The 55,664-nt window shown below is 68.4% G+C and carries 53 protein-coding genes, 3 pseudogenes and 1 riboswitch (1 of these 57 running past the window's edge); of the genes and pseudogenes, 29 read left to right on the top strand and 27 right to left on the bottom strand.

Annotated elements, in window-relative coordinates:
• Position 1: 1 nt before the first annotated feature.
• The 3 genes from ctaD to NBRGI_RS19095 all read left to right on the top strand — a co-directional run bounded on the left by ctaD (position 2) and on the right by NBRGI_RS19095 (position 3,166).
• Positions 2–1,708 (top strand): aa3-type cytochrome oxidase subunit I, encoded by a 1,707-nt coding sequence (ctaD, locus tag NBRGI_RS19085; protein ID WP_029898176.1) that lies wholly within the window; start codon positions 2–4, stop codon positions 1,706–1,708.
• Between the two features lie 112 nt (positions 1,709–1,820).
• Positions 1,821–2,873, top strand: coding sequence for a LacI family DNA-binding transcriptional regulator (locus NBRGI_RS19090; RefSeq protein WP_029898177.1), 1,053 nt, complete (start codon positions 1,821–1,823; stop codon positions 2,871–2,873).
• Positions 2,874–2,893: 20 nt separating this feature from the next.
• Positions 2,894–3,166, top strand: coding sequence for a hypothetical protein (locus NBRGI_RS19095; RefSeq protein ID WP_029898179.1), 273 nt, complete (start codon positions 2,894–2,896; stop codon positions 3,164–3,166).
• Position 3,167: 1 nt separating this feature from the next.
• On the opposite strand, the gene NBRGI_RS19100 is transcribed toward NBRGI_RS19095, so the two are convergent.
• Positions 3,168–3,524: a hypothetical protein gene (locus tag NBRGI_RS19100; protein ID WP_029898182.1), complete on the bottom strand. Its 357-nt coding sequence runs from the start codon at positions 3,522–3,524 to the stop codon at positions 3,168–3,170.
• A gap of 72 nt (positions 3,525–3,596) precedes the next feature.
• Positions 3,597–5,180 carry a lipase family protein gene (locus tag NBRGI_RS45285; protein ID WP_081878143.1) on the bottom strand — a complete coding sequence of 528 codons (1,584 nt, stop codon included), beginning with the start codon at positions 5,178–5,180 and terminating at the stop codon, positions 3,597–3,599.
• A 135-nt stretch (positions 5,181–5,315) separates the two neighbouring features.
• Between NBRGI_RS45285 and NBRGI_RS19110 the strand changes: the two genes are divergently transcribed.
• The 3 genes from NBRGI_RS19110 (at position 5,316) to NBRGI_RS48735 (ending at position 8,177) form a co-directional block, all read left to right on the top strand.
• Positions 5,316–5,978, top strand: coding sequence for a TetR/AcrR family transcriptional regulator (locus NBRGI_RS19110; protein WP_051727885.1), 663 nt, complete (start codon positions 5,316–5,318; stop codon positions 5,976–5,978).
• A 144-nt stretch (positions 5,979–6,122) separates the two neighbouring features.
• Positions 6,123–7,340 carry a cytochrome P450 gene (locus tag NBRGI_RS19115; protein ID WP_029898188.1) on the top strand — a complete coding sequence of 406 codons (1,218 nt, stop codon included), beginning with the start codon at positions 6,123–6,125 and terminating at the stop codon, positions 7,338–7,340.
• Between the two features lie 6 nt (positions 7,341–7,346).
• A complete protein-coding gene (locus tag NBRGI_RS48735; RefSeq protein ID WP_081878144.1) occupies positions 7,347–8,177 on the top strand; it encodes a VC0807 family protein in 831 nt (276 codons plus the stop codon).
• Position 8,178: 1 nt separating this feature from the next.
• Here the strand turns inward: NBRGI_RS48735 and NBRGI_RS19125 are convergent, their stop codons facing one another.
• The 3 genes from NBRGI_RS19125 to NBRGI_RS19135 all read right to left on the bottom strand — a co-directional run bounded on the left by NBRGI_RS19125 (position 8,179) and on the right by NBRGI_RS19135 (position 10,362).
• Positions 8,179–8,841 (bottom strand): MspA family porin, encoded by a 663-nt coding sequence (locus tag NBRGI_RS19125; RefSeq protein ID WP_029898191.1) that lies wholly within the window; start codon positions 8,839–8,841, stop codon positions 8,179–8,181.
• A gap of 47 nt (positions 8,842–8,888) precedes the next feature.
• On the bottom strand, positions 8,889–9,557 hold the full coding sequence (locus NBRGI_RS19130; RefSeq protein ID WP_029898194.1) for an MspA family porin: 669 nt from the start codon (positions 9,555–9,557) through the stop codon (positions 8,889–8,891).
• A 157-nt stretch (positions 9,558–9,714) separates the two neighbouring features.
• A complete protein-coding gene (locus NBRGI_RS19135) occupies positions 9,715–10,362 on the bottom strand; it encodes a maleylpyruvate isomerase family mycothiol-dependent enzyme (protein ID WP_029898196.1) in 648 nt (215 codons plus the stop codon).
• 76 nt (positions 10,363–10,438) lie between these two features.
• Here NBRGI_RS19135 and NBRGI_RS19140 point away from each other — a divergent pair, with 76 nt between their 5' ends.
• Positions 10,439–10,876 (top strand): MarR family winged helix-turn-helix transcriptional regulator, encoded by a 438-nt coding sequence (locus NBRGI_RS19140; protein WP_029898198.1) that lies wholly within the window; start codon positions 10,439–10,441, stop codon positions 10,874–10,876.
• Positions 10,877–11,053: 177 nt separating this feature from the next.
• Positions 11,054–11,740, top strand: coding sequence for an LGFP repeat-containing protein (locus NBRGI_RS19145; protein ID WP_029898200.1), 687 nt, complete (start codon positions 11,054–11,056; stop codon positions 11,738–11,740).
• Positions 11,741–11,761: 21 nt separating this feature from the next.
• Here NBRGI_RS19145 and NBRGI_RS19150 read toward each other — a convergent pair whose 3' ends face one another.
• Positions 11,762–12,880, bottom strand: a complete 1,119-nt coding sequence (locus NBRGI_RS19150) for a serine hydrolase domain-containing protein (RefSeq protein ID WP_029898202.1) — start codon at positions 12,878–12,880, stop codon at positions 11,762–11,764.
• Positions 12,881–12,947: 67 nt separating this feature from the next.
• A complete protein-coding gene (locus NBRGI_RS19155) occupies positions 12,948–13,814 on the bottom strand; it encodes a helix-turn-helix domain-containing protein (protein WP_029898204.1) in 867 nt (288 codons plus the stop codon).
• 118 nt (positions 13,815–13,932) lie between these two features.
• On the opposite strand from NBRGI_RS19155, the gene NBRGI_RS19160 reads away from it, so the two are divergent.
• A complete protein-coding gene (locus NBRGI_RS19160) occupies positions 13,933–14,616 on the top strand; it encodes a hypothetical protein (protein ID WP_235211013.1) in 684 nt (227 codons plus the stop codon).
• A gap of 72 nt (positions 14,617–14,688) precedes the next feature.
• On the opposite strand, the gene NBRGI_RS19165 is transcribed toward NBRGI_RS19160, so the two are convergent.
• Positions 14,689–15,396, bottom strand: coding sequence for a cupin domain-containing protein (locus NBRGI_RS19165; RefSeq protein ID WP_029898208.1), 708 nt, complete (start codon positions 15,394–15,396; stop codon positions 14,689–14,691).
• Between the two features lie 176 nt (positions 15,397–15,572).
• Between NBRGI_RS19165 and NBRGI_RS19170 the strand changes: the two genes are divergently transcribed.
• Positions 15,573–16,643, top strand: coding sequence for an NADAR family protein (locus NBRGI_RS19170; RefSeq protein WP_029898211.1), 1,071 nt, complete (start codon positions 15,573–15,575; stop codon positions 16,641–16,643).
• A gap of 18 nt (positions 16,644–16,661) precedes the next feature.
• Here the strand turns inward: NBRGI_RS19170 and NBRGI_RS19175 are convergent, their stop codons facing one another.
• Positions 16,662–16,961: an ArsR/SmtB family transcription factor gene (locus NBRGI_RS19175; protein WP_370627796.1), complete on the bottom strand. Its 300-nt coding sequence runs from the start codon at positions 16,959–16,961 to the stop codon at positions 16,662–16,664.
• A 190-nt stretch (positions 16,962–17,151) separates the two neighbouring features.
• Here NBRGI_RS19175 and NBRGI_RS48740 point away from each other — a divergent pair.
• The 4 genes and pseudogenes from NBRGI_RS48740 to NBRGI_RS46480 form a co-directional block, all read left to right on the top strand.
• Positions 17,152–17,802, top strand: a pseudogene (locus tag NBRGI_RS48740) (energy-coupling factor ABC transporter permease); the annotation flags it as partial.
• A gap of 27 nt (positions 17,803–17,829) precedes the next feature.
• Positions 17,830–18,222 (top strand): PDGLE domain-containing protein, encoded by a 393-nt coding sequence (locus NBRGI_RS48745; RefSeq protein WP_200882195.1) that lies wholly within the window; start codon positions 17,830–17,832, stop codon positions 18,220–18,222.
• Positions 18,223–18,984 carry a cobalt ECF transporter T component CbiQ gene (cbiQ, locus tag NBRGI_RS19185; RefSeq protein ID WP_029898217.1) on the top strand — a complete coding sequence of 254 codons (762 nt, stop codon included), beginning with the start codon at positions 18,223–18,225 and terminating at the stop codon, positions 18,982–18,984.
• Positions 18,981–19,699: pseudogene (locus NBRGI_RS46480) on the top strand (energy-coupling factor ABC transporter ATP-binding protein). The gene cbiQ and the pseudogene NBRGI_RS46480 overlap by 4 nt, the downstream one beginning before the upstream one ends.
• Positions 19,700–19,730: 31 nt before the next feature.
• Here the strand turns inward: NBRGI_RS46480 and NBRGI_RS19195 are convergent.
• Positions 19,731–20,633 carry a LysR family transcriptional regulator gene (locus tag NBRGI_RS19195; protein ID WP_029898219.1) on the bottom strand — a complete coding sequence of 301 codons (903 nt, stop codon included), beginning with the start codon at positions 20,631–20,633 and terminating at the stop codon, positions 19,731–19,733.
• 137 nt (positions 20,634–20,770) lie between these two features.
• On the opposite strand from NBRGI_RS19195, the gene NBRGI_RS47555 reads away from it, so the two are divergent.
• Positions 20,771–20,998, top strand: a complete 228-nt coding sequence (locus NBRGI_RS47555; RefSeq protein ID WP_148310877.1) for a hypothetical protein — start codon at positions 20,771–20,773, stop codon at positions 20,996–20,998.
• Between the two features lie 37 nt (positions 20,999–21,035).
• Here the strand turns inward: NBRGI_RS47555 and NBRGI_RS19205 are convergent, their stop codons facing one another.
• The gene (locus tag NBRGI_RS19205) at positions 21,036–22,556 is read right to left on the bottom strand and encodes an FAD-dependent monooxygenase (RefSeq protein ID WP_029898221.1); all 1,521 of its coding nucleotides are present in this window, start codon (positions 22,554–22,556) and stop codon (positions 21,036–21,038) included.
• A gap of 376 nt (positions 22,557–22,932) precedes the next feature.
• On the opposite strand from NBRGI_RS19205, the gene NBRGI_RS19210 reads away from it, so the two are divergent.
• The 4 genes from NBRGI_RS19210 (at position 22,933) to NBRGI_RS19225 (ending at position 27,864) form a co-directional block, all read left to right on the top strand.
• Entirely contained in the window at positions 22,933–23,868 is a 936-nt protein-coding gene (locus NBRGI_RS19210) for a helix-turn-helix domain-containing protein (protein ID WP_029898223.1), read from the top strand.
• A gap of 275 nt (positions 23,869–24,143) precedes the next feature.
• Complete coding sequence (locus tag NBRGI_RS19215) at positions 24,144–26,633, top strand: WXG100-like domain-containing protein (RefSeq protein WP_029898225.1); 2,490 nt, start codon at positions 24,144–24,146, stop codon at positions 26,631–26,633.
• 33 nt (positions 26,634–26,666) lie between these two features.
• Positions 26,667–26,975, top strand: coding sequence for a type VII secretion target (locus NBRGI_RS19220; RefSeq protein WP_029898227.1), 309 nt, complete (start codon positions 26,667–26,669; stop codon positions 26,973–26,975).
• Between the two features lie 109 nt (positions 26,976–27,084).
• Positions 27,085–27,864, top strand: coding sequence for a class I SAM-dependent methyltransferase (locus NBRGI_RS19225; protein ID WP_029898230.1), 780 nt, complete (start codon positions 27,085–27,087; stop codon positions 27,862–27,864).
• Between the two features lie 13 nt (positions 27,865–27,877).
• On the opposite strand, the gene NBRGI_RS19230 is transcribed toward NBRGI_RS19225, so the two are convergent.
• The gene (locus tag NBRGI_RS19230; RefSeq protein WP_029898232.1) at positions 27,878–29,230 is read right to left on the bottom strand and encodes an NAD(P)/FAD-dependent oxidoreductase; all 1,353 of its coding nucleotides are present in this window, start codon (positions 29,228–29,230) and stop codon (positions 27,878–27,880) included.
• 404 nt (positions 29,231–29,634) lie between these two features.
• Here NBRGI_RS19230 and NBRGI_RS45290 point away from each other — a divergent pair, with 404 nt between their 5' ends.
• On the top strand, positions 29,635–31,296 hold the full coding sequence (locus NBRGI_RS45290) for a serine/threonine-protein kinase (protein WP_051727887.1): 1,662 nt from the start codon (positions 29,635–29,637) through the stop codon (positions 31,294–31,296).
• A gap of 24 nt (positions 31,297–31,320) precedes the next feature.
• On the opposite strand, the gene NBRGI_RS43970 is transcribed toward NBRGI_RS45290, so the two are convergent.
• The 3 genes from NBRGI_RS43970 to NBRGI_RS19250 form a co-directional block, all read right to left on the bottom strand.
• On the bottom strand, positions 31,321–31,755 hold the full coding sequence (locus NBRGI_RS43970; RefSeq protein ID WP_036559852.1) for a DUF4189 domain-containing protein: 435 nt from the start codon (positions 31,753–31,755) through the stop codon (positions 31,321–31,323).
• 10 nt (positions 31,756–31,765) lie between these two features.
• Entirely contained in the window at positions 31,766–32,215 is a 450-nt protein-coding gene (locus NBRGI_RS43975; RefSeq protein ID WP_081878146.1) for a DUF4189 domain-containing protein, read from the bottom strand.
• 125 nt (positions 32,216–32,340) lie between these two features.
• Complete coding sequence (locus NBRGI_RS19250) at positions 32,341–33,894, bottom strand: acyl-CoA carboxylase subunit beta (protein ID WP_162836672.1); 1,554 nt, start codon at positions 33,892–33,894, stop codon at positions 32,341–32,343.
• A 185-nt stretch (positions 33,895–34,079) separates the two neighbouring features.
• Between NBRGI_RS19250 and ligA the strand changes: the two genes are divergently transcribed.
• Complete coding sequence (gene ligA, locus NBRGI_RS19255; protein WP_029898243.1) at positions 34,080–36,071, top strand: NAD-dependent DNA ligase LigA; 1,992 nt, start codon at positions 34,080–34,082, stop codon at positions 36,069–36,071.
• Between the two features lie 144 nt (positions 36,072–36,215).
• On the opposite strand, the gene NBRGI_RS19260 is transcribed toward ligA, so the two are convergent.
• Positions 36,216–38,387: a catalase gene (locus NBRGI_RS19260; protein WP_029898244.1), complete on the bottom strand. Its 2,172-nt coding sequence runs from the start codon at positions 38,385–38,387 to the stop codon at positions 36,216–36,218.
• Positions 38,388–38,614: 227 nt separating this feature from the next.
• On the opposite strand from NBRGI_RS19260, the gene NBRGI_RS19265 reads away from it, so the two are divergent.
• Positions 38,615–38,824, top strand: a complete 210-nt coding sequence (locus NBRGI_RS19265) for a hypothetical protein (protein ID WP_029898246.1) — start codon at positions 38,615–38,617, stop codon at positions 38,822–38,824.
• A 16-nt stretch (positions 38,825–38,840) separates the two neighbouring features.
• Here the strand turns inward: NBRGI_RS19265 and NBRGI_RS49635 are convergent.
• The 5 genes and pseudogenes from NBRGI_RS49635 to NBRGI_RS19290 all read right to left on the bottom strand — a co-directional run bounded on the left by NBRGI_RS49635 (position 38,841) and on the right by NBRGI_RS19290 (position 43,734).
• Positions 38,841–40,312: pseudogene (locus NBRGI_RS49635) on the bottom strand (FAD-dependent oxidoreductase).
• Positions 40,313–40,366: 54 nt separating this feature from the next.
• Positions 40,367–40,501, bottom strand: a complete 135-nt coding sequence (locus NBRGI_RS49930) for a CDGSH iron-sulfur domain-containing protein (RefSeq protein WP_370627794.1) — start codon at positions 40,499–40,501, stop codon at positions 40,367–40,369.
• A gap of 52 nt (positions 40,502–40,553) precedes the next feature.
• Positions 40,554–41,207: a HemK2/MTQ2 family protein methyltransferase gene (locus tag NBRGI_RS19280; protein WP_029898250.1), complete on the bottom strand. Its 654-nt coding sequence runs from the start codon at positions 41,205–41,207 to the stop codon at positions 40,554–40,556.
• A 41-nt stretch (positions 41,208–41,248) separates the two neighbouring features.
• A complete protein-coding gene (locus tag NBRGI_RS19285) occupies positions 41,249–42,247 on the bottom strand; it encodes an iron-containing redox enzyme family protein (protein ID WP_029898252.1) in 999 nt (332 codons plus the stop codon).
• 689 nt (positions 42,248–42,936) lie between these two features.
• Positions 42,937–43,734 carry an alpha/beta hydrolase gene (locus tag NBRGI_RS19290; protein ID WP_029898254.1) on the bottom strand — a complete coding sequence of 266 codons (798 nt, stop codon included), beginning with the start codon at positions 43,732–43,734 and terminating at the stop codon, positions 42,937–42,939.
• Between the two features lie 291 nt (positions 43,735–44,025).
• Here NBRGI_RS19290 and NBRGI_RS49935 point away from each other — a divergent pair, with 291 nt between their 5' ends.
• The 4 genes from NBRGI_RS49935 to NBRGI_RS19310 are packed head-to-tail and all read left to right on the top strand — an operon-like array spanning position 44,026 to position 48,724.
• Complete coding sequence (locus NBRGI_RS49935; RefSeq protein ID WP_370627795.1) at positions 44,026–45,732, top strand: PDR/VanB family oxidoreductase; 1,707 nt, start codon at positions 44,026–44,028, stop codon at positions 45,730–45,732.
• A gap of 12 nt (positions 45,733–45,744) precedes the next feature.
• The gene (locus NBRGI_RS19300; RefSeq protein ID WP_029898258.1) at positions 45,745–46,338 is read left to right on the top strand and encodes a PadR family transcriptional regulator; all 594 of its coding nucleotides are present in this window, start codon (positions 45,745–45,747) and stop codon (positions 46,336–46,338) included.
• Positions 46,339–46,377: 39 nt separating this feature from the next.
• Complete coding sequence (locus NBRGI_RS19305) at positions 46,378–48,309, top strand: M3 family metallopeptidase (RefSeq protein WP_029898260.1); 1,932 nt, start codon at positions 46,378–46,380, stop codon at positions 48,307–48,309.
• A gap of 19 nt (positions 48,310–48,328) precedes the next feature.
• Positions 48,329–48,724 carry a VOC family protein gene (locus NBRGI_RS19310; RefSeq protein ID WP_029898262.1) on the top strand — a complete coding sequence of 132 codons (396 nt, stop codon included), beginning with the start codon at positions 48,329–48,331 and terminating at the stop codon, positions 48,722–48,724.
• Between the two features lie 9 nt (positions 48,725–48,733).
• Here the strand turns inward: NBRGI_RS19310 and NBRGI_RS19315 are convergent, their stop codons facing one another.
• Positions 48,734–49,117, bottom strand: coding sequence for a hypothetical protein (locus tag NBRGI_RS19315; RefSeq protein ID WP_029898265.1), 384 nt, complete (start codon positions 49,115–49,117; stop codon positions 48,734–48,736).
• Between the two features lie 90 nt (positions 49,118–49,207).
• Positions 49,208–50,191, bottom strand: coding sequence for a methylenetetrahydrofolate reductase (locus NBRGI_RS19320; protein ID WP_228831888.1), 984 nt, complete (start codon positions 50,189–50,191; stop codon positions 49,208–49,210).
• 137 nt (positions 50,192–50,328) lie between these two features.
• Positions 50,329–50,471: riboswitch (cobalamin riboswitch) on the bottom strand.
• A gap of 177 nt (positions 50,472–50,648) precedes the next feature.
• Between NBRGI_RS19320 and NBRGI_RS19330 the strand changes: the two genes are divergently transcribed.
• Positions 50,649–50,840: a DUF1059 domain-containing protein gene (locus tag NBRGI_RS19330; protein WP_029898269.1), complete on the top strand. Its 192-nt coding sequence runs from the start codon at positions 50,649–50,651 to the stop codon at positions 50,838–50,840.
• 48 nt (positions 50,841–50,888) lie between these two features.
• Positions 50,889–51,014, top strand: a complete 126-nt coding sequence (locus tag NBRGI_RS49645; RefSeq protein WP_268808412.1) for a hypothetical protein — start codon at positions 50,889–50,891, stop codon at positions 51,012–51,014.
• A gap of 79 nt (positions 51,015–51,093) precedes the next feature.
• On the opposite strand, the gene NBRGI_RS19340 is transcribed toward NBRGI_RS49645, so the two are convergent.
• Together NBRGI_RS19340 and NBRGI_RS19345 are read right to left on the bottom strand one after the other, a co-directional pair.
• Positions 51,094–51,384, bottom strand: coding sequence for a hypothetical protein (locus NBRGI_RS19340; RefSeq protein ID WP_148310878.1), 291 nt, complete (start codon positions 51,382–51,384; stop codon positions 51,094–51,096).
• Between the two features lie 84 nt (positions 51,385–51,468).
• On the bottom strand, positions 51,469–52,287 hold the full coding sequence (locus NBRGI_RS19345) for a SigB/SigF/SigG family RNA polymerase sigma factor (RefSeq protein WP_036559863.1): 819 nt from the start codon (positions 52,285–52,287) through the stop codon (positions 51,469–51,471).
• Between the two features lie 559 nt (positions 52,288–52,846).
• On the opposite strand from NBRGI_RS19345, the gene NBRGI_RS19355 reads away from it, so the two are divergent.
• Positions 52,847–53,953: an ABC transporter substrate-binding protein gene (locus NBRGI_RS19355; RefSeq protein ID WP_235211014.1), complete on the top strand. Its 1,107-nt coding sequence runs from the start codon at positions 52,847–52,849 to the stop codon at positions 53,951–53,953.
• A 96-nt stretch (positions 53,954–54,049) separates the two neighbouring features.
• Here NBRGI_RS19355 and NBRGI_RS19360 read toward each other — a convergent pair whose 3' ends face one another.
• Complete coding sequence (locus tag NBRGI_RS19360) at positions 54,050–55,333, bottom strand: MFS transporter (RefSeq protein WP_029898277.1); 1,284 nt, start codon at positions 55,331–55,333, stop codon at positions 54,050–54,052.
• A protein-coding gene (locus NBRGI_RS19365) for a PLP-dependent cysteine synthase family protein (RefSeq protein ID WP_029898279.1) crosses the window boundary here: on the bottom strand, positions 55,330–55,664 show its end. The gene runs 778 nt beyond the window's last position; the window shows 335 of its 1,113 coding nt (coding positions 779–1,113); its start codon lies beyond the right edge, outside the window; it ends in the stop codon at positions 55,330–55,332. The genes NBRGI_RS19360 and NBRGI_RS19365 overlap by 4 nt, the downstream gene beginning before the upstream one ends.

The following is a 55,664-nucleotide window of genomic DNA, read 5'->3' on the forward strand; positions in this document are numbered from 1 at the left end:
GGTGACAGCGGTAACTCCCAAGCCGGAACCGGAATTGGTGGCGCAGCGGCCGTACCCGGCGCGGCGGTTGCCGAAGGGTTCGGCGCTGTACCGGATGGTCACCACGACCGATCCGAAGGTGCTGGGTCAGATGTATCTGGTGACCTCGATGACGTTCTTCCTCATCGCGGGCGTCATGGGCTTGCTGATCCGTGGCGAGCTGGCGCGGCCGGGTCTGCAGTTCCTCTCGCCGGAGCAGTACAACCAGCTGTTCACCATGCACGGCACGATCATGTTGCTGTTCTACGCGACCTCGATCATCTTCGGCTTCGCGAACATCCTGGTGCCGTTGCAGATCGGGGCTCCGGATGTGGCGTTCCCGAGGTTGAACGCGTTGAGCTACTGGCTCTATCTGTTCGGCGCCTCGATGGCGACCGCCGGGTTCGTGACGCCCGGTGGCGCCGCCGATTTCGGCTGGACGGCGTATGTGCCGCTGACCGACATCATCCACTCGCCGGGCGTGGGCGCGGATCTGTGGATTCTCGGGGTGGGAGTCTCGGGGCTCGGCACGATTCTCGGCGGGGTGAACATGATCACCACGGTGGTGTGCCTGCGTGCCCCGGGGATGACGATGTTCCGGTTGCCGATCTTCACCTGGAACGTGGTCGTGGCGAGTGTGCTGATGCTGATGGTCTTTCCACTGCTGACCGCGGCGGCGTTGGCGCTGTTCTACGACCGGCATCTCGGCGGGCACATCTACGATCCGGCGACCGGTGGAGTCATCCTGTTCCAGCATCTGTTCTGGTTCTTCGGCCACCCCGAGGTGTACGTCATCGCGTTGCCGTTCTTCGGCATCGTGTCCGAGATCTTCCCGGTGTTCGCGCGTAAGCCGATCTTCGGTTACACGGCGCTGGTCTATGCGACCCTGGGCATCGCGGCGCTGTCGGTGGCGGTGTGGGCGCATCACATGTACGCCACGGGAGCCGTTCTGCTGCCGTGGTTTTCGCTGATGACGTTCCTGATCGCGGTGCCGACCGGGGTCAAGTTCTTCAACTGGATCGGCACCATGTGGCGCGGTCAGTTGACCTTCGAATCGCCGATGCTGTTCTCGCTCGGGTTCCTCGTGACCTTCCTCTTCGGTGGACTCTCTGGTGTGATCCTGGCCAGCCCGCCGCTGGACTTCCACATCAGCGACACCTATTTCGTTGTCGCGCACTTCCATTACACGTTGTTCGGCACCGTCGTGTTCGCCACCTTCGCCGGCATCTACTTCTGGTTCCCGAAGATCACCGGGCGAATGGCCGACGAGCGCCTGGCGAGATGGCACTTCTGGACCACCTTCTTCGGCTTCCATCTCACGTTCCTGGCCCAGCACTGGCTCGGGAACGCGGGCATGCCGCGGCGCTACGCCGACTACCTGCCCGGCGACGGATTCACCACGCTCAACACGATTTCCACGATCGGGGCCTTCGTGCTGGGCGGGTCGATGATTCCGTTCCTGTGGAACGTCTTCAAGAGCTACCGCTACGGCCAGGTCGTCACCGTGGACGATCCGTGGGGTTTCGGCAACTCACTGGAGTGGGCCACCACTTGCCCGCCACCTCGGCACAACTTCTACGAACTGCCTCGAATCCGGTCCGAGCGACCGGCCTTCGAGCTGCACTATCCGCACATCGTCGACCGGATGCGGTCCGAAGCGCACGTCGGCTGGGGCCACCGTCGACCATGATCGGGCTCTGGGTCGGTTGCCGACCCCGGCCGGAATAGGTGCTCGCCTTCGGGCGTAGGCTTCTGTATCGTTCTAGTAGAACGTTTCAGTAGACCTTGGGGAGTTGTTCGGCATGCCACCCAGAGCGACCATGAAGTCCGTTGCGGCGGCGGTGGGTGTCTCGCTGTCGACGGTCTCGAACGCCTACAACCGGCCCGAGCAGCTCTCGGTGGCGGTGCGGGAACGGATTTTCGCGGCGGCGCGGGAGCTCGGCTACACCGGTCCCGACGCGGCGGCGCGGACGCTGCGCGGCCGGCGGGCGGGTGCGATCGGCCTGATCCTCACCGAAGAGTTGTCCTATGCGTTCTCCGACCCGTTCGCGGTCGGGCTGCTGGCCGGATTGAGCGAGGTGGCCGAGCGCACCAGCACCGGCCTGCTGCTGATCCCGTTGCCGCGCTATGAGTTCGGCGCCGATGAGCAGGCCATTCGGGAGTCCGTCGAGGCGGTGCGCAACGCGGTGGTCGACGGCGTCGTGGCCTATTGTGTCGACCCGGACCACCCCGCGCTGGACGTGGTCGCGGCTCGCGGCCTGCCGTTCGCGCATTCCGACGACGAATTTCCGGGCCGCCGCGTTGTGATCGACGAGGTGGCCGCCACCAGGGCGGTCGGCGCGCACCTGGCGAAGCTCGGCCACACCCGGGTGGCCGCGGTCGTCGACTGCGGCCGCGACGCTGCGGGCGTACGCGAGATCAGCGACCTGTCGGTGCTCTACAACAACGCCCGGCTGCGGATCGGTGGCCTGCGCGACGGTCTCGGTCCGAATGCCGAGATCACCGTCGTCTCCGGCGGTCACAACTCGGTCGACTCCGGAATCGCCGCTGCCGAACTGGTATTGGATCGTCGCGACCGCCCGACGGCGATTGCCGCGATGGGCGACGTGCTCGCGCTGGGCGTCCTCGATGCCATGCGGCGGCGCGGACTGGCTCCGGGGCGCGATATCTCGGTCACCGGTTTCGACGACATCTCGGCCGCGGAAACCGCCGGCCTCACCACGATCAGGCAACCGATCCGGATGAAGGGACAGTTGCTCGGCCGCATGCTGCTCGACCCCGACTACACCGAGGAACGAGTCGTGCTGCCCACCGAATTGATCGTCCGCTCCAGTACCGGACCGGTGCGCGGCTGACGATCCGGAAAGGAATGACAATGAATCCTGTCGCGGCCACCATGGCCGTCAAAGCTGTTCGTGCGCAGGCCGACTCGGCTCGACCGGACGCGCCGGTGATGCGCGCGGAACCGGCACGGAACTCTCCGGCACGGCGCTGGATCACCGCCTATCTGCGCGCGTCGGCGCACCGGCGGACTTCGCTGGCCGATCGCCTCGACCACAGCCGGGCGACTCGCACAGCCTCCGCCACCCGATCGCTCGGTGGCGTCGGTGGCTGCCCGGGCGCCCGCGCGTCCACCTGTACGCCCTGAGCTACAGCACGGCAAGAACGAGGGCGGCCAGCAGCGCCAAGCCGAAAGCCGCCAGGACGGCGAGCGTGAGCGCGCGCAGCAACCCCGGCCCGACGGCTCGGGCGATGCCGTAGCCCGCACCGCCGCCGAGCGCGGCGAGCACGAATCCTTCGCCTTTGACCAGATAGAACACCGAGGCCATGGCCGCGTTGCCCGCCTCGCCGACACCCTGCGCATGGTCGCCGAACGGGATCGGAAACCGGTAGACCACACCGACCAGGGCGGCCGCTACCGGGGCCGACAGCACGGCCGCGATCAGCCCCCAAGCCGCCACCGCCCACAGCGCGGGCAGGCCCAGCCGCTCTCCTTCGATCCCCATACACGCCCTCTCTGCTCGCCAGGTGTTCGTGTTCAGCGCAAGGCTCAACTGTAGGGGTGCGGTAGCGGCGAGTCAGCACCTCCCGAACAGCCAATAGCCCGGCTGGTCGCGGGTGGGCCGCGCACAGAAGGCGCGCACCGCGTCGACGAGTTCGGTGACGCTCACCGCGCCGTCACCGTCGCGATCCAGGCGCGCGAAGATCTCGCGCGACTCGGCTCGGGAAAAGTTGCCGCCGAGCAGGATTCGATCCAGCTCGGCCGATTGGAGCAGGCCGTCCCCGGTATCGGCGAGAGCGATGACGGCGCGCGCCAGCGGCTCGATGTCGCCGGCGAACTCGGCGCCGGAACCGAGCCAGTCGGCGAATTCGGCTGCGCTGACCCGGCCGTCGCCGTCGGCGTCCGCGGCCGTGCGGACCGCATGCCACAGCGCGCGGTATCCGTGCCGGACGGCCTGGGCTTTGGCCGAGCCGGGTGGCTCACCGGCCGCTTGCACCAGGCGCAGGGCCAAGGCGTCGTAGTCGTCGCGAGTGAGGAAACCGTCGCCGGTGCGGTCGAGCAGATCGAACCCGCAGCGTGCGGGACCGCTCGAGCAGGTCTGCGGCCGTTCGAGCACATCGTTTGCCCACGTGTGGATTTCGTCGAGTCCGGCGGTGAGCATCGCCGCATGCGTGGCGTCCGGGTACACGGCGTAGGTGAGTTCGGAGCCGGTGTCGCGCAGGTCGGCGGCGAACTGCTCGACCACCACGAGCGGAATCACCTCGTCCACGCCGCCCGCGGCGAGGAACAGCGGCCGATCGAGCCTGGTGAGCGGGACCCTGCACGAGTCGAGGACTGCCGCGATCAGCGGGCGGTCCACCAGCAGGTCGGTCGTACCGATGTGGTCGTTGGTCGCGGTGGAGATCGCCTTGAACATCTGGCCGAGAGAGGCGTGCGTAGCGAACTCGACCATCGCTCGCCCGGCCGGGGTGAGGAACGCGCGTGCGTCGAAGTCGGGCCGCCCGGTGCGCAGACCCGCGAGCAGGAACGGCACGAAGATGGTGAGCGGGCCGGCGCCGTCGCTGGTCTGCAACCGAATGATGGTGGTGGCGTGCACCGGTGGCGCCAGTGCCACCGTGCCGCGGAAGTCCAACTCGGGCGCGTAGCTGGTAGCCGCGATCGCGGTGAACAGGGCCGCGTGCCCGCCCTGGGAGAAGCCGACGACGATCCACGCGGTGCTCAGCGGGTGCGCCAGCCCGTGCGCGGCGCGCACTGCGTCGATGACGTCGTCGAACACCGCCTCTCCGTTCAGGTATGGATGGGGACCCGGCGTCGCCAGACCTTCGTAGTCGGTCGCCGCCACTGCCCATCCGGCGGACAACCACGCCCCGACGTGCAGCCGTTCCAGCTTCGACAGGCCCGCCCGGGACGGTGCCGTGGTGTCGGCGAGACCGCAGGTGCCGTGGGCGTAGCCGACCACCGGCCACCCGCCGGGCGGCGCGGCGCCCGTGGGCACGAAGACCGAACCGCCGATGGTGCGGCGCGCGCCGTCGTATCCGATGCTGCGGTAATGGATCCGATAGCAAACGGCGCTGCCGACGGGCCACAGTTGCTCCGGTAAGCGCTCGTGGTGGAGCAATGTGCCAGGTGCCCGGTCGTATCTCGCCGATCTCCCGCCCATCACCGACCTCCGTACAGAGACGACGCACCAGCGAACATCGTGGCCGCGGCAAGCTACTGGCAACGGCTGCGCCAATTATGTCGCGAGGTCGCGCACCGGGTCGGCGGAATCGGGAACCGGACCTAAGGTGAGGCAATGGTCTCGACTCCTCAGCGGCGGCCGCGCGCCGACGCGGTCCGCAATATCGAGCGCATTCTGGATGCCGCGCGGGTGGTGTTCGCCGAGCACGGCCCCGACGCGCAGTTGAGTGCGGTCGCTCGGCGTGCCGGAGTGGGGGAGGCGACGCTGTATCGGCATTTCGCGGGCCGGGACGAATTGATACACGCCGTGCTCGCCCGGCGCTTCGACGAGGCGATCGCGCCGGTGGCCGCCGCGGCGTCGGACACCGCGGATCCGTGGCAGGCGATGGTCGACATGCTGACCGTGGTGCTCGAGGTGGCCGCGGACGAGCAGCGCACGATCGCGGCCGCGCAATCGCCGAATATCTTCACCGGGTTGGCCGCACAGTATTTCGAGACGTTCGGTGTCGTGCTGCGGCGGGCGCAGGACGCCGGGGTGGTGCGTGATGATCTTGTCGCCGCCGATCTGCCCCGGCTGACCACGATGCTGATCGGCGCGCAGCGGCTCGGCGGCGCCGCCGACGCCATGTTCCTCGGGATGGGCACTGCGGGGCAGGGGCCGGGCGAGGGATGGCGGCGCTATCTCGCACTGATGCTGGACGCGATGCGGCCCGCCGCCGCTACCCCGTTGCCACCGTTCGATGCGGCCGCAACCACGGAATCTCCCCGCGGCCGTTGAGTTCTCGCTGATCAGCACGTCCGGTCAAGGCTCGTAACGAGAGTCGACTCTCATTTGTGCTACCTTCGGGTCAGCGACGCAAGTGAGAGTCGACTCTTGCTTCTCTGTCGCGGTCCTGCGTGCTGAGTGAATGGGATTCGATCGATGACGCACACCGCCTCCGTACCGTTCTATCGACGACGAGAACGATTCGACCCGACCGCCGAACTCGTGCGGCGTCGACAAGCCCGGCCGGTGAGCCGGGTCGAGCTGCCGATGGGGCCGGTGGCCGTCCCGGTGTGGCTGGTCACCCGCTACCATGATGCCAGGCAGGTACTGAACGATGCTGCGCTGTACAGCAATTCGTTCGATCGCATGGCCGAGCACCTGGCCGAGCTGCTCGGCGCGCAAGCCGCCGCCCGGATGGCCGACGTCGCACCCGGACCGCTCGTCGTCGCCGATCCGCCGGAGCACACGCGCCTGCGCCGAGTGCTGACCCCGGAGTTCACGGTCGCCCGGATGCGCAGACTGCAACCGCGCATCGCGCAGATCGTCGCCGAACATCTGGATGCGATGGCCGCGCACGGCGGTCCGGTCGACCTGGTCCAGAGCTTCGCGCTGCCGGTGCCGTCGCTGGTGATCTGCGAGCTGCTGGGCGTGCCCTACGCTGATCGCGCGGAGTTCCAGCAATGGGGCGCGGCCCAGCTCGATCGGTCGTTGAGCCATGTCGAACGCGCTGCCGCAGGCGCCGAATCGCGCTGGTACATGGCTGAATTGGTGCGTAGGCAACGAGCGGACCCGGGCGAGGATCTGCTCGGCATGCTCGTTCGCCGGCACGGCGCCGCCCTCTCCGACGCGGACCTGATCGGTATCGGCGCGTTGCTGTTGCTCGCCGGACACGAGACCACCGCGAGCATGCTGGCGTTGAGCACTCTGCTGTTGCTCGAGCATCCGGATCAGTGGGCGCTGCTGCGCGACGATCCGGCGAGCACGGATCACGCGGTCGAGGAACTGCTGCGCTATCTCTCGATCGTGCATCACCCCGGTATGCGAACGGCGCTGCGGGACACGGTGATCGGGGACCAGCCGATCGCCGCGGGCGATATGGTGCTCTGTTCGATTCCCGGCGCGAACCGCGATCCGGCCCTGGGGCCGGGCGGTGACACCTTCGATATTTCCAGGAAGCCCAGCGGTCATCTGGCCTTCGGCCATGGCATCCACCACTGCGTCGGCGCACCCCTGGCACGCTTGGAACTGCGGATCGCGCTACCGGAACTGGCTCGCCGATTTCCCGCGCTGTGCTTGGCCGTGGCGCCGGACGAACTCGTGTTCCGCGCGGATTCCATCGTCTACGGCGTGCAGTCGCTGCCGGTGCGGTGGTAGTGGCGCATGCGGGTTCAGGTGGATAGAAATATGTGCATCGGGTCCGGGAATTGCGTGCTCGCCGCGGCGGCGGTGTTCGACCAGGACGACGACACCGGCCTGGTCCGGCTCGTGGCGCAGCGACCGGCGGCCGGGCATCGACTCGCGGTCGAGCACGCGGTGGCGCGCTGCCCGGCCGGTGCGATCACCGTGCTCGACGATGAGAGAGCAAGTCCGGCAAAGACTTCCGGGGTGCTGGTTGCCAAGACGGTCGTGGTCGACGTCGGGGTGCCGTACGCCGCCTATCTCGCGTTGACGCTCGCGGGAGTCTCCGATGTCGTCGCGCTCGTCGCCGCGGGCGGTGTCTCGGCGCTGCGGGTCGGGGTGGGCTACCTGAGGCATCGACGGGTGAGTGCGCTGTCGGTGCTCGTGCTGAGCCGATTCGTGCTCGGCGTCCTGGCCGGTCTGCTGACCGGCAATGCCACGGTCGTGCTGCTCAAAGATCCGATAATCACCGCGGTGATGGGCGCGGTGATCCTGGTGTCGCTGGCGCTGTGGCGACCGTTGACCTATTACATCCGTAGAGATTTCGTCCCCGACGGACTCAGCTGGGACGAAGCCTGGCGGCAGTCGCGGGCCTTCCGGCGACAGCACCGCACCGTCGCCGCGGTGTGGGGTGTCGGCCTCATCGCGGAATCGCTGGTGCGGGTCGCGCTCGTGCTCACCAGCCCGGTGCAGGTGGCGGCCGTCGCGTCGCCACTGGTCGGCACCGGGTGCATCCTGCTGCTGTTCGCATGGATGAACTGGCATGTGCGAGTCGGCGAACCGAGGAAAAGCCAAGCGGCGGCAGATCGATGAGTCAGCCGATGCTGAACGGCTGTCCCCACAGGGTGACCACCGAATTCACCGTGGCGGTGGCGACTTTCACGCGGACGAAGGCGCGGGCTTGGGCGTAGCCCGCACAGCCTTGTACACCGATCGTGGAATCGGCCCAGGTGACGCTGCCGCTCGTGCCCTTGAATTTGTTTCGGGTGCTGTGTGATTCGTTGCCGAAGTCGTCGGCTTCTTCCTGGTCGAGCAGATACAGGGACTTGGCCTGGCCCGGACCTAGGGTGAGGTTGCCGCCCGCCTTGCCGCCGATCTCCGGTTTCTTGCCCTCCCAGTCGGTCTTGGCGTCGACGCCGCCGTTCACGCCGCCGCCTTTGAGCGTGACCTGACAGCCCACCACGTAGCCGGGATAGATCTTGCCGCCGACCGCGTCGGAGCCGGACAGTTCGACCTGTGCCGAGCCCGACACCCACGCGTTGCGGTGGACCGGGGTGGCGCCCATGGACGGACTGATGGTGGCGGATTCGCCGACCAGCCGGACCGTCAGCACCGTGCCGTCCGACAGCGTCTTGGTGAGCTCGCCGCCGGGCAGCGCAACGACGGTGTCGGCGTGGGCGGCGGTGGGGCACAGGCCGAGGGCCGCGGTCGCGGCGACGCCGGTGGCCAGGCGTGCCACGGCAGCGCGATTGATCATCGAGGTATCCTTGGGTCGAATGCTGTTGTGCGAGGGGGGCTTCGGTGTCATCCGATGCTGAACGGCTGGCCGTAGAGGGAGACCTTGGCGTAGTTGTCGCCGATGATCTCGGCCACCGTGTACGAACGCGCCTGGGCGTATCCCGCACAGCCCTGGATCTGTATCTCGACGTCGCGGTACTCGATCGAGTAGACGCCGGGGCGCAGGATGTCCTTGCCTTCGATGCCGACGAAGCTCACCTGGCCGGGGCCGAGCTTCAGGCCGATCGAGCCGCCCACTTTTCCGCTGGTGAGATTGGCGCCGGCGGACAGCCCGGCGGAAATGGCGTTGTCGCTGATGCTGACCTGGCAGCCGACGATATACCCCGTGCTGAGCCGCGACGCTCCGTGCGTCGAGGAGTTGTTCGTGCCCGGCGCGTTCTTGGCTCCGTTGTTGGGGCCGGGTTTGCCGGGCGGGGTCGCCGTCACGTCCGCGATCACCGTCCCGGTCAGCCACGCTACGCGTCCGGCTCCGTTGGCCGCCAGTGACTGCGAGATCAGCGCACTTTCCTGCGTGCGACTGATCTTCAAGCCGGGGCCGAGTCGTTCTCCGTCCGGTAGCGGCACAAAGGTATCGGCATGCGCCGCACCGGTAGCCGACAATCCGAGCGCCACAGTCGCCACGACACCGAGCCCGGCAGCTCGCACGCCGCGGTTGCCCGCGCGAAATCTATTCATGCCTACCCTCATCACCTTGTAGGGGTGCGAAATACGCACCGCAAGAACAGATCACCGCTCCGTCCGTGCGCCGGAGCGGTGATCGCGCTGAGCGTAGGCCCGCCTCGTAGCCCCCGACCACCCCCCAACCGGCCGAACCCCCCATCCATCCGGCTGGTCACTCTTGGTGGAGGGGGAGGCCTTCGGTGGTGAGGTGGTGGTGCAGGGCGGTGCGGCCGGTGGCGAAGAGGAGCAGGGCCTTGATGGGGCCGTGGATCTCGCGGCCCGTGCCGAGGGACCAGTCGATGTCGGTGGCGCACAGGCGGATACCGTCGAGGCGGTGCCGGGCGAACACCGGCCAGCCGATGGCGGCGGCGCGCTGGGTGGCGACGGCGGCGGCGAGTGGCGGCACGTCCAGGTTGCGCCCGAGCGGAAGCGCGATGTCCTGGCCGTGCACCATCGTGTCGAACAGGATGTTGCGATAGTTGGTGAGTTTGGGCAGGGAACGGTCGGCCGCGTGTGCGCGGATGTCCGAAACGAGCTGTGCGACAGGATGTTCGGCGTATGCGGTGGTGAGCTGGTCGATCATGCGGTTGTAGTCGCCGCGCGCCCGGACCGCGGCGGTGAGCATCGTCCAGCTCGAGGGAACCTGCGGGGTGAGGGCGAGATGCGCGGCGACGTCGCGGATGCGCCATCCGGCGCACAGCGAGGGGCTTTCCCATTCGGCGGGGGTCAGTTCGGTGAGCAGGTCGGCGATCGCGTGGCGCTGGGCTTCGATGACCCGCCAGCTGCCTTCGCGGTCCAGCGTGACTTGTTCGGTCGGCATGGCGCACCTCCCGCTAGCATTGGTCAGTGACTCTGACTAGTATCGTCAGTCTCTCGTACTAATGTCAAGGAGTGTGATGGCAGACGAGCAGCTCAACGTGGGTCTGCTGATGATGATCGCCTACCGATCGATGGAGAACCGGGTCTTCGCCGCGCTGGCGGAGTCCGGCTACGGCGACCTCACCGTCGCGCAGGGCCGGATCGTCGCGCAGATCGGTGCGGAAGGCACCCGTCTCACCGAACTGGCCGAACGGGCTCAGGTGACCAAGCAGACCGCGGGCTTTCTGGTCGACCAACTGGAACGCGCCGGCTACGTGGAACGCGTCGCGGACCCCAGCGACGGCCGCGCCCGCCTCGTCCGGCTGACCGCACGCGGGCGGGCGGGGGCGACGTACGCGAACTCGGTCGCCGAGCAGGTGCAGACCGAATGGGCCGAGGAACTCGGCACCGCGAGTATGCGCCAATTGCGGCGGACGATGACCCGGCTGCGCGCGATCACCGACCCCTACGCGTGAGTGGGCAACGCGGAGAGCGGATTCGGCTCCTCCTCGGTCGCCCCTGTCGAAAGTCTCCGGGCGCAAGTAAAATCGAGGCATACTCTGGGGGCATAAGGAGGGACCATGTCATCTGGTCCGCGAAATTCGAAACATCGCAGCCTCGTTCGAGCAGCTCGGGCTGCCACCATTCTGGCGATGTGCACCGGCTTCGCCCTGGTTCCCGCCGAATCCGCCGCGCAACCCTATCCGATCTACGGCGCGATCCGAATCGAATACGACGCGGCCGGTGGTGTCGCCTTCTTCGGTGTCGCGGTGAACCCGGAGTCCGATGCTTCCCGCGGCGGGCGCTGGCAGGCATTCGAGAAGGACAGTTCGATCTATTGGCATCCACTGGTCTCCGACGGGCATGCCAATCAGATCGGCGGTGCGATCCGTGCCAAATGGGGCGAACTCGGGTGGGAGGACGGCGCTTTGCGATATCCGACCAGCCGGGAAATGCCCACCCGTAAACCGGGGCGTTTCAACCACTTCGAGGGCGGCACCATCCATTGGTCCCGGGCCACCGGAGCACACAACACCTGGGGCGCGATCCGCGACAAGTGGGCGACGCTGTCCTGGGAGGACGGCCGGCTCGGGTTCCCCGCCACCGACGAATTCCGTGCCAAGAACAACGGCGCGGGCCAGCATTTCGAGGGCGGTTCGATCTACTGGTCGGCCGATACCGGCGCCCGCGTGGTGGTCGGCGCGATCCGCGAGATCTGGGCGAGCCAGAACTGGGAGAACGGCCGCTACGGGTACCCGATCAGCGACGAGTACGACTACAACAACGGCCGCGCCCAGGATTTCCAGGGCGGCCGCATCGAATGGCAGCCGCCCCGCTGACGATGAGCCCGTAGGGTCGGGTCAACCGCAGAGCGCGAGTTGGGTGAAAGCGTGTAGTGCGAAGTCGATGGGGTGTGGCTGCGGCTTCTGCGCGGAATCGAGTTCGTTCCACCGCTGCATGTTCACGGCCAGCGCCAGTTGCCGCTGTCCGTCGGCGCTGATCATGGCAAATGCCCCGCTGCCCCAGGCGGAGCCGTCGTGGCCCCAGAAGACGCCGTGACCGGGCACGGTCAACTTGTGCAGGCCCAGACCGTAGGTGATGGTCTTGCCCTCGAACGAGATGACCGGACAGGTCTGCTGCATCTGCGCCAGTGACGACGGGCTGACTATGTCACCCGCCAGCAAGAGGCGATAGAAGCGGTTCATATCCGTGACGGTCGAGATGAGCGAGGCGGACGGGCCGACCCACGACATGTCGAAGACGCTGAAATCACGGGGCGGATCGAACATGCCGAACCACGCCTCGTAGTGCAGGGAGTGCGGACCGGTGAGGTAGGGCTCGGTGGGGAGTTCGGTGTCCGTCAGTCCGGCGCGTTCGATGACGTCACGGGTGATGCACTGCTCCGCGGACAGACCGCTCACCAACTCCAGAAGTTGGCACAGCAGAAGGTAATTCGTGTTCGAGTACACACCGGGTGTACCGCCGGGCGCGCCGGCCGCAGGCGCACCGACACCCAGTTCGATCAGCTCGACCGGATGGAAGCGGGTGAAACGGTTGTCCTCCAGGCTTTTCGGCGTAGTTCTGCCGACGGCAGGGAAGGCGGCGAGCGAAGGATAGGCCAGCGGCAGGTATTCGGCGAGACCGCTGGTGTGGTTGATCAGCATCCGTACGGTGATCGCCGCGCCGCGCGTACCGGGAACCAAGTGCGGCAGGTAGTGGCCGATCGGTGTGTCCAGGGCTATTTCGCCGTGCTCGACCTGCTGCAACACCGCGGCGGCGGTGAAGGTCTTGGTGATGCTGCCGACCCGGTGCCGCATCTCGGTGGTGACCGGCTTGCCGGTGGCCAGGTCGGCGACTCCGGCTGCGCCGCGCCAGGTTTGGTCGCCGGCCCGCACCTCGGCGAAGGCGCCGGGCAGTCCTGCGGCATGGACGGCGTCCAGGGCTGCTTGCAGTGCCGCGGGGTCAAAAGTGCTGTGCACGACAGCTGTCCTCTCGTTGTCGATGGGTGACGCCCCGGCGGCAATGGGCCGACCGGGGCGAACACCACTATCGATCGAGCGGGGCTGCGGGGTATTGGAAGAATTTTCCCCACGCCCGGTACCGGTGCCGCGCGATGGCAGGCAAATACTGGGCCTGCAATGCCCCGGGCGTATCCGCGGCGAAGATCGACACGTCGCGGCAGAGGTGGGCCTGGTCGGTGTAGCCGGAATCCGCCGCGACCGCGGCAGCGGGCCGTCCGGCCAGCAGGCCGTCGACCGCGTAGCGGAATCGGGCCAGCATCGCCGCGCGCTTGGGCGTCAGCCCGATCTGGGATTCGAACCGCGCCCACAGTCGCTTGTGACTCCAGCCGAGAGCTTCGGCGAGAGCGCCGATCCGTACCTGCCCCCGCGCGGCAAGAATGCGGTGCCAGCCCGCCGATACCTCCGGGTCGAGCGTGTGCGATCGCCGATCCTGCTGTGCCAGAAACGATTTCGTCAGAGTAAAACGCTCGTCCCAGCTCTGCGCGGAGGCGAGTTGGTCGCGCAACTGCCGGGCGCGCTGCCTCCACAGATCTTCCAGGGCGACGGGCCCGCGGCCCAGCTCGGCGGGCGATACGCCGAGCAACGAATACGCTCGCAGCGGCGAGAGACGAAGCTCGACGCATTCGGCGCGTGCGCTGTGCACTCGCATCGGGTCGAGTGCGAGCCCGGTCACGAAGCTGTCGAGGGTGCGCCGTCCGCTCGCGTCGTCGACGACCACTTCCCGCGTCCCGAACCCGATCACCACGGTGATCGCCGTAGTCCCGGCGACGCGCAGATCCAGCCCGCTGCCGTCCAGATCGCGGTAACCGATGATCGCGGCCCCCGGCGGCGCGGCCGAGGCCGCGAAATCCCAGCTCGTTTCGGGCTCGCGGTCGATGTGCACAACTCCCACGCGTTCAGGCTACGCATCGCCCGACGGGCGCGTTTCGGCTCATTTATGCAGGTTGTGCATATGTCGGTGCGGCGGGGGTAGGCGGTAGGAGCAGTTACTTCGACGAATGGAGGCTCTGATGAACGTCGATGACAACGTTGCTGCCGACCGCGGCCCGGCACTCCGGATACCCCGCAGTCGCGGCGCCCTCGGCGGGCTCGCGGTGCTGCTGCTGGGGATCTGGGGCGCGCTGATTCCGTTCCTCGGACCGTACTTCGATTTCGCGTTCACCCCGGACGGCTCGTGGGTGTGGACGTCGGCGCGTGGCTGGCTCGAGGTGCTGCCCGGCGTGGTCGCGATCGTCGGCGGATTCCTGATGTTGACCAGCCGGAATCGGCTCGTCGCCAGTTTCGGCGGATGGCTGGCCGCAGCGGCCGGTCTGTGGTTCATCGTCGGTCCGTTCCTGGCGGATCTGCTGAACCTGGGTGCGCTCGGTGAGCCGGTCGCGTCCTCCGATCTCAAACGGGCACTCTTGCAACTGACCTTCTTCTACGGTCTCGGCGCACTGATCCTGTTCTTCGCCGCTACCTCGCTCGGCCGGTTGTCGGTGCGCAGCGCCCGCGATATCGCCTTCGCGCGCCGTGAGGTCGACGCGCGGACCATCCGCACGGACAACCGTGGCGCCGTGGTCGCGCCGGAACCGGTACGCACGACCGACCGTGGGGCCGTGGCCGCACCGGAATCGGTGCGCACGACCGACCGCCCCACCTTCGAAACCCAGCCTCGACTGCACAAGCCGGGCCTCGGCGGCGGGCACGCCTAGCCGCTGCCGCCGAACAGTTGCCGGCCGATGGCCCGGGCGGTCGGTGGTGCGACGGCCGCCCGGGACGCTCGGTTATTTGTGGCGGGTGATCACCACGGGCTTTATCTCGGTCGGGACGTTGGCGAAGGCCGAGACGGGGATGCCGAACGACGCGGCGAGGACCTCACGGGGAAGCGAGTTCAGGGTCGCGACGATTCCGATATCGTCATTGGGTTCCTTGGCGCTGGTGTTGAAGGTGACAAGAACGTCCAAAGGCGTGTCGGCACTGGCATTTTCGAAGTAATGGAAATAGCCCTGCGGCGCGAAGACCAGATCGCCCTGGTCGGCCTCGAAGACGTCGTTGTGATAGGTCCCGTCCGGGTGCGTGCCCAGGATCGTCCACTTGGCTTTGCCGGAAATGATGTAGTTCAGTTCCCACGCCGAGGGATGCCAGTGCGGTTCCCGAATGCCGCCACCCTCCAGGTGCACGAAGTAGACCGACCCCTTCTGTCCTTGCAGCACAGGGAAATTGTCCTCGTTCGCCCCTTGCAGGTACCCGCCGTCGAAGTTCGCCCGTTCGGCGGCGCGCAACTTGAACAGGTGGGAGGCGTTGTTGAGATTGCTGTCGAGTGCGCCGTCACTCGCGAGCGCGGGCGGGTCGGCGGGACTCGCCGCGGCCGCCCCGACCAGTCCGCCGCCGAGCGCGGCCGCGCCGACGGCGGCGACGCCGGTGCCGAGCAGCGCTCGACGATCCATCCCGCCGTTGTTGTTGTCCTGCTTGGCATTCGAGTCTTCTGACATTTCGCCGTCTCCTGATGCGCAAGAACCGAGTGAATGGGTAAGCACCTCTGCGATCTAAGTTAACCTTGCAACACTTCTGTCGCCAGGTGACACGCGTCATAATCCGGTAAGTCCGATTCGGTGCCGTCGCGGCGCGGAACTGTTGCGGGTCAACGGCTCCCGTTAAGGTCGTCGGCATGACGGTCTTCAACCGCACCTACCGGGAAGTCGACGGCGAGCGCATCGAGGGAACGTGGCGGCACGCGTTCATCCGCAACGGCGACTACTTCCTGACCGATCTGAAGATCTACGCCGACGGCATGGTGGACTGCTGGGGTCTGGTGAATCTGACCGAGTTCGCGGCGAAGGTGCGATCGGGCTGGGTTGCCACGACTTTGCCCGCGGGTGCGAAGGCCAGCGTGCACGAGCTGGCCCAGTGGACGTTCGACGACCCGCACTCGTGGATCGACGCCGACGAGCTGATCGGCGAGGTCGCCGACGAGGTGGAGCGGCTGGCCGGGCGACCCGACGCGCGCGCCCGCTGTCGACTGGCCGTCGACGCCTGCCTCGCCGAGCCGACCGGGCAGAACCGCGACGCGTTGCGCGCCGCGTACCTGGCGATCCCGGCGCACCTGCGGGTCTACACGCTCGGCGACATGGATTACAAGGATCGGCCGATCGTCGCGCTGTTCGACGACGACGAGCAGGAACGCGCGTGGGCCGTGGAGTACTTCGCCCGGCGTGAGCGGGAACGGGAGGCCTCCGCACAACGAAGGGCAGCCGATGGACCGGAGGAGCCGCAGGCACTGGCGGTCACCTTCGGTGGCATCGGATATCCCGGTGGCTGGCCGGCGGAACCCGGCCTGGAGGCGCTGCAAAACCGTTACCCCGCACCGATCGTCGTCGCCGGGATCACCTATCCCACTGTCGAGCACGCATATTGGGCGCTGAGCACGTCCGACGAGACGGCGCGCGCCGATATCGCCGCCGCCGAGACCGCGTACCGGGCCGCGGAAGCGGCTCGTGACCTACCCCGGCGGCCGGGCTGGTCCGATGCCCGGCTCGCCGTGATGACGGGCCTGCTGCGGGCGAAGTTCCGTCAGCATCCGCACCTGGCCGACCTGCTGCTGACGACGCAGGACGCCAAACTGCTGTCCAACGAACACTTCTCGCGGTTCTGGGGTCCCGGCCGCGGCTGGGTCGGGCGGCTGCTGGAGGTGGTCCGCGCCGAACTCGCCGCGGAACGCGCGGGGATTACGGATTTCTGAGAGCGGCCTGCCACCTGCTCAGGGGAAGCCGTGCTCTAGCGCCTCGCTCGCGTGGGTGGCGCCGATCCAGTGCAGGAGCCGGTGGATCGTGTCGTCGGCGAGCCGGTACCGCACGATCCGGCCTTCCTTGCTGCTGGCGACCCAGCCCTGCTGCCGCAGAATGCGCAGCGCCTGGGACGCGGCGGTGGCGGACATGCCGACGGCGGCGGCAAGATCACTGACGCTGATATCGGGCGCGTAATGCAGGCAGACCAGCAGGCGCAGGCGGTTCGCGTCGGAGAGCAGGTCGAACCGGCCGGCCCAGTGCTCGATCGCCATGATGTCCAAACCGGACGCGGCGCGGCGCGCGTGCTCGGGATTCAACGGAGGACTTACTGCCACTCTTCTACTCTGCCACCTCGCCGATCGCCGTTCGCCGTGGACCGATCCGGCGAGCCGAACACGTATACATCTGTTCACGTGAAAACATGACCGCGTATTGTCTCGCGAGGTGAGCACTACGTTGGCAATGCATATGAGCGACGGCATCGTCGATGTCCCGACCAGTGCCCTCTTCGCCGTCATCGCCGTCGCCGGACTGGCTTTCGCGGCCTGGCGGGCGCGGGCCGAACTCGACGAGCGCGCCGCGCCGATGGCGGGATTGGTCGCCGCGTTCATCTTCGCGGTGCAGATGGTCAATTTCCCGATCCTGCCGGGCGTGAGCGGTCACCTCCTGGGCGGGGCACTGGCGGCGATCCTGGTGGGGCCCTACGTCGGTGCGCTGTGTGTGGCGATCGTGCTCGTCGTTCAGGCGCTGCTGTTCGCCGACGGCGGGTTGAGCGCGCTGGGCACGAACATCACCAATATGGCCCTCATCGGCGTCGCGGTCGGGTATTCGGTCGCGCGCCGGCTGCTGCCGGTGCTTGTCGACCGCGTCCGTTCCGGCATCGGCGTCGTCGCATTCCTCGCCGCGTTCGTCGCAACGGTGTGCGCTGCGATGGGATTCGTGCTGGAGTACACGATCGGCGGTGCGGCGGGCTCGACGGTCGGCGCGGTGGCGGGGTACATGCTGATCACCCACGCGCTGATCGGCGTGGGCGAAGGGGTCATCACCGCGATCACCGTGGTCGCCGTCGTCAACGCGCGCCCCGATCTGGTCTATTTGCTGCGCCGGGCGCGGGGCGGCGCATCGCCGGTGCGCGCGCGAGTGTCGACGACCGGTTTCCTCTGGGCCTTCGCCGCGGTCGCGGTGCTGATCGCGGGATTGCTGTCCTACGTGGCCAGTTCGCAACCCGACGGCCTCGACGCCACCACGCAACGCGGCTGCACGGTGGTGCAGACCGAGGGTGTCGAAGAACTGCGCGGCGAATGCATCGCGCAGAACGCCGAGGAGCACCGGTTCGCGAATTCGCCGCTGGCCGACTACACGATCGCCGGCGACGACGGACTCACCGGGTTGGCAGGCGTACTGGGCGTCGCCGCCGCGTTCGCCGCTCTGTTCGCCGTGCTCCGGATGATCCGGGCGGGGCGGGCCCGGGAGGGAGAAGTTCACGCGCACAACGAGACAACAGACGACCGCGCGACCCCGGGATCGCCGTAGGTGCCCGGTACGAGCAATCGTCTCTATCTGCCCGGCGCCTCGGCCGCGCACCGAGCACCGGTCGAGGTGAAGATCGTCTGCGCGGTGCTGACCGTGTGCGCCGTCGTCGCGACCCCGCGAGAGTTGCTCTGGCCCTTCGCTTGCTACGCGCTCGGGTTGCTCGCACTCTGGCGGTGGATCGGCATTCCGGCGCGCTGGATCGCGCCGCGCCTGCTGATCGAAGTGCCTTTCGTGGTGTTGGCGGTGCTGCTGCCCTTCGCGACGGGCGAACCGCGCACCTCGGTGCTCGGACTGTCCCTGTCCACGACGGGCCTCTACGCGGCCTGGGGCATCGTGGCGAAAGGGACTATCGGCGTAGGTGTTTCGCTGACCTTGGCGGCGACCACCGCGGTCCGGGAACTGCCCGGCGGCCTGACCCGGCTGCGGGTCCCGGGCCTGATCGTCACCATCGTGGTGCTGATGCTGCGCTACGTCGATGTGCTGGCCGACGAGGCCGCGCGCATGCGGCTGGCCCGGATCTCGCGCGGTGACGACCCTCGCACGCTGCGCCAGGCCGGCGCGACCGCGCGCGGGGTGGGCAGTCTGTTCCTGCGGTCATATGAAAGAGGTGAACGGGTGCATCTGGCGATGCTGTCGCGTGGTTTCACCGGCGTCGTGCCGGATCTCGGTGAGCGGGCTGCCGGGCTGCGGCACTGGCTGCTCGGCTGCCTGCCCGCGGTCGTGGCCATCGGAATCTGCCTGAGCGCCTGGGTGGTTCGGTGACCTCGGCGCCGGCGCCCGCGGTGCGCCTGCTCGACCTGCGGTTCGCGTACCCGGACGGCACCGCGGCGCTGCACGGGGTAGATCTCGAGATTGCCCATGGTGAGCGTGTCGCCGTGCTCGGGCCCAACGGTGCGGGGAAGTCGACGCTGATGCTGCACCTCAACGGTGTGCTCCGGGCAACATCCGGCGAAGTCCACATCGGCGGAACACAATTGGGCCGCGAGACCGCGCGGGCTATCCGGGAGCGGGTGGGCGTGGTCTTCCAGGATCCCGACGACCAGCTGTTCATGCCGACCGTCGCGCAGGATATCGCGTTCGGACCGGCCAATTTCGGCGTGCGCGGCGCGATGCTCGCCGAGCGGGTCCGCGACGCACTCGCGGCGGTGGGGATGACGGACCAGGCGCAGCGCTCGCCGGCCCGGCTCTCCCTGGGCGAACGTCGCCGCGCCGCCTTGGCCACCGTATTGGCTTGCCGGCCCGACGTTCTCGTCCTCGACGAGCCCGCCGCCAACCTCGACCCGGTCGCGCGTCGCGAACTCGCCGAGATCCTGCTGACCCTGCCGACCACGCTGCTGATGGTCACCCACGACCTGCCCTACGCCCACCGCGTCTGCGACCGCGCCGTGATCCTCGACGGGGCCGGATCGTCGCCGACGGCCCTATCGACACCATCCTCGCCGACGCCGAACTCCTTGCCGCGCACCGCCTCAGCTGACGCGCAGGCGTCCGGTCACTCGCCGAGGCGGTCAAGCGGTCTGCGTGGTGGCGGCCAAGCGGATGTGGTCGGCGAGCGCGGTCAGGGCAGGGGAGTCGAGGTCGGCCTTACTGCCCCAGGCGATCAGGTGGTGGCGGTGGGACCAGGCGTCGGACAGCTCGCACAGGTCGAGGGTGGAGTCGGCGTGGATCGCGTTGCGGGGGACGATCGCCAGGCCGACGCCCGCGGCGACGAGCGTGATGACGGTGGTGAGGTCGGCGACGCGGGTGCGGTAGCGGGGCAGCGGACCGCCCTGCACCCCGACGTGCTGTTCGATCCACTGCTGCAGCGACGAGCCGGTATCCAGACCGACCAGGGGATGCTCGGCGACTTCCCGGAAGGTCAGCATCGTTCTTCCCGTGAGGATTCCACCCGCCTGTCCGATGGCCACGAGTGAGCCGTCGCAGAGCGGTTCTACCCGCAGCCCGCAATCGCCGGCCTCGTTGCCGATCACGATGCCGAGGTCGGCCGCGCCATCGGTGAGCATCCGGACCATTTGCGGGGTACGGCGTTCCGCGACAACGACATCGATGCCCGGTTGCGCACGCAGGAACGAGATCAAGGCCCGCGGCACGATCTGATGCATCGCGCCGCCGCCGCTGAGCAGAGTGAGTGCGACCTCGGGTGAACTCGTGTAGCCGGCCAGCGCGCTGTCCAGCCGCGCGGTCTGCCGCAGCACCTCCCGTGCATGCCGTGCCAGCGTGGTACCCGCGGGAGTCGGGCGGACGCCGCGACGGCCACGGATCAGCAGCGGCAAACCGGCCTGATGTTCCAGCGCGCGGATCCGCGCGCTGGCCGAAGGCAGGCTCAGGTGCATCCGTTGCGCGCCCGCCGTGATGGACCCCTCCGAGACGACGTCGAGGAACAGCCGCAGGTCGACCAGGTCGTAGTGCACCCAGTCAGCCTAAGGCGCTGCCTGAGGCTGCATGCGTGGATTGCGCATTGTGGCTGGGCGACCGTTAGGTGACGCTAGGTACCTGGCGTGCTGGTTTCACGCCGCAGACCGAAGCGAGGCGGAATCGAGATGCCGTGGTGACTAAACCTGTCGCGAACCCTAGCGAACTGGGGCCTGCGCCGGACGATCCCGATACCGATGTCGTGCGGCTGTTCCGGGTCTTCGGCAGGCGCGCCTTGTTCTCGGCCGCGGTGGCACTGCTGGCGGGGCAGCATCTGCTGGCGGTGTTGCTTCTGCTCGCCGGTCTCGGTCTCCTGGCGGTACCCGGATCGGGCTGCTCGGATGGTGAGCCGCCGGACCGGTAGACCTACGGGTCCGACGACTCACCTGCGGTCGAACCGATCAGGCAGCGGCGCCGAACCAGTGCGCCAACGCCTCGTGCAGGCTCGCCGCGGCGGTGTCGGCGGGCTCGCCCGCCCTCGCGGCCCAGGCGATGTGGCCGTCCGGGCGGATCAGCAGTGCGTCGGCCAGCTGCTCGTCGGTCTTGGCGGCCTGAATCTCGATGCGGTGCAGCCACTTCCGGCCGATCTCGGCGAACTCGGGCCGATCTGCCAAGACGAGCAGTACCGCCCGCCCGCCGCGCATGAGTTCGGCGACGCTCGTCGCGCTGCGGTCGGTGTGCAGGGGGAGATCGGGGACGAAGGTGCCCGTCAGGGCGTGGTCGCCGGGCATCGGGTAGCGAATGTCGGTGCCGCCGACCATGGCGCCGATGCGGCGCAGGGCCGGTTCGTCGCCGAGTATTTCCTGGAACACCGTGCGCAGCGCCTCTGCGGCCTCGTCCTGCCCGCGGCGCAGCGCGACCTGAGCCCGGGTCTGCAACCGAGCCCGCGCCCCGGCGAAATGACGTTCCTCGTGGTAAGTGTCCAGCAGTCCGGCCGGCGCCCAGCCCTGCACGTCGGCGGCCAGTTTCCAGGCCAGGTTGACCGCGTCGATCATGCCGACGTTGAGCGCGGTGCCGGTGGCGGGCAGCAGATGCGCCGCGTCACCGGCCAGCAGCACACGCCCGGCACGGTAGGTTTCGGCCTGCCGATCCTTGAAGGTGAAGCGGGACAGGCGTTTCGGATCCAACATCGGCAGGTCGACGCCGAGCACCCGCCGCACGCTGTCGGCGAGTTCGGCCAGGGTCAGCGGCTCGTCGTCGTCGTAGTCGGTCGTGTCGTCCTCCACCGTCTGCAGGAACAGCCCACCCGGATTGGGCGCGAACGCGAACATGCCGCGGTCGGTCCGGTTGAACCCGAAGGGCAGCCGGCCGAGGCCGGGGACCTCGATATCGCCGTTGTCGTGCACCGTGACCGAATCCCCAACGGACACTTGGGCAACGCGATTCACCTCCGGATAGGTGGTGCCCGGGAACGCGATACCGGCGAGCTCGCGGATGCCGCTGCGGCCGCCGTCGCAACCCACCAGGTATCGCGCGGTCAGCTCGTACGGCCCGTCCGGGCCCCGCACTTCCACGGTGACCGCGGTCTCGTCCTGGCGCAGTCCGACCACCTGGTGGCCGCGACGGATCTCGGCGCCGAGCTCACCGGCGCGCTCGGCGAGCAGGCGCTCGATCTCCATCTGCGGCAGCGGCACCGCGCGCAACGGTGGATCGGCCAACTCGGTGAAGTCCAAATGGGTGCCACCGAAGGGGAACCGCGCGGCGATGTGCGGGTTGCTGCTGGCGGCCTCGAAACGGTCGAGGATGCCGCGGTAGCGCAGGACGTCCAGGATCTGGCCGGCGATGCCGCTGGCCTTGGGGACGTCTCGGGGTGTCAGGTGCTTCTCCAGCACCAGCGGCCGGACACCGGCCAGGCTCGATTCGGCGGCCAGCGTCAGGCCGGTCGGTCCGGCGCCCACGATGATCACGTCGATGTCGGTCACGCATTACTCCCAAAAGTCCGCAGTTGATGCTTCAGCTCGGCAATTCTGCGGCACACCCCGGGTCTTGCCGCAAGGGCCCCGGTGAGCTATATGTTGAGAAGGGAAGGGGTCGACTACTCTCCGTTTTCCCGCAAAATCCTCCACACGGTACGCGAGGCCGCACTGCGTCCGGTCTCAGGCCCTGTTGTCCGGTGGTTAGCTGTCGGCCTCCGAGCCCGCGCCCGGTGTCAGATCTCGGCAGTGGGTTCCGGCGGGGAACCGTCGGGAAGTACCAGTGTGCGTCGTAAAAAGCTATGATCGGCGTGGATACGGTGTTGTTTGCGACGGTGACGGGCGCGCGCGCCGTCGGTGGTTTCCAACATCGGAGTAGAAGCTCATGGCCGCACAACCGAGCCGCATCGGCGTCGATTCCAGTGTCGCCGAACGCGGTCCGACGGCGCTGCGCATCGCGGTGGGCGGTCAACTGCGCAAATTGCGCGAAGCCCGAGGCATCACGCCGCAGGTCGCGGCGGATCACATCCGCGGCTCGTACGCCAAGATCAGCCGGCTCGAGCTCGGTCGAACCGGCTTCAAAGAACGCGACATCGTCGACCTGCTGAGTCTGTACGGGGTCACCGACACCGAACAGCGCGACAAGTTCGTCGATCTGGCGCGCAAAGCGAACCAACCGGGCTGGTGGCACCGGTACAGCGATCTGCTGCCGCAATGGTTCGAGACCTACATCGGCCTCGAGGGTGCGGCTCGCACGATCAGAACCTTTGAGGGACAACTGGTTCCGGGCCTGCTGCAAACCGAGGACTACGCCGCGGCCGTCGTCGCGGTAGGCCACCAGAACAGCGAAGCCGTGCGGCGCGCCGAACAGCGCGGCACGGGTCAGCACATCGATGTACAGGCGGCGCGCCGGGTGGAGCTGCGCACGAAACGCCAGGAGATCCTCGACGTGCCCGGCGGGCCGATGCTGTGGGCGGTGCTGGACGAGGCCGTGCTGCACCGCCCGGTCGGCGGTAGGCAGGTGCAGCGCGCGCAGCTCGAGCACCTCATCGAGATGTCGGCCAAGCCGAGCGTGACGATCCAGGTGCTGTCCTACCGGACCGGCGCGAACGCGGCGGCGGGCAGCTCGTTCACGATGCTGCGTTTCGCCGAGCGCGAGCTGCCCGACATCGTGTATCTGGAACAGCTCACCACCGCCCTCTATCTGGATCGCCCGGAAGAGGTCCGGCTCTATCGCGAAGTGATGGACCGGCTCGCCGTGCAAGCCGAAACCCCGCAGCGATCTCGGGATCTCATGATCGCCGCGGCGGCCGAACTCTGAATCCGGCCGGCCGTCACCGCGTGCGCCGCCGCGTCGGCCTCGGCGATGAAGGCGGGGCTGACCATCCGCCCCGGGAACGTCCACAACGCGCGCCGGTGACCGGTGGGTGAAATTGTGGAGACGAGGTGGGGCGGGGGGTAGTGGCGGGGGCGCGGTGTGCGTCATCGTGGACTGCGGCGGCCCGGCTGACTGCTTGCTTGTGTAGGCATGCGGTCAGATGTGCTGGGGCGCTGTGGGTTTGATGGTCGCAGCGCGGACGGGGCGGAGCGGGTCTGATGAGTTTGTATCTCCCGGAGGAGCTCCGCTGGCTCGGCTGGATCGCCGGATCGACCTGGCCCGACGGCGACGAGGACGCCATGTGGGCGATCGCCGCGGCCTGGAAGACCGCGAGCGAGGAACTGCAGGCGCAACTTTCGCAGATCGATGCGGCCAAGCAGCAGACGATGCTCGCCTATCCGCAGGGCGCGGCGAGCGAGGCGATGGGACGGCTCTTCGACGGGCTCCGCAACGGTGACCAGTCTTTGGAGTCGCTGGCGCAACTGCTACAGCAGATTTCGGACTCGACCTTCGATCTGGGCACCCAGCTGCAGGCGACCAAACTGACCATCATCATCTCGCTGTGCTGGCTGGCCATGGAAATCCTGTGGGCATGGCTGTTTCCACCGACCGCACCCGTGGTCGAAGCCGCGGCGGTCAGCTACACCCGCTCGTTCCTGCGGGTGTTCGAGGACATGGTGCAGAACGCGATCACCAGGTTGGCGCGCAAACTGGGCGCCTCGGCGGAGAAGCGATACTTCTGGAAGTCGTTGGCGGGCGGGCGTTTCGTGCTGCCGACCGCGAAAGGCTGGGGCGTCTACACGGTGAAATTCGGCGAAAGTGCCCTCACCTCGGGGGGACTGAACGCGGCCGTGCAACTCGGCCAGATGGCGGACGGGAAGCGGCGGCACTTCGACGGCAAGGAATTCGGCGTATCGGTCTTCGCCTCGGTGGCGAGTACCCTGCCCTCGCGCGAGTTCGCGCGCTACCTCGGCCGGGGGATCGACAAGTTCGGTGCGCGCTCGCTGGACAATGTCTGGGGGCGCACCGGACGGGGTGCGTTCATCGGCGCGGCGTCCGGCGTGGTGGGCTCGGCGACGGGCAATCTCGCGGTGGGGGTGGCGACCGGGGACTGGTCGTCGTTCGCGTCTCCGACCGGGTGGGTCGGCGGTATCGCGCGGGGCGGGCTCGTCGGCGGCGCGCGTGGCGCCTTCGCCAAGTCGAGCCCGATCTCCTCGTCCGATGTGCGGTACCCGCTGTGGATGCACAAGCCCGGCGCTCCGCGCAGCCCGGCGTCCGATGCGGCGAGCCGCGGTGGTTCGTCGGTGCACGACGGCTCGAGCCGCGGGTCTGGCGGTTCGTCGATTCCGTTGCGGTCCTTGAACGGAAGCGGTGGCACTCGTGCCGGTTCGGCCACAGGTGCGTCGGCGGTGTCGGGCGGTCAGGGAGCACACGGGGATTCGCAGCGCAGCGGCAGCGGCGGGAGCCGCCCGATCTCGGTCGGCGAAGGGTCGGTGGGCTCGGGCGCGCAAGGGACACAGGGCGGTTCACACAGCGCAGGCTCGCGCGCGGCCGGTTCGTCCGGTGACGGCAGTTCGCACGGCACGGGTCCGGCGCGCTCGGTGACCGAAAGCGCCGTCGGATCACAACAGTCGCAGCCGTCGGTGCGTGGCTCGCAGGGTGCCGCGGTCCATCCGGCTGACGGCACGTCGGTGCGCGGCGAGACGAACAGTCGCGCGAGCGTGGACGGTGACGGCCGGTCCGTGCACAGCGACGGTCGCGGCACGCTGGACAGCGAGGGGCGGTCCTTTCACACCGGTCACACCGGCCGGGGGACGGTCGACAGCGACGGGCAGTCGTTCCACACCGCGCGGGATTCGTTCCATTCGGCGCAGGAGTCCCTCGGCAGTGGTCAGTCGGTGCACGGGTCCACAGGCGGCGGTTCCGCGGTCTCCGGTGGCAGCGGCCAGCCGTCCGTGCACGGTTCGGCGGGTGGCGGTGCCGTGGTTTCCGGTGGCGGTAGTCAGTCGTCCGTGCCCGGGTCAACAGGCGGTGGCTCTGCGGTCTCAGGTGGTAACGGTCAGCCGTCCGTGCACGGGTCGGCCGGTGGTGCTGCGGGCACGGGTGGCAGTGGTCAGGCGTCGGTGCATGGATCCAACAGCACCGCAGGGTCTTCGGGACGTAACGGTTTCGTCCCACCCACTTCGTGGCAGGCATCGGTCGACGGCGGATGGCGGCCGCCGAGCAGTCACGGTTCGGTAGTGGACGGGAGTGCGCCGGCCGCACCCGGGCGCGCCGCCACGGCGGGCACCGGATCGCCTGCGGGCAGCCATGTTCCGGGTGGATCGGTACCGGGTGGTTCGGTGCAGGGTGGTCCGGCCGGCCAGCACTCGAACGGTTCCGGCGGTTCCTCCAGTGCGGGCTCCTCGATCACCGATCCGCCGTCCGGCCGGGGTGGTTCCACACAGGGCGGCGGTGGCACGAACAACCCTGGTACGCAGGTCAACCCGGGCACCGGGGCGCAGGACCCGTTCCTCGGACCCGGCAAGGACATGAAGAGCAAGACCCGGCCGAAACAGCTGCCGCATTGGGCGCCGCTGCCCAGGCCGTTCCACGGGCCCGAAGCTCCGGACGACTCGGTGTGGGTGCTCGAGCCCACCGGGCCGGACAACGCAGAGCCGGGCGGGGGCGACGAAAAACCACCGGTGGACGTGCCTTTCAAGCTCTGAACGAACCCGAATGCACAGGGAGAGGAATAAACGGTGGCCGACAAGGTCGAGGTCGACACGAACCAATTGCGCCGGGCCGCAGGTGACTGCGATCGGATCCACGACAGCATCTCGCGCACGCTGGGCACCCTTCGCACCACGGTGGCCGGTTCCGGCACCCCCTGGGGGAAGGACAGTTTCGGCAACAAGTTCGCCCAGGGCGAGAAAGGCTATCTCGCCGCCAGGGAGAACTTGCTCGCGGCGATCGATCAGATGTCCACCACGTTCGCCGATTACGCCACCGGCCAGCGCAACGCCGCCGACCAGATGGACGCGATGGACGCGGCGAACTCCGGCCGCTGAGCGGAAGGCACACAGAGGGCGGCGGCAGGCTGATCCGCCGTGTGACGCCGCCTCGCGGGCCGATGTCATTGCGGCGGCGTGGTATCCGCCCTGCAACTAGGGTGACGCTATGGAGCAGGACGTGCGGAGGGTGCATGCCTCGTCGTTCGGCGCCGCGGCGCAGGCGTACGCCGCGCACCGCCCGGACTACGCGCCCGCCGCGGTGCGCTGGGCGCTGGAACGCGCGCCCGGGCCGCGAGTGCTGGATCTCGGGGCCGGAACCGGCAAGCTGACCGGCACTTTGGTGACCTTGGACGCCGATGTCGTCGCCGTGGAACCCGATCCGGCGATGCTGGCCGAGTTGCGCCGTGCCCTGCCGTCCGTCCGTGCGTTGCCGGGCAGCGCCGAGTCGATTCCGCTGCCGGACGGGTCCGTCGACGCGGTGCTGGCGGGTAATGCCATGCATTGGTTCGATATGGGTGTCGCGGGTCCCGAAATAGCCAGGGTCCTCGCGCCCGGCGGCATGCTGGCCGGACTGTGGAACGTCATGGACGACCGGGTCGATTGGGTGGCCGGACTCGAAAAGGTCAGCGGCAGTGCCGCAATCGGCCCGCGGGACACCCGCACCAACTGGCGGGCCGCCACCGCGAACTTGCATCTGCCGGACACCGCCCTGCCCGCACGATTCGGTGCGCCGGAACAGTCCGAGTTTCCGCACGGGCAGCGGCGCACGGCCGACGCCCTCGTCGCGACACTGGCGACGCGCGCGGGCATGCTGGTCATGCCGGAACCGGAACGCGCGGCCGCCCTCGGCCGCATCCGCGCGTTCCTCGCGAGCACACCGGAGACGAGCACTGGCGAATTCGTCCTTCCGCTGCTGACGGGCGTGCTGCGCGTCCGGCAGTTGTGAACGTCACCGAGATTCAACCCGCCATGGCGGACTCGCCCACATGTGACAACACCCGTCCCAGCACCGCGGGAGCGAGGAGCGTGTCCGGGGTCGCGGTCAGTTGGAGCACGCTGACCACGGCCGCCGCCACTAGGTCGTCGGTCGCGGCCGCCCGAGCCATGCGTGCGATATAGCGGTCGAGCAATCTGCTCTCGAGGGTAGGTGCGACACCCGACGCCGGGAACCGCGAATCCATCCTGGTCGCGAACGTCCACGTGGCCTCGATCGGGCCGGCGACCGCTCGAAAGAACCGCTGTGCCAGATCGTTCGGACCCGCTGCGAGTAGATCACGCAGGATCACGGCCGACAGGGCGGCAATCGACATGCCGTGCCCGTGCACCGGATTGAAGCTGCACACCGCGTCGCCGAGGACGAGATATCCGGCCGGGAACTCATCGAGTTCTTCGTAGTGGCGGCGGACACTGGTCGGGTAGCGCATCTTGACCGGATCACTGATACGCGTCGCGGTGCGCAGGAAGTCCGCGAAATCGTCGACGGGCAGCGACTGTGCGAACGTCAGGAGGGCGTCGTCGTCCATCGGTGGTTGTGCGCCGAAGAGGCCGCCGAGGGTGAAGATGAACTCGTCGTTCTCCTGGGCGAGCAGGAACCCGCCGCACGGCGACCCGGGGAACGGGCTGACGATGGTACCGGGCCGGCCGTCCAAGTGCTGTGGCTCGCGTCGGTACGAGCGTGTCACATAGGTCGTCTCGACGGTCATCTTGGATTCCCGCGGCGGCTGGAAACCGAGCTCTGTCAACCAAATGGCCGACCGACCGCCGCGGCCGCTCGCGTCCACCACGAGATCTGCCGGCAGCAGGGTGGGCGTGCCGCCGCGCGCTTGCGATGCCAGCAGCACACCGGTCACGCGGCGGCGGTCCGTCGTCGCGACCGGATTCAGCACGGCACAGTTGTCGACGAACGTGACGTTCGGCAGGGCGGCAACCCGGTCCCGCAGTATCGATTCGAGCAGGGAACGGCTCGACACTACACCGCGTCCACGTTGCGGCGGCGCCTGAATGCGGTGTCCGTCGAGGTACCAGTCGACACCGGACCAGAACGGAACGGCGCCGGCGAGCACCATATCGTCGCCGAAGCCGGGAAACAGGTTCTCGAGGGCGATCGCGCCTGCGGCGAGCAGGGAATGGACGTGCTTGTCCTGTGGCACGGCCCGCCGGTGCCCGGCACCGGCCGGGAGCACGTCCCGCTCCACGACGGTGACGTGCGCGAAGGTGTCCGAAAGTGCCTGTGCGGCTGCCAGTCCGGCGATACTGGCGCCGATCACCACGGCGCGGTCGGTATTTTCGATCGTTGCTGTCGTACTGCTCATTCGAGCTGGTTTCCGTCCCGTTCGTCTCGGCGGCCAGCAGCCTGTCGATATGGGCGTCTGCGTGACGCGGGGTTCTCGTGTGGCAAGGGGTGGCCGCGCGAACCAACTGGTCGTACGCAACGCTACTGCGGGACAACAGGTTCGGTGCCGGGCCGAGCGGCTGAATGTGACATCCGATCGGCCGGAAGCAAACCGGCGAGTGGCGCGTGTGCCAGCGATGCGGCCGGGTGCCGGAGAAGTTCGGGCCGGTTGGGGGATGGACCGGGCCGAGCATCGGGTCTATCCCGTGCGACGGGCACCGGCACTCGGTGGGCTCCGCGGCGGCCTGGCGTCGGCTAGATTCTCTCCGGGGTCGCGGCACGGATTCGGGTGTCCGGTCCGTCAGGTTGCCGGGGAGGAACGTCGTGGTTTTGCAGCCGGGGGCTCGGTTCGCCGGGTTCACCATCGAGCGGGTGCTCGGTGCGGGCGGAATGGGGACCGTGTATCTGGCGCGGCATCCGCGGATGCCGCGGCGGGTGGCGCTGAAGGTGCTGACCGAGAGCTTCAATGCCGACCGGAAAACGCGCTCGGCCTTCGATCGGGAGGCGCGCCTGGCCGCCGGGCTGGAGCACCCGAACATCGTCTCCGTCTACGACCGCAGTGCCGCCGACGACCCGGCGCTGTGGCTGGCGATGCGCTACATCGACGGCGGCGACGCGGCGGGCTTGCTCGGCGATCATCCGGACGGGCTCGCGCCGGAGCGGGTGGTGCGGTTGCTCACCGACGCCGCGCACGCGCTGGACTACGCGCACGCACAAGGGGTCCTGCACCGCGACGTGAAGCCGGCCAACCTGCTCATCGAGAACGATGTCCGGCACGGGGAACGCGCGGTGCTCACCGATTTCGGGATCGCGCGCACGCTCGATGACACGGTGACGTTGTCCGGTATCGCCGCCACTTTCGCGTACGCGGCACCGGAACGTTTCAGTGACGCGGTCGCCGACCATCGCGCCGACGTGTATTCGCTGGGCTGCACCCTCTTTCAGCTCTTGACCGGACAGCATCCGTTCTCGCGCAAAGATCAGGCGGCGGTGATCGGCGCACACCTGGCCGCCCCGCCGCCCACCCCGCGTGCGCGTCGCCCCGACCTCCCCGCCGCCCTCGACACCGTCATCGCCACGGCCATGGCGAAGTCGCCCCGGGACCGCTACGACAGCTGTACCGCCCTCGCCGAGGCAACCGCCCGAGCCCTCGCCCCTGCCCCCCGGCCCGTGGAAACCTCACGGCCGGAGCCTTTTTCGGTCAGCGCTCGCCACGAACCGGCACCGACGACCTTCGCGTCCGGCTCGGCCGCTATCCCTCTCGCAGCGGGCGACGGAGCGCAGGTCCCACCGGCCGCGAACGTGGGGCCGCGAACCGGCGTCGACGAGTCGGCTCGATCGGCCCCGACGGTCGGCAACGACTTCGGCGGGGCGGTGCCTGCCGCGGGCCGTGCGGCGGCGAATGTGTCGCCGCCCGTAAGTGGTGATCCCGCTGAGACCGCCGGCGCAGGTGGCGAGCCACGTGTGCGGCCGCAGAACGCCCGAGTGGTGCGGATCGGCGATGCTGGTGCAGATCGCTTGGCACCCACTGTTGTGCGTGGTGCGGTGGGAGCGCATTCCTCGACGCCCGCAGGTACGAAATCCCTTTCGGGGCAGAAGAGTTGGGGGAGTCGGCGGCGGATCGCGGTGGCGGCTGGGGTGCTGGTGACCGGGGTGGGAGTGGTCATCGCGACGGTGTTCGCGGTGCGCGGAAACGATGCGTCGCCTGCCGAGGGGCCGACGACCTCTGTTGTGCGGGAACAGACTTCAGCGAAGACACCGGCTCCGACGACAACGGTCGCACCGACTGCCGCCGCCGTGACATCGGCACCGTTGCCCGCGGATGTCCCACCGCCGGACGATATCGCGCCGTCCGGCGACACTCTCTCGCCCGCGCAGCCGGCGCCGCCGGTGCTCGCGCCGCCGGTCCAGCAGCGGCCGCAGCCACAGCAACAGCAGGCGCCGCCGGTGGTGCCGCAGACCCGAGTTCACCAGTGGCCCGGGTGAACTCGGGGCGCCGCTAGGCCCTGTCTAGCCCGCGTTCGAGGTGCAGATGGTGTCGAGGATGAAGGCGGGTCTCACGATTTCCAGCAGCGGCGTGCCGACGTTCGGGCCGGCGAGCCGTAGCGCGTTGCCCTCCGCCTCGGCCGCCGTGCGGCCGGTGCCCGCGAAGTACATGGGCGAGGTGCCGAGTGGGGTGCGCCCGTCGACTTCGGCGACCGCGCCGCATTCGTTGTGGATCCGGGCCACGATGTGGCACACTCCGTCACCGCAGGCCGCCAGGGCCGCCTGATCCGCCTCGAATTGGGTCGGATAGTCGGTGGCCTCACCGACTTTCATCGGTGCGACGGCGATGGCGCCGTACAGATCTCCGGCCGCGGTGGCGGTGCCCGCACCACTGCCGAGGATGGCCCAGGCGACGGCGGACACGGCCATGACCGCGGCGAATTTGCTCGAGACCGTCATGCGCTCGCCCTCATCCCGCGTTCGACGTGCAGACGGTGGCCCGGATGAACGGGTCCAGGTGCATCGAACTGCCCAGGGCGAGGCCCATCATGGTGCCGAACGGGGTATGGGGCACCTGCTCGAGGGCCATGCGCTCGGCGTCGGCGGCCGTCGCACCCGTGCCGTAGTAGAAGGTGGTCACCGGCCCCCACAGCCCGCGTGAATCGAATTGGGCCGCAGCGCCGCAACTGTTCTTGATCTGCAATTTGACCGAGCAGTACGCGACGCCGCAGGCGTCCTTGGCGGCCTGGTCCGCGGCCGCCTGGGTCGGATAGTCGGTGACATAGCCGATCTGGTGCGTGCCCACGGCGATCGCACCGTAGAGATTCCCCGCCGCGTGCGCGGGTCCGGCGGCGGCGCCGGCGATCGCGCCCGCCACCGGAATCACCATGGCGAGCGCGGACTTTCGTATCGAAGACATGCAAACAACCCCCGAAGTCGGACAGCAAGTACCGGGCGATCATTGCGGTAATCGCGCCGACTGTCCAGCCCGAGTGCGCGAATCGAATCGCAGGACCCGGACCGGAGCCTGCGATTCGACCGGTATCACATCGGATACACGGCATGCTTGCGTGGGTTGAATTCCGGCTTGACCGTGGGCTTTTCGCGGAGCAGGCGCAGTGCGTGCCGGATCTCCAGGCGGGTGCGGGAAGGTTCGATGACGGCATCGATGTACCCGCGTTCGGCGGCGATCCACGGGGTCGCGATCGTCTCGTTGTAGTGGTTGACCATGAATTCGCGCGCGGCGGCTCGCTGTTCCTCCGGCACCGCCGCCAGTTGCCGCTTGCCGATGAGATCGACCGCGCTCTCCGCGCCGATCACCGCGATCCGGGCCGTCGGCCAGGCGAAACTGATATCGGCGCCCACCTGCCGGGCCGCCATCATGCCGTAGGCCCCGCCGTAGGACTTGCGCACCACGAGATTGATGATCGGCACCGTGGCCTCGATGATCGCGCGCGGGACCCGCCCGCCGCGGATGATCACGCCGTTGGCCTCCTGTTCGAGACCGGGCAGCACGCCGGGGGTGTCGACGACGAACACCAGCGGAATGTTGAACGCGTCGCAGAGCCGGATGAAGTAGGTCGACTTGTCCGAGCAAGCGGCATCGATCGAACCACCCAGTACCAGAGGCTGATTGGCGATCACGCCGACCGGAACGCCGTCGACCCGGGCGAAGCCGGTGATCAGGTTCGGTGCGAATGCCGCACGGATCTCGTGGAATTCGCCGTCGTCGAAGATCCGCAGCAGGATCTCGTGCATGTCGTACCCGGTCCGGTCGGAGTCGGGGATGATCGTGTCGAGTTCCCGGTCGGTGGCGGTGATCTCGGGCTCCAGGCCGGGATTCACGATCAGCGGCTGTTCGAGGCAACTCGTGGGCATGTAGCTCAGGTACTGCCGGGCCCACTCGTAGGCCTGCTCTTCGGTCTCGGCCACATGATGCAGGGTGCCGCGTTCGGCCTGCACCTTCGCACCGCCGAGCGCCTCGGCGGTGATGTCCTCGCCGTTGACGGCTTTGATCACCTCGGGGCCGGTGACGAACATGTAGGAATCCCGGGTGCCGATCAGCACATCGGTGTTGATCGGCCCGTACACCGAGCCCGCCGCGCACTTGCCGAGGATGATCGAGACCTGTGGGACATAGCCGGACAGTTTCTCCAGCACCCGGGAGATGTCGCCGAACGAGGCGATCGAGCCGACCGCGTCCTGGATCCGGGCGCCGCCGGAGTCGTTGATGGTCACCACCGGGCAGGCGTTGTCGAACGCGAACTGCAACGCCCGCATGAACTTTCGTGCGGACGTGATACCGACAGAGCCGCCGTAGACGGTCTGATCGTGCGCGATCACCACCACCGGACGCCCGCCGATCAGCCCCCGTCCGGTGACCAGTCCGTCGCCGTAGAGCGCGTCCTTCTGATCGGGTTGCCGGGCCAGGGCGCTGGTCTCGATGAACGTTCCGGGGTCGAGCAGCATGTGCACCCGCTGCCGGACGCTGGGAATACTCTTCTTCTCGCGCTTGGCGATACCGGCCTCCCCCGCCGGCTCCGCAGCGATCGCCAGGATCTTGACCAATTCATCCAGCTTCGCCTGGGTATCCACCACGCTCGCCGCCACCTTCCTCACCAACTGTCGTGCTGTCGTGCAGACGCGACGTTAAGCGGTGTGGACACCCGCACGGACCATCGGCCCCCATATGCGGGACAGGTCACAGTCGCGGCCCGATTCCTATGGCCTCGCGAACAGTCGGAACGCGGTGTTGTCGGTGGTTATGGGTAGCGTCTGGTGCTGTGGAAACTGGGGAACGTATCCAAGAGCTCGCGGACCGCATCGTGGCGCTGCGCGACGCGTATTACCAAGGCGCGCCGCTGGTCGCGGATGCCGACTACGACGCGATCGAGGACGAGTTGCGGGCGCTCATCGAGGCGCACCCCGACCTGGCCCCCGATCCGAACCCGCTGGAGCAGGTCGGCGCACCCGCGGTGCTGCACGCCCCGATCCGGCATGCGCGGCCGATGCTCTCGCTGGAGAAGGCGACCAAGCCCGAACAGGTCGCGGCCTTCTTCAACCGGTTCCCCGGCCAAGCGGTGGTGGTGATGCCGAAGCTCGACGGGCTGTCGCTGTCGCTGGTCTATACGGACGGGCGGCTGCAGCGTGCCGTGACCCGTGGCGACGGCACCACCGGTGACGACGTGACGATGCTGGTGCGCGCGTTGGTCGACGGCGTGCCCGAGCGGATCGAGGTGCCCGGACGGGTCGAGGTGCGTGGCGAGGCGGTGATGCTGCGCTCGACCTTCCTCGCCTACAACACGGCTCATCCGGACAAGCCGCTGATCAATCCGCGCAACGCGGCGGCCGGTACGCTGCGGGCCAAGGATCCGGCCACCGTCGCCGAACGACGCTTGCAATTCTTCGGATTCGATCTGGACACCTCCGACGGCGGCGCCGCGGACGACCTGGGGGAGGGGCTGCGCGCGCTGGGCGTCGCCGGTGCCCAGATGCGCCTGTGTGCCGACGCCGAGCAGGCGCAGGCCGCGATCACCGCGATCGAGCAGGGCCGCAACGAACTGGACTACGACCTCGACGGTGCGGTGCTGCGCCTGGCCGATCGCGAGGCCTACGCGGCGGCTGGCACCCGGTCCAACTCGCCGCGTGGCGCACTGGCGTTCAAGTTCGCCGCGGAGGAGAAGACCACGTTGCTGCGTGAGGTGATCTGGGACGTCGGCAAGACGGGCAAGATCGTCCCGGTCGCATGGCTGGAGCCGGTCTTCGTCGGCGGCACCACGGTCACCAAGGCCACGCTGGCCAATCAGGAGGTGATCCGCGCCCGCGACATCAAGGTCGGCGACACCGTGCTGGTGCGGCGCGCGGGCGATGTGATCCCGTTCGTCGCGGGTGTGCTCGACGCCGCGGCACGCACGGGCGAGGAGCTCGAGATCGTGCCGCCCACCAGCTGCCCGTCCTGCGGGCAACCGGTGACCGAGCAGGGCAACAGCCGAGAGTTGTTCTGCACCAACGTTTCCTGTCCGGCGCAGACGGTGCGCAGGCTGATCCACTGGGCCTCGCGAGCCGCCGCCGACATCGACGCGATCGGGCAGGTGTGGATCGAACGTCTCGCCGAGGCGGGCATTCTGGAGAATCCGTCGGATTTCTACATTCTCACCAAGGAGCGGCTGCTCGAGTTCGATCGCGTCGGCGAGGTCTCGGCCCAGCGGATGATCGACTCGATCGAGACCAGCAAGCAGGTCGGCCTGCGCCGCGCGCTCATCGGGCTGGCGATCCCGATGGCCTCCGACGGCACCGCCGCGCGGTTGGCGCGCGCGGGATTCGGTTCGCTGGAAGAGGTGGCCGACGCGGGCGAGGAACGCCTCGTAGCGGTGGAGGACATCGGGCCGAAGGTCGCCGCGTCCCTGGTCGCGCACCTCACCCGGCTGCGACCCGAACTGGAGCGGTTGCGCGCGGCGGGCGTCTCCCTGGACGTGCGCGCCGAGGACCTGCCACCGGTGATCGCGGCGGGCGCGCCGCTGGCGGGCAAGACCGTGGTGATCACCGGCGCGATCAGCGACCCGCGCTCCGGTGAGAAGGTCGCCCGGCCGACGTTCCAACGCCTGTGTGAACAGGCGGGCGCGACGGCGGCCTCCTCGGTCTCGGCGAACACGGACCTGCTGATCACGGGTGCCGGCGTCGGCGACAGCAAACTGACCAAGGCGGAGAAACTCGGCGTCGAGGTGGTCGATCAGGGCAAGATCTGGACCCTGCTGATCGACGCCAAGATCGTCTGAGGCCGCGCCCGGCGGTGGGTGCCGGGCGGCAGCTTCGTCTCCAACGGGCACGAACGGTTACCGATCGCCCTCGGCTCCGGGGCGAGTTCCTTCGTCAGCTCGGATAGTGTTGTGACGCAGTCGAGTTGAGCGCGTCACGGCGCATCACTGCGGGAACTCACCAGCTCGCGCCCAAACCCGGTGCTCCGGCAAGAGCGCGGCGAGCGCGTCCAAGGCCGAGCCGATGGTGTCCGCCGCCGCCACACCGGCTGACTCCTCGGCGATGCCGGCCGAGCGGATCGCGTCGGCGCCCGCCGAGGTGTAGGCGATGGCCTTCAGATGGCGGTGTGCTTCTTGCAGCAGCAGCGCCAACCGCGGATCCGCGGCGTTGCCCGCGATGAGCAGGGCGTCGAATTCGATGGACCGTGCGGTGTCCAAGGTACGGGAGACGGGGACCTGCCGTGCGCCCTTGCCGAGCTCGCCGCCGTGCGGGGCGATGACCAAGGGCGTCATCGACTGATCCGCGATCGCGGCGACCGCGCGGGCGAGCTCCGCCGGGTCGGTCGTGTCGTCGGCGAAGACGCCGATGATCCGTCCGTCGGTCGGCCACTTGCCGCCGAGTTGTGAGAGTGCGGGCGACACCGTCACTTTGACCTTCTTGCTCGGTTTGCCGTCCAGCGGCAGGCCGAGCCCCTGCGCGACCGTTGCGGCCAGCTGCTCGTCGATCTGGCGCAGCACCGTCACGGCCCGCTGTTTGATCGCCTTCTCGTAGCATTTGCCGAGCTCGAAGGTGTAGGCCTTGGCGACGTGCGCCTGCTCGATCGGGGTGAGGCTGGCGTAGAAGAGCCGCGCCGAACTGAAGTGATCGTCGAAGCTGCGGGGCGCCTCCCGAACCTTCTTTCCCGCAACGGCTTCGGGGTATTCGATCAAGGCGGCGTCGGCGTTCCCGGCGAGGAACGGGCAGCCGCCGTCGAGACTGTTGGGCCGGTACGGTGCGACTCCGGAATGTATTGCGGTCTGGTGCATTCCGTCACGGAACATATCGTTCGTGCCGACGTGCGGCCGATTGATCGGCAGCTGCGCGAAGTTGGGGCCGCCGAGGCGGGAGATCTGGGTGTCCAGATAGGAGAACAGGCGACCTTGGAGCAGCGGGTCGTCGGTGTGGTCGATGCCCCGTACGAGGTGGCCGGGGTGGAACGCGACCTGCTCGGTCTGCGCGAAGTAGTTGGTCGGGTTGGCGGTGAGGGTCATGGTGCCGATGATCTGCACCGGCGCCAGCTCTTCGGGCACCAGCTTGGTGGGGTCGAGCAGGTCGATGCCCTCGAAGGTCTGTTCCTCGGTGTCCGGAAAGACCTGCACGCCGAGATCCCAGCGCGGGTAGGCGCCGGACTCGATGGCGTCGGCGAGATCGCGCCGATGCATGTCCGGATCCACGCCGGCGGCGATCTGCGCTTCCTCCCACAGCAGCGAGTGCACGCCGAGTGCCGGCTTCCAGTGAAACTTCACCAGCACCGTCTTGCCGCGCGCGTTGACGAGCCGGAACGTGTGGACGCCGAAGCCCTCCATCATCCGGTACGAGCGCGGAATGCCACGGTCGGACATGTTCCAGAGGGTGTGCGCGGTGGCTTCGGTGTGCAGGGTGACGAAGTCCCAGAAGGTGTCGTGGGCGCTCTGCGCCTGCGGGATCTCCCGGTCCGGATGCGGTTTGCCCGCGTGGATGATGTCGGGAAACTTGATCCCGTCCTGGATGAAGAACACCGGGATGTTGTTGCCGACCAGGTCGAACACGCCCTCGTCGGTGTAGAACTTGGTGGCGAAACCGCGGGTGTCGCGCACCGTGTCGGCTGATCCGCGCGAGCCGAGCACCGTCGAGAAGCGCACGAAAACCGGTGTCTGCTTGTCCTTTTCGAAAACCGACGCACAGCAGATCTTGGTCGCGGCGCCGTTGGCGGTGAAGACGCCGTGCGCGGCCGCGCCCCGGGCGTGCACGACCCGCTCCGGGATCCGCTCGTGGTCGAAATGGGTGATCTTCTCGCGCAGGTGGTGGTCTTGCAGGAGCACGGGTCCGCGCGGGCCCGCCTTCAGGGAGTGGTCCGTGTCGGTGAGCCGGGCGCCCTGCGCGGTGGTCAGGAAGGCGCCCTGCTGGCCTGCGGCACGGACGGGCTCGTCGACCGCCGCTCCGGTCGGCGTGCTGGGCCGCGGCACCGCCTGGTCGGGTTTCGGCGGGAGCGGTTCGCGGGGCTGCGTGGGTTCGGCCACCGTGGGTGCGGCACTGGCCGGCGCGCCCGGCGCGACAGGCTGCGGTTTCGGCTTCGAACGTCGGGTGGATCCGGGCATTCGTGGACACCTCCTACGGTCGGGCGGACAACATCTCTCGCGACCGCTATGCCCGGCTGATGCGGAAGCAAACAGTCTCGTTGCGGTGGGGAAGATCGCGCGGCTTTGCCGGTCGCCGGCGCTAACCTGGTGTCATGACCGGAATCGGCTCGATTCCGCGTCCCCGCACGTGATCTCGCGGCCGAGACGGCACGGCGGACATTCCATACCACCCAGGACCCGACGACATGAGCCAGTGCCATTCCACCGCGGTGATCGCCTTGCAGGCGGCGATCATCGGGTACGACACCGACCGAACTCCGACGAGCCTGCACGAGCTCAGGCGCGCCGTCGCGGCCGCCCGCGCGGCGGGTGTCAACGTGTCGGCGGTGCTGGCGGCCACGGTCACGGTGCTGTGCACCGAGGAGGAGCTGCGCCGGATCGCCGACGCGGCGTGAGCGTGGCCGCGCGGCGTCACTCGCTCGGCGCCAGCGGCTGGGTCGCGGGTCCTTCGAGCACGCTTCCGTCCGGGGCGAATCGGGAGCCGTGCAGCGGGCAGTCCCAAGACTTTTCGGCGTCGTTCCATTGCACGACGCCGTACAGGTGCGGGCAGATCGCCGAGACCGCGGTGGTCTTGCCGTCCACCGTGCAGGTGCCCACCGGCCGCAGACCTGCGCGGCGCACCTGGCCGTGACCTTCGGCGGGGGTGTCGCCGTCGCCGTGCAACTCCGCGCGGGCCCAGCCGCTCGCCATGGCCAGGCCGACGCCGCCGTTGGTCTTGATCGCCGTGGCCAGCCCGGTGAGTTCCCGCGGCCGCCACGCTTCGAGGGTGCGCGCCCACTCCGGCGGCCTGCCGGACACCCGGCCGGCGATCGCGAGCGCCGCGGCGACGCCGTTGGTCATGCCCCACTTCGAGTAACCGGTAGCCACGAGAATGTGCTCGTTGCCCGGCACCAGGGGGCCGACGTAGGGCAGCCCGTCCATCGGCGAGTAGTCCTGCGCCGACCAGCTGTGCGTCAATTCCGCTGCGGGCCAATAGGTTCGCGTCCATTCGACGAGATCGTCGACTTGGGCCCGGGTCTGCTTGTCTCGGCCGACGACGTGTCCGTTGCCGCCGACCAGCAGCAGTTCGCCCTCGGGCCGCGGCGCATAGCGCAGCGAACGGGTCGGTGCGTCCGCGGACAGATACATGCCGTGCGGGATCGGCTCCGGTACCCGAAAGGCCAACGCGTAGGACCGATTCGGTTCCAACCGGGCGAAGAACCCGCCGCGGTCCAGGATCGGCGTACCGGTTGCGAGAACGATCGTCCCGGCGTGGATCTGGCCGTGTTCGGTCCGGACGGTATCGCCGCTGACGGTCAGCACCCGGGTGTTCTCCACGATCACCGCGCCCTGCCGCTCGGCCTCGGCGGCCAGTCCGTGCAGGACCGCCATGGGATCGAACTGGGCTTGGCGTCCACGCGGACCGCGCCGTAGGTGGGGAACGGCAGATCCAGTTCCTCGGCCCGGTGCGCGTCGAGTCCCGCGGTGCGGCACGCCGCGAGCTCCGCTTCGATCCGCGCGGTGCTCGCGCGGCTGCTCGCATACGTGAAGGCGGGCGCATGCTGGGTGGCTATGCCGTGGTCGGCACAGAAATCCAGCAGCCAGCGCTGGCCCTGCCGATTGGCCTCGACGTAAGCGCGCAGCGTGTCGGCGGAATGCTTCTTCGCGATGCTGGAGAGGTGGGTGCCCTGCAGCAGACTCAGTTTGGCTGTGGTGTTGCCGGTCGCGGCCGCACCGAGCGTGCGGGCCTCCAGCAAGGCGACCGAGTCACCGCCGCGAGCGAGCAACAGTGCGGTGCTCACGCCGGTGAGACCGCCACCGACCACCACATGATCGAACCACCGTCCCGGTTCGAACGGCGAGTACGTCCTGGCGGGCACGTTGTCTAGCCATAAGGAGGTCACGTCGGCCGATTGCCCGGACCGCGCCCGTCGAAACGCCCGCCCGCGGGCCGGTGTTCATGAGGTGCCGCGCAACCGTTTACGGTGGCTGGTATCGCAGAGCGGGTAATTCTTCGAGCGCTTGCACAGACACAGGGCGACCTGGAAGCGGTCGCACTCGATGCGGGTGCCGTCGGTCGTGACGATCTCCACCGGGCCCTCGATCAACGCCGGGCCGTCGTCGGTGAAAGTTATTCGCCGCCGGTCACTTTCGGGTCTTGTCGGCACGGATCACCACCAATTCCTCCTCCTGCTGTCCCGGCTGGACAATGCCCTGCTCGACGAGATGTCCGGCGCATCGGTGCATCACCGGTCCGAACGGGATGGTCGTGCGGGCGACCACGGCCGCCTTCAGGCCGCCGTGGCGCAGCTGGGTGATGGTCAGATCCGGGTCGGCGACCACCGAGTGCACGATCAAGGCGGTGCCGTCCAAGGCGAGCAGGTCCGGCGCGCGGGCGCAGAGCCGGTCGAGGAACGAACGTCCGTCCGTTCCCGCGTTCCAAGCCCGCGCCCGGCCGCGCACCGGCCGCTCGCACGGGGCCGGGACATACGGGGGATTGGCCAGCAGCAGATCGAATTCCCGGTTCGCCAAGGCGGTTTCGAAATCGCCGCGCAGTATCTCGACGTCGATGCCGTGCAGCCGGCAATTGAGCCAGGTGGACATGCTCGCCGCGCGGGAGATATCGATCGCGGTGACCGCGGCCGCGCCGGCCAGGCCCGCGCGGACGGCCAGCGCGCCGGTGCCGCTGCAGACGTCCACCACCCGGCCGCCCGGTGGCAGCGCGGCATCGGCCAGCGCGGTGGCGAGGAGCCAGGTATCGGTCTGTGGCCGGTAGACACCGGGGGTGCGTATCAACATCACCTGTACGCGATGCCCGCTCGTCGGCGAGTCAATCATGATCACAGCGAGGAAAGCGGCTCACGTAACGAAGTGCGGTCCTGACGCCACGCGCCGAGCACGTGCTCGCCGAAGCGATCCTCGAGCAAATTGGTCACCTGGATGCCGAGGACCACCGATTCCCGGAGCTCCGGTTCCTGCGCGAGCAGGTCGGTGATGGCCTCGCGCATCACCTGCTCGTGCACCGCGTCGGCTTCGACGTGCTCGTTGTAGAACAGCGCGCAAGCGGGATCGGAGTCCCAGCGGCCCAGCGCCTGCGCCATGCGGCGTGCGCCGGGCGGGGAGGTGATCTCGACAGTGGCGAAGTGTCCCATCAGCGCACCGCGCCAAGCGCGATGCAGACCGAACAGCGACATCATGTCGACCAGTGCGAGCATCGGGGCGGGCACGATGTCGACGTAGTGCAGGTAGCACGGATCGAGTCCGGCGCCGGCCAGCAGGTCGGCGTAGAGCTGGGCGTGCACCCGTTCGCCGCGACCGCCGCCGAATTCGTCGAATTCCACCGCGACCAACGACGCTTTGGCTTGACCACGCAGCCGGGGGATCGCCCAGGCGTACGGGTCGGCCTCTTTGTGGTGGTAGATCGAGCGATGCACGAAGTATTCGCGCAGCTGCCAGGGTTCGCCTTCGTCGCGCAGGAACGCGCTGACGCCGGTCTCCTCGGCCGGGACGGCCAGCAAGGCCTCCAGCTCGGCCTCCAGATCGGTGCCGCCGGGTACATCGTCGCGCAGCGCGCGCAGATACCGCTGTTCCAGCGCCGCGCGCAGCGTGAGCAGTCCGGGATCCCATTCCCACCCGCTGTCGACCGCGCCGAAGCCCTGGTAATGCAGCTCGTAGCAGGTGTGCAGGGCCAGCTGGAAGTCCTCACCGTACGGGTCGAGATCGGGCAGGGTGGGGACAGCGCTGCCCGGTTCCCGCGACAACGTCTCGATGACGGCGGCGGACAACTCGCCTCGGGGTGCGGGCAGCACGCTGACCTCGGTGACAGTAGAGGAAGTCATGCGCTGGACGTACCCAGGATCCGGTTTTCGATGCACGCAACACCCGAGCGACCCCCTTGCGCTCTTCTGTGCTTCGAGCTAAAACTTATCTATGTCAGATGGCACAGATAAATAGCCATCGACGCTTGACATCCGCCCCGGCCGCGCGCGGCCGTCGTCCGACGAGCGAGGTGATGCCTGTCCGAAGAGTGATCTCGTTGTACAGACCGTCAGATTCTTTCCGTCGATGGGTGCGCCCGGCAGTCGTGCCGGGCGCACCCGGCCCTTCGCGTGATCCGGCGCGATGAACTCGAGGGATGACATCCAGCATGAGTACCACTGCCACAGCAGCCGAACTGAGCCGAACGTCCACGCCCGCAAGCGATTCCGACGTAGTCCCGGTGGTCTACTGGCCTGAACCCAGCCCCCTGGACACCTGGTGGACCAGCATCATGAAATCCACCAGCCCGCCGTGCGGGTGTCCGCGTCAGGGGCGGAAAACGGCTCGGATGCAACCTTCTTGCTTGTGCTTGAAGAGGTCGTAGCCGCGCACCCCCTCGGTGGACGCCGGGTTCGAGCGCCCGCCATCGGAAGCGAATTCATCGGGGGCGCAGCGGAGGTCGGCACGGATAAGCCTGCTTCGCGCAACATCGTCGCGGCGCTCTCGACGGCGAAATCGGCGGTGCCGGATGCACGCGATCGTGCCGCTGCTACGGCAGCACTTTGCGGAGCCACTGCAGCGTGGTGTCGGCGACGGTGTGCCAGCCGCTGTCGACGACCAGAGAGTGGCCGCGGTCGTCGAAGCGCTGGTAGTCGGTGAGCGCCTTGGCGTGCCGGTAGCGCTTGAAGGTGGCGCGGGTGAGGACGTCGGGGATGGTGTGGTCGAGCTTGCCGGACAGCAACAGCAACGGTCCGCGGGTGTCGTTGCGGACATCCACCGCGGCGGGGGAGTTCGGGACGAAGTTCGCGTAGGCGAGCTGGAACAGCGGCCGGGCCGGGCTGGGAATGGACCACTTCTCGTGCAGGGCGTCCGACTCCGCCGTGGAGACGGCGTTGCCGAAGCAGAAGCGGAACTGCTTGGCGGACAGGGAGACCGCGCGTTTGACGTGATCCGGGTTGCCCAGTATCGGCAGCACGGCCCGGCCCTGGGTGAGGCTGACGGCTTTGACGCCGCGGATCTGCCCGGGCGAGATGGCGACCGCCGCGGCCCCCAAGCCCTGGCCCAGCAGATGCTGCACGACCCAGCCGCCCATCGAATGGCCGACGAGGACGGGCGGGCGCGGCAACCCGCGAATGACCTCGGCGTAAGCCGCGGAGATCTCGGCGACGCCGACGCCGGCTTGACGTTCCGGCACCGCACGGGCCGCTGAGACGGTGTCGGGCACACCCGGCCACTCCGGCATGAGCGGGTCGAATCCGGCGTCGGCGAAGCATTGCGCCCAGTCCTGCCAGCTCGTCGCGTGCAGCCACAACCCGTGCACGAAAACCACCGGTATGCGCTCTGTCATCTCGTCTACCTCCGTCGAATCGGGGTCCGCATGGAGCCAATCTGGTAATTCAGATTCTCCAATTACAGCAAACAACTGGTAAATCCGCCAGGGCTTGTGTTTTTCAGGGTTGTCCCGGATGGCGGGGGCCGATGAGCGCGACATACTCGATTAGTCGATATCGACTATATGAGTATGCGGAGACGTGCTATGTCAGTCCGAACAACTTCGAAACCCGCGCCCGCCCAGCGACATCGGTCCCGGTCCGGGCGAAACATGCTGGTGGCCTTCACAATGGTTGCGGTCGCGGCCATGCTGTCACCCCCGGTCTTTCCCGCGACGCTGACGGCCGCGCGCGTCCCGATGTGGTGGCTGATCATCGCGGTGGCCGGTGGTCTCATCGTGCTGGTGACCGTTGTGCGCGCCGTGCCGCGCCGCATCCTGCTCGGCGGCGGCTGGCTGCTGGTCGTCGCCGTGGTGCTGCAAGCGTTCGTCGTCGGCGATCTGGTGGCGATGTTCGCCAGCTGGCTCGCGGTGCCGATCCTGGCCGCACTGGCCGGGCAACTGCGCCCGAGACCGCGCAAAGCCCTTGTCGCGGCGCATATCATCGCGGCGTGCTGCTGGGTCGGCATCGCGGTGACCATCTCCGCCATGGCGGTGGTGGCGATGACGACGCGCGACATCCACACCAGCCGTGTCACCTATGAACTGATGGCTGTCTTCGACCTCACCCTGCTGCCGTGGGCGAATTTCGCCACCTTCCTCACCGGCTTGGCGGTGGCCCTGACGACGAGCTGGGGCCTGTTCCGGTACTACTGGGTCGCGGCCAAGCTGGCCATCGCGGTGGGAATCCTGTTCGCAGCGTTCGGGTTTCTGCACGATGCGCTGGAACACGCGGCAGCGCGCGCGGCCCAGTTGGCCGAGACCGGCGGCAGCCCCGCGGAACTCGGTGCGTCCGCCGCGGTGGCGTTCTGGGGGTTCGGTGGCTCGACGCTCAGTTTGGTTGCGGCAGTGCTGCTGTCGCTGTACAAGCCCGGCGGCAAGACCCGACGCGGCCGCCGTGTCCTGACCGGGCGCAAGCAGCCGGTCATTCCGGCGGTGCTCGCCGACCGACGCGAAATCGCCGACGGCACAATCGCGCTGACGGTACGCGGCGAGGGCCAGGCATTGCCGGAGTGGGCGCCGGGCGCGCACATCGATCTCGTCTTGCCGTCCGGCCGGGTCCGTCAGTATTCGCTCTACGGTGATCCGGCCGATTCGGCGAGTTACCGAGTGGCCGTGTTGCGTGAGCCCGACGGGCGCGGCGGATCGGTGGAGATCCACGACCTTCCGGTGGGCACGCGCATCGGTATCCGCGGACCGCGCAACAACTTTGCGCTGATCGACGCGCCCGCGTATCTGTTCGTCGCCGGTGGTATCGGCATCACGCCGCTGCTGCCCATGATCCGCCGGCTGCACGAAGCCGAATGCGAATGGCGACTGGTCTATCGCGGGCGATCAGTCCCGACGATGGCCTTCGGCAACGCACTACTCCGGCAATATCCGGACCGGGTTACGCTGTTGCCCGCCGACACGCACGCTCGCCCGGATCTCGACGAGCTGCTCCGGCGCACACCCGCGGCCACCGCGGTCTACTGCTGTGGTCCCGAAGATCTGCTCGCCGCAATGGAATCCGCCGTTGCCCGGCAGCCGCACGTCACGCTGCACACCGAGCGGTTCGCCGCGAGCAATCGGGGCGAGGACCGGACGAACACGGCGTTCGAGGCCGAGCTGCGCCGCTCGGGCGTGGTGGTGCCGGTGCCCGCCGACCGCACCCTGCTCGCAGCGATCCAGGCGGTCGATCCCACCGTGGATCTGTCCTGTACGGACGGTGTGTGCGGCACCTGCGCGACGCGGGTACTGGCCGGTGTCCCCGACCATCGCGACGATGTCCTGCAAGCCGACGAGCGCGACCGGGTCGATATCATCTACCCCTGTGTGTCCCGCGCGCGAGGGGATCGACTCGTGCTCGACGTCTAGGAGGAGGGTCCCGTGGCAATCCGGCGGGACCCACTGCACAACCCGCTCGCGCTGGTCGTGCTCGCCTACGTGATGGAACGGCCGATGCACCCCTACGAGGTCGGCAAACTGCTGAAGGGGCGCAACGCGGACCGCAGCATCGACTTCAAACACGCTTCGCTGTACATGGTGTTCGACCAGCTGACCCGGGCCGGCTACCTGACCGCCGAGCACACCGAGCGAGCCGGGCAGCGCCCCGAACGCACGATCTACCGGCCCACCGAAGCCGGACAGGAGCGCCTGCGCGCGCGGATGCGGGAAATGGTCTCGGTGCCCGCCAAGGAGTTCCGGCAGTTCGAGGCGGCCCTGTCGCTGATCGTGGTGCTGCCCCCGGCCGACGTCGCCGCCCTGCTCGACGAACGGGAACGTACCCTGGCGCAACAGGCTGAGCAGCAACGGGCGGTCTTGGCCTCGGCCGGTGACGTCGACCGAGTTTTCGTGATCGAGTACCACTATCGGCTCGAGCTGATCGAAGCCGAACAGCGCTTCGTGGCACGCTTTCGCGATCTCATCGCGCACGACCCCGCCAGTCTGGGCGAATTCTGGCCGCGGCTGCACCCGCGGTGATGACATGACCGTGGCCGAGGCTGCGGTTAATGTCGGGGGATGAGTCCGCAGCCGCTTGCCCTGCCGTCCGCCGAATGGTCCGAGTGGCTTGCCGACTATGTCGACGACGGTCTCGCGACGGCGGCGCGGACTTTGACACGCTTGAAGGACGGAGCTGCGCGTGACACCGCCGAGGTGCTCGGCCTGTGGAACGACGCGGATATCGCACTGCGTGGCGTCGACGCGGCCGCCGGCTTGTTCGTCGAAATCCATCCCGAGGGCGAAGTGCGCGGGCTCGCCGAGGAGCTCGTGCAGCGGATCGATCGCGCCCGGACCGATCGCGGGCTGGATCGCGGGCTCTACGACGTCGTCGCGGCCACCGACGCGGCGGGGCTGGACGCGGCGGCGCGCCGCATGCGCGAACACGTGCTGCGCGACTTCCGCCGCACCGGCGTGGACCGCGACGATCCGACGCGGGCACGGCTGCGCGTCATCGCCGAGCGGCTCACCGTGCTCACTCAGGACTTCGGGCGGGCCATCCGCGACGACGTCCGCTCGATCCGGCTGACGCCCGACCGGCTCGACGGCCTACCCGCGGATTTCGTCGCCGCGCATCCGGTCGCCGCGGACGGACTGGTCACCGTCACGACCGACTACCCGGACTACCGGCCGTTCCGGTCGTTCGCCGGCGACGCCGCCGCCCGGCGCGAACTGACGGTCGAATTCGAAAGCCGCGGTTGGCCGGTCAACGACGAGGTGCTGCACGAGATGCTCGAGCTACGCGACGAACAGGCCCGCCTGCTCGGCTTCGACAGCTGGCCCGATTACGACGCCGACGTCAAGATGATCGGCACCGGCGCGGCCATCGCGGATTTCATCGAGCGGATCTCCGCGGCCGCCGCGGCCGCGGGCCGGCGCGACCTTGCGACGTTGCTCGCGCGCCGCAGCCAGGACGACCCGGCGGCGACCATCGACCGGTCCGAGGTCGGCTACTACACCGAGCTGATCCGGCGCGAGCAGTACGACGTGGACGCCCGCGAGGTCCGTCGCTACTTCGACTTCACCCGGGTACGCGACGGCCTGCTCGACGTCACCGGTCAGCTGTTCGGCCTGGAGTATCGGCCGGTCGACGGCACCTCCTGGCATGCGGAGGTCACCGCGTACGACGTCTACTCCGACGGTGCGCGCTGCGGACGGATCTACCTCGACCTGCACCCGCGCGCCGGAAAGTACAAGCACGCGGCGCAATTCGAGCTCGTCGGCGGGATCGCCGGCCGACTGCTGCCCGAAGGCGTGCTGGTGTGCAACTTCTCCCGGGGGTTGATGGAACACCACGAGGTCGTCACGCTGTTCCACGAATTCGGGCACCTCCTGCATCATGTGCTTGCCGGACAGCAGGATTGGGCGCGGTTCTCCGGCGTGGCCACCGAATGGGACTTCGTCGAGGCGCCGTCCCAGATGCTCGAGGAATGGGCATGGGACCCAACGATTCTGGGCCGGTTCGCAATAGACGAGGACGGGGCCGCGATCCCCGCCGAGCTGGTGCGGCGGATGCGCGCCGCGACCGACTTCGGCAAGGGCATCCAGATCCAGACCCAGGTCGGCTACACCGCGGTGTCGTATCTGCTGCACCGCGATCGGCCCGCCGACCACACCGCGGCGGTGCTGCACGCGATGGAACGCTACGGACTGATCGCCATGCTGCCCGGCACCCATTTCCAAGCGTCGTTCGGTCATCTCGCGGGTTACACGTCCGCCTACTACACCTATCTCTGGAGCCTGGTCATCGCGAAGGACCTGTTCTCCGAATTCGATCCCGCCGATCTGCTCGATCCCGCGGTGGCCCGCCGCTACCGCGACCGCGTCCTCGCCCCCGGCGGATCGAAGGACGCGGCTGACCTGGTGGCCGACTTCCTCGGCCGCCCCTTCACCTTCGACGCCTTCGCGGCCTGGCTCGACCACGCCCCCGACTCGCCCGCGCCCGCGTCCTGAGTCACCTAGTCTGACCAGCATGACTGTCGAATTGAAGCTGAGCGTCGTCATGCTCGGGGTGGCCGACGTGGACCGGGCCAAGAAGTTCTACGTCGAGGGCCTGGGTTGCACGGTCGAGCAGGAGTTCCCGGGGTTCGTCCGATGCGGGCTCGGCGCCGGGTCGTCGTCGCTGGCGCTGTACGAATGGGACGCCGTCGCCGCGGACGCGGGCGTACCCGCCGCGGGCACCGGCTTCCGCGGCGCCTCGTTCCATTTCCTGGCCGCATCCCGGGCGGAGGTGGACGAGGTCATCCGTGCGGCGATCGCCGCGGGCGGCACCGTGACGAAGGCGGCCGCCGCCACCGACTGGGGCGGCTATGACGGTCACTTCAGCGACCCCGACGGTCACCTCTGGAAGGTCGCCACCTCGGATTGAGCGTCGGGGTCAGGGCGAGTCGAGCGCGGTGGCGGGGACGCCGTAGGGCAGGAAGCGGACGCGGCGGCGTTCGTCGGTGTTGTCGCGGTGGGCGCGCAAGGCCTCGAGTTCACTCGGGAACACCTGCTCGACCCGGGCCTCGCCCGCGTCGTCGATGCTGTAGATGACCCAGACGCCGCTGCCGGTCTCGCCGGTGGTCTCGCTCTCCGGCTTCGCCGCGCGCGGGCGCTGCGGCTGGACGAACTGGCCGAGCAGCGACGCCAGCGTGTTCACCCCGGCGCGGTCGACATATTGGCCCGCCTTGCCGAGCAGGTCGCGGATCTCGATCCCCGCCTCCCGCAGCGCGCGTTCGAAATCCTCCGGATCGATCCCAAAAGGCCTCTCGGCTGCCATCACATCGCTCCTCGGGACGAATACGGTATTGGTCTTCAGTGTCCTCGCGTAACCGGGACTTCGCCACGTCGCCCGACTCGACCGGGTGGATCAGGCGCTCAGCGGGGCGGCCGTGACCGCGTAGCCCAGGTTGGTCAGCACCTCGGTGGTCGCCTTGGCGAAGTTCAACGTGATGAAGTGCAGGCAGGGTGCGCCCTCATCGATGAGGCGCTGGGCGAGTTCGGTGGCGAGTTCGATACCGACTTCACGGACCGCGGCGCGGTTCTCCTGCGGCCCGGTGCCCGCCGCCCGGAGCAGGCGCGCCATGATCGGCGCGGGCAGCGCGCGGCCACTGAGTTCCTCCGCCCGCGCCACGGTGCGCAGCGACGTGACGGGCATCAGCTCCGGAATGATCGGCTTGGCCCCCTGCTCGGGGTCGGCGGCCGCGAGCCGGTCGCGCAGGCGCAGGTAATGGTCGACCTCGAAGAACATCTGGGTGATCGAATAGTCTGCTCCGGCACGGAGTTTCGCGGCCAGGAACGCGGTGTCGGTGTCCAGGTCGGGGGAGCGGTGGTGCATCTGCGGGAACGAGGCGACCCCGACGTTGAAGTCGCCGAGATCCCGCACGATCCGCACCAGTTCCTCGGCGTACTCGACTCCCTCGGGATGTTTGTGCCAGTCGCCGAGCGGATCACCCGGCGGGTCGCCCCGCAGCACCAAAATGTTGCGGATGCCGTAGTCGGCGTACGAGCCGACCAGCGCGCGCAGTTCGGCGATGCTGTGCCCGACGGCCGTCAGATGCGCTACCGGCAGCAGAGTGGTCTCCTGCGCCAGCGCGCCGGTGATGCGCGCGGTCCGGTCCTTGGTCGAACCGCCCGCGCCGTAGGTCATCGAGACGAACGCCGGATGCATACGCTCGAACTCGCGCACCGTGCGCCACAGTCGAGCTTCGCCCGCGGCGTCGCGCGGCGGGTTGAATTCCACCGAGAACGGCACCCGCTGGTGCGCGTGCAGGCGCAGGCTCTGCACGACCGACGGCACGCCGCGCACCGCGGGTGCGATGCGGGCGGGAAAACTCCTGTGAGGGTTCAGCATTGATGAACTCCGTGGTAGCGCCCTGTGGCCACCACCCATAACGAGCGAAACGCTGACGGAGCCCTCGAAGCATCAATCCCGTGCCCGGGTCCACTCGGCGTTACGCCCGATCCACGAGGCGACGACCGCCGGATACGGCGTACCCGGCACAACCGGCAGGTCTTCGGACTCATGGGGCGCGCCCATTCACCGTTGCGGGACAGTCCCGGATTCGCACCGGGTTCCCTCTCGTCCGGGCGCACGCGAACGCGGCCCGAACTCGACGCCGGCCGGTGGATCAGGGGCTCCTCGACTCCACCTCCGGCGAACCAGTTGTGCTCGCGAATATAAGCGACGACCTCGAGGCGCGCCAAGCGCGCCCGGCCCCGTGCTCACCGATTTCCGCTTTCGCGACCCTGGTGACCTGGGAGGTCTACCGTAGAGACCAGCAATATTGATCTCTCAGGAGGCTCGTCCCATGACGAGAAAAGTAGCCGACTGCCGCAGGTTCCCCAGCGAAACTAATTGCACGCTCACCATCGCCGGTGAAGAGGACGAAGTCGTGCGGGCCGCGAGCGAGCACGCGATCTCCGTACATCAGCACGAAGACGGACCGGAGCTGCGCGTGCAGATCCGTGCGTCGCTCGAAGACGAAACGGTCAGCAGCTAGATCGTCGGGCTCGGCGTCCGTGGTACCGCGCCCCCGCCGGGCGGCGGCGTGCTGCCCTGGCTGCACTTCGGTCTCGGCGTCGGCATGGTCGCGCTCGGCCTGCTGCTGCCGCGGGTGGCGGCGAATCAGGCGAGCGGATCGTTCGGTACCAGCCCGTCACTCGGCCGGCACTGATCGCAGCGGCACTACGCACGACAGCGAACCCCGCGACAAGTACATGTCGCGGGGTTCGCCGTTGCGCTGCCGGGGGGTCTCAGTCGTCGCGGAACTGTTCGATACGGTGTGACAGCTGCTCCGAGAAGCACTCCTCCCACGCTGTCGACTCGGGCTGATCGAGCACGGGATGTGCTCGCCGGCGCGGCTCGGGAGGCGCGGTGGATGCCTGGGGCGGGTTGCCGCCGGGCCTGGATTGCAGCGCCAAAAGCTTTACACTCCAGCGGATATAGTCCTCGACGCTCATGCCCGCACAATCGGCCGCCGCGCTGATGGCGCGCCACTGGCCCTTTTTCACTCGCACGGTGATCTGTTTGGTCTTCATACCCACCGTCCCGATCGTCTTTCCCACCGTAATCCCCGTGGCGCGACGTTCAAACATGCTGTGGCCGCGACTATCTGGTGCTGCCCGCCATCAATCGTCATCCGGCAGTGCGCTTTCGCGCAGCTGGGTGAGCGTTTTGGTGAGGATGCGCGAGATCTGCATCTGGGAGACGCCGAGCTGTTCGGCGATCTGGATCTGGGTTTGCCCGCGAAAGAACCGCAGATGCAGGACCAGGCGTTCGCGGGCCGGAAGTTCGTCCAGCAGCGGCGCGATGGCGAGCGCCTCGTCGGTCAGCTGATAGCCCGGATCCTCCGTGCCGAGCAGGTCGGCCGCGCTCGGCGCGTAGTCGTTGTCGTGCGCCGAGGTGTCGAGCGGATCGCTGGTGTAGGCGTTGGCGGCGAGCATCGCCTGGGTCACCTCGAGCAGATCGACGTCGAGTTCGACGGCGATCTCGAGCGCGGTGGGCATCCGGGACAGCCGGTGACAGAGCCTTTCCACGGCGGGTGCGAGCATCAGCTGAATTTCCTTGGTGCGCCGCGGAACTCGTACCGACCAGCCGAAATCGCGGAAGTGGCGGCGGACTTCGCCCATGATCGTCGGCACGGCGAAGGCCAGAAACGGTGTCGCCCGCGCCGGGTCGTAACGGTCGACGGCGGCGACGAGCCCGAGGCTCGCGACTTGGAACAGGTCGTCGTAATTCTCGCCGCGGCCGGTGTAGCGCCGGGCGATGTGCTCGGCCAGCGGTAGGCATCGCCGCAGAATCTCGACGCGCAGCCGTTCATGCTCGCGCGAGCCGTCGGGCAAGCCCGCCAGTTCTGCCAGCACTGGTTCGATCCCGTCGTAGGAATCAGTTCCACGGCCGCGACCTGCGCGAGTTCGGCGGGCGACGATGGTGGGTTGGACGGTCATAAGAAACCTTCCCCATGCGGCGAGCTCGCCGTGAGGTTCTGCTCCTGGATTGAACGCCCTCATTCGACACGTCGCTCAGTTCAGCCTCCCAGCCGCCGAGCGGTGGCGTCTGTCCCGATAACGAAGTCTTGCGATAGCGCCAGCCGGAAAACGAAAACCAGACGCGTTGCGTTCCGGGGATCGTTCGCCGGACAGAGGTCCGCAACGTCACGTAACACGTTGCTCGCCAGTGCGATTCAGTACATACAGGCGAGGGCAGGACTGTGCGATGCGGGAACTTGTACTGATCTGGTGGTGGTCGCGATCGCACCGTCGGCATGTGCGGGAGCTGGCTGAACCATCCAGGGTCAGATTCGTTCGCCCGATACTGGGCGTGGCGGCGGTACTGGGGCTGGTCGCCGGTGGGGTGACGGCGTTGAGCTTCGACCCCGCCCCCCGCCGCGATCCCGGTCAGCGGCAATGGACGATCTGTATGCCGGTCGTCATGCAGCCGCCGCCGACGGCCGCCGGGACGAACCATGCGGTATGCCGGTAATTCTGTTGCCCGGGGTTGGTGGTCGTGGATGAATTATCCGGCATGGTCACCCAGGTACGTCCGGCGCAGCGGTTCGTCCGGATCGGCGCTCTCGTTCCCCGCACCCGGCCCGGTTGGGTCGAAGCCGGCGCGCACCTGCTCGCGGGTCTCGAGCTGGCGGTCGAGGACATCAATACCGCGGGCGGGATCCTCGGACGACCGCTCGAGCTGGTGGTCCGCGATACCGCGGCGGATCCGCAGCGGGCCGTCGCGGCTGTCGACGAACTCGCTCACCTCGGCGTGGCGGCTCTGGCGGGGGAGTATCACAGCGTGGTCGCGCGTGCCGTGGCTGCGCGCGCCGACGCGCTCGACCTGCCGTTTCTGTGCTCGTCCGCGGTCCTCGACGAACTCGTCGAGCAGCCGACGGACCGGGTCGCGCGGCTGGCCCCACCACAATCGCATGGCTGGCAGACGTACGCGGATTTCCTGCTCCGCGCGGGGCGCGACCGCATCGCGGTAGCCACCCAGCCCAGCGTCTACTGGGCTGCGGGAACGCGCATCCTGCGGGAGTACTTCGCCTCCCGCGGCGGTACCGTGCTCGAACTCGATACCCGAGTGCTCGCCCCGGCGGCGCTGTGCGACGTGCTGGTCGAGCAGGGCGCGACCGCCCTGCTCCTGCTGGTCGGCCATCCGGATCCGGCCGTGCCGATCGTCGAAGCCGTCCGGCGTGATTCGCGGCTGGACGAGATTCTGCTCGGCGCCCCGGCCGGGCAGCCGGAGTTTCCCGAATGGACGAAGGCCCTGGGTGACGCCGGAGCCGGAATTCCGTTCCTGCGCTACCTGCCGCAACGGCTCAGCGCCCGCGGCGACCAGGTCGAGCCCCGGCTGCGTGGACGGTTGGGGACGGCACCCTCGTTCGTCGCTTTCGAGGGCTACGACACGATCATGGTTCTCGCCGAGGTCTTGCGTACGCGCGACGCGGGCGGGTCGTGGTCCGGGGTGGCCGTCGAAGGCACCCGCGGATCGATCGGCTTCGCTCGCGTACCCGGCCTGAATGTCTGGCAGTGGCCGGGTGCGCCGATCCAGGTCGTCGATCGGGACCCGGCGGAACCTGAGCGCTTCCGCGTCCTGCACGTCCGTTCCGTCGAGTAGCCGGGCGATCCGAAGCAGCCGCACCCCTTCTGAGTTCCCGCACCCGCTGCGCCACGTCGGAACGGGTGTGCGGGAACGCGGAAGGGGTGCGTCGAGTCAGCGGCGTGCGGGGACCTCCGTTCCGGCCGCGACGCGTGTCGGGGCCGGTGTAGCGGACCGGTTCAGCACCCACAGCGCCACCGCGCAGCCGGCGCCGATCACCGTGAGGACGGTCCAGATCAACGCCGGGCGACCGGATTCGGTGAGCGCGTCGAAGAGAGCGCCGGTGGTGAGATTGCCGAGCAGGACGCCGGTACCGACGATCGTGTTGTAGAAACCGTAGTGGGTGGCCACGATCCGGCCGCGCGCGAGCGTGACGACAGTGTCCATCTCACAGGGGAATACAGCCGCGCTCGCCAGGGCGAGAAGTGCGGCGCAGAGCAGAAGGGCGGCCACGGCGACCGGTTTGCCGCCGACTACCCCCGTGTTCGGTGCACACAGCAGTGGCACGAAAGCGGCCGCCATGATCGCCATGCCGACCACCAGCCCGCGACCGGAGCCGCCGCGCCGCGCGAGCCAGCCGGTCACCGGCAGCTGGCCGGCGAGGGCGACGACGCCGCTGACCGCGAAGATCGCCGCGATCAGCCCGGTACCGGACTGCGCTGAGCCGCTGACGATTCCGGCTTGCAACGGCAGCGCCAGGTACACCTGGAAGGACAGCACGTAACAGCCGACCATGACGATCGAGAACAACAGGAACGGTCGATTGCGCAGCACCGTACGCCAATTGGCGAGCACCGAGGCGCCCTCGCCCGCACGATCGAGGTCACGGGTGGGCAGCCAGCGCAGCTGAACGGCGGTGAGGGCGGCGAACACGACCGCGGCCACCCCCGCAGTGGCGCGAAAGTCCCACGCCGTCAACGCCAAACCCACCAGCGGCCCAGCGAGAATGCCCGCCTGATAGAAGATGTTGAACATCGCGAAGGCCGCCACCCGGCGTTCGGCCCCGGCGTCCGCGGCGAGATAGGCGCGCACGGCCGGATTGAACAGTGCACCGGCGAAACCGGTCGCGGCCACGGCGATCAGCACGGCGGGCAAGGTGTCCGCCAGCGCCAGCAGCGTGAAACTCGCGGTGCGCAAAGCACATCCGGTGACGATGAGCGGCTTGTAGCCGAACTTGTCGGCGAGGGTGCCGCCCACCAGGAACATGCCCTGCTGGGCGAAATTCCGCACGCCGAGCACGAGTCCGACCGTCCACGCCGCCATCCCGAGTCCGCTCGACAGGTGCGCGGCAAGGTAGGGCATCAACATGTAGAAACCCAGATTGATGCCGAACTGATTGACCATCAGCACCTGACTCGGCCGGTCGAAAGCGGCCCAGCGGCGCCACCATCCGCTCATCGGGCGAGCGCCGCGGTCGGCGCGACGACGGTGGTGCAGCGCGTCCAGTGCCGCACCACCTGCGCGTGCGGATCGTCGACCAGATCGGGTTCGGTCGGCACCGGCTGATCGAAAAGCCCGTGCTCGGCGCAATAGTCGTCGTTGTAGACGGTGTCGGTGTAGCGGTGTGGCCCGTCCGGGAACACCGCCGCGATCCGGGTGCCGGCCGGTTCGGTGCGGGCCAGCCAGCCCGCGACCAGGGTCACCGCGCCGACGCTCCACCCGCCGCTGCAATAATGCGTCGAGGCCAACGTTCGTGCCGCCCAGACCGCTTCGTGCGGGGCCACCCAGT

The organism is Nocardia brasiliensis IFM 10847, from assembly GCF_000710915.1.
Classification (GTDB): domain Bacteria; phylum Actinomycetota; class Actinomycetes; order Mycobacteriales; family Mycobacteriaceae; genus Nocardia; species Nocardia brasiliensis_A.

Coding starts and splice junctions, on each gene's coding strand:
- NBRGI_RS19090 (WP_029898177.1), top strand. CDS start 1,821: ATGCCACCCAGAGCGACCATGAAGTCCGTTGCGGCGGCGGTGGGTGTC.
- NBRGI_RS19095 (WP_029898179.1), top strand. CDS start 2,894: ATGAATCCTGTCGCGGCCACCATGGCCGTCAAAGCTGTTCGTGCGCAG.
- NBRGI_RS19100 (WP_029898182.1), bottom strand. CDS start 3,524: ATGGGGATCGAAGGAGAGCGGCTGGGCCTGCCCGCGCTGTGGGCGGTG.
- NBRGI_RS45285 (WP_081878143.1), bottom strand. CDS start 5,180: ATGGGCGGGAGATCGGCGAGATACGACCGGGCACCTGGCACATTGCTC.
- NBRGI_RS19110 (WP_051727885.1), top strand. CDS start 5,316: ATGGTCTCGACTCCTCAGCGGCGGCCGCGCGCCGACGCGGTCCGCAAT.
- NBRGI_RS19115 (WP_029898188.1), top strand. CDS start 6,123: ATGACGCACACCGCCTCCGTACCGTTCTATCGACGACGAGAACGATTC.
- NBRGI_RS48735 (WP_081878144.1), top strand. CDS start 7,347: ATGCGGGTTCAGGTGGATAGAAATATGTGCATCGGGTCCGGGAATTGC.
- NBRGI_RS19125 (WP_029898191.1), bottom strand. CDS start 8,841: ATGATCAATCGCGCTGCCGTGGCACGCCTGGCCACCGGCGTCGCCGCG.
- NBRGI_RS19130 (WP_029898194.1), bottom strand. CDS start 9,557: ATGAATAGATTTCGCGCGGGCAACCGCGGCGTGCGAGCTGCCGGGCTC.
- NBRGI_RS19135 (WP_029898196.1), bottom strand. CDS start 10,362: ATGCCGACCGAACAAGTCACGCTGGACCGCGAAGGCAGCTGGCGGGTC.
- NBRGI_RS19140 (WP_029898198.1), top strand. CDS start 10,439: ATGGCAGACGAGCAGCTCAACGTGGGTCTGCTGATGATGATCGCCTAC.
- NBRGI_RS19145 (WP_029898200.1), top strand. CDS start 11,054: ATGTGCACCGGCTTCGCCCTGGTTCCCGCCGAATCCGCCGCGCAACCC.
- NBRGI_RS19160 (WP_235211013.1), top strand. CDS start 13,933: ATGAACGTCGATGACAACGTTGCTGCCGACCGCGGCCCGGCACTCCGG.
- NBRGI_RS19165 (WP_029898208.1), bottom strand. CDS start 15,396: ATGTCAGAAGACTCGAATGCCAAGCAGGACAACAACAACGGCGGGATG.
- NBRGI_RS19170 (WP_029898211.1), top strand. CDS start 15,573: ATGACGGTCTTCAACCGCACCTACCGGGAAGTCGACGGCGAGCGCATC.
- NBRGI_RS19175 (WP_370627796.1), bottom strand. CDS start 16,961: ATGGCGATCGAGCACTGGGCCGGCCGGTTCGACCTGCTCTCCGACGCG.
- NBRGI_RS19210 (WP_029898223.1), top strand. CDS start 22,933: ATGGCCGCACAACCGAGCCGCATCGGCGTCGATTCCAGTGTCGCCGAA.
- NBRGI_RS19215 (WP_029898225.1), top strand. CDS start 24,144: ATGAGTTTGTATCTCCCGGAGGAGCTCCGCTGGCTCGGCTGGATCGCC.
- NBRGI_RS19225 (WP_029898230.1), top strand. CDS start 27,085: ATGGAGCAGGACGTGCGGAGGGTGCATGCCTCGTCGTTCGGCGCCGCG.
- NBRGI_RS19230 (WP_029898232.1), bottom strand. CDS start 29,230: ATGAGCAGTACGACAGCAACGATCGAAAATACCGACCGCGCCGTGGTG.
- NBRGI_RS43970 (WP_036559852.1), bottom strand. CDS start 31,755: ATGACGGTCTCGAGCAAATTCGCCGCGGTCATGGCCGTGTCCGCCGTC.
- NBRGI_RS43975 (WP_081878146.1), bottom strand. CDS start 32,215: ATGTCTTCGATACGAAAGTCCGCGCTCGCCATGGTGATTCCGGTGGCG.
- NBRGI_RS19260 (WP_029898244.1), bottom strand. CDS start 38,387: ATGCCCGGATCCACCCGACGTTCGAAGCCGAAACCGCAGCCTGTCGCG.
- NBRGI_RS19265 (WP_029898246.1), top strand. CDS start 38,615: ATGAGCCAGTGCCATTCCACCGCGGTGATCGCCTTGCAGGCGGCGATC.
- NBRGI_RS19280 (WP_029898250.1), bottom strand. CDS start 41,207: ATGTTGATACGCACCCCCGGTGTCTACCGGCCACAGACCGATACCTGG.
- NBRGI_RS19285 (WP_029898252.1), bottom strand. CDS start 42,247: ATGACTTCCTCTACTGTCACCGAGGTCAGCGTGCTGCCCGCACCCCGA.
- NBRGI_RS19290 (WP_029898254.1), bottom strand. CDS start 43,734: ATGACAGAGCGCATACCGGTGGTTTTCGTGCACGGGTTGTGGCTGCAC.
- NBRGI_RS49935 (WP_370627795.1), top strand. CDS start 44,026: ATGCTGTCACCCCCGGTCTTTCCCGCGACGCTGACGGCCGCGCGCGTC.
- NBRGI_RS19305 (WP_029898260.1), top strand. CDS start 46,378: ATGAGTCCGCAGCCGCTTGCCCTGCCGTCCGCCGAATGGTCCGAGTGG.
- NBRGI_RS19310 (WP_029898262.1), top strand. CDS start 48,329: ATGACTGTCGAATTGAAGCTGAGCGTCGTCATGCTCGGGGTGGCCGAC.
- NBRGI_RS19315 (WP_029898265.1), bottom strand. CDS start 49,117: ATGGCAGCCGAGAGGCCTTTTGGGATCGATCCGGAGGATTTCGAACGC.
- NBRGI_RS19320 (WP_228831888.1), bottom strand. CDS start 50,191: ATGCTGAACCCTCACAGGAGTTTTCCCGCCCGCATCGCACCCGCGGTG.
- NBRGI_RS19330 (WP_029898269.1), top strand. CDS start 50,649: ATGACGAGAAAAGTAGCCGACTGCCGCAGGTTCCCCAGCGAAACTAAT.
- NBRGI_RS19345 (WP_036559863.1), bottom strand. CDS start 52,287: ATGACCGTCCAACCCACCATCGTCGCCCGCCGAACTCGCGCAGGTCGC.
- NBRGI_RS19360 (WP_029898277.1), bottom strand. CDS start 55,333: ATGAGCGGATGGTGGCGCCGCTGGGCCGCTTTCGACCGGCCGAGTCAG.